General features: G+C 50.8%; 53 protein-coding genes and 2 tRNA genes (1 of these 55 running past the window's edge). 27 read left to right on the plus strand and 28 right to left on the minus strand.

Annotation, left to right across the window (positions count from 1 at the left end):
• The 16 genes from RGU75_RS06905 to RGU75_RS06980 form a co-directional block, all read right to left on the minus strand.
• Window positions 1-401 carry the start of an acetyl/propionyl/methylcrotonyl-CoA carboxylase subunit alpha gene (locus RGU75_RS06905; protein ID WP_322234287.1) on the minus strand. 1,630 nt of this gene lie to the left of the window's left edge, so only the first 401 of its 2,031 coding nucleotides appear in the window; it begins with the start codon at window positions 399-401; its stop codon lies off the left edge, out of view.
• Window positions 402-591: 190 nt separating this feature from the next.
• The gene (gene bioB, locus RGU75_RS06910; protein WP_322234288.1) at window positions 592-1,656 is read right to left on the minus strand and encodes a biotin synthase BioB; all 1,065 of its coding nucleotides are present in this window, start codon (window positions 1,654-1,656) and stop codon (window positions 592-594) included.
• A 2-nt stretch (window positions 1,657-1,658) separates the two neighbouring features.
• Window positions 1,659-2,450, minus strand: coding sequence for a dethiobiotin synthase (bioD, locus tag RGU75_RS06915; RefSeq protein ID WP_322234289.1), 792 nt, complete (start codon window positions 2,448-2,450; stop codon window positions 1,659-1,661).
• Window positions 2,450-3,829: an adenosylmethionine--8-amino-7-oxononanoate transaminase gene (gene bioA / locus RGU75_RS06920; protein ID WP_322234291.1), complete on the minus strand. Its 1,380-nt coding sequence runs from the start codon at window positions 3,827-3,829 to the stop codon at window positions 2,450-2,452. The genes bioD and bioA overlap by 1 nt, the downstream gene beginning before the upstream one ends.
• A complete protein-coding gene (bioF, locus tag RGU75_RS06925) occupies window positions 3,830-5,065 on the minus strand; it encodes an 8-amino-7-oxononanoate synthase (RefSeq protein ID WP_322240306.1) in 1,236 nt (411 codons plus the stop codon). It abuts the gene before it with no gap.
• A gap of 52 nt (window positions 5,066-5,117) precedes the next feature.
• Window positions 5,118-6,371 carry a cytochrome P450 gene (locus RGU75_RS06930; RefSeq protein WP_322234294.1) on the minus strand — a complete coding sequence of 418 codons (1,254 nt, stop codon included), beginning with the start codon at window positions 6,369-6,371 and terminating at the stop codon, window positions 5,118-5,120.
• 179 nt (window positions 6,372-6,550) lie between these two features.
• Window positions 6,551-7,354, minus strand: a complete 804-nt coding sequence (locus tag RGU75_RS06935) for an enoyl-CoA hydratase/isomerase family protein (RefSeq protein WP_322234296.1) — start codon at window positions 7,352-7,354, stop codon at window positions 6,551-6,553.
• Window positions 7,355-7,441: 87 nt separating this feature from the next.
• The gene (locus RGU75_RS06940) at window positions 7,442-9,064 is read right to left on the minus strand and encodes a carboxyl transferase domain-containing protein (RefSeq protein ID WP_322234299.1); all 1,623 of its coding nucleotides are present in this window, start codon (window positions 9,062-9,064) and stop codon (window positions 7,442-7,444) included.
• Window positions 9,065-9,174: 110 nt separating this feature from the next.
• Window positions 9,175-10,887: an AMP-binding protein gene (locus RGU75_RS06945; protein WP_322240307.1), complete on the minus strand. Its 1,713-nt coding sequence runs from the start codon at window positions 10,885-10,887 to the stop codon at window positions 9,175-9,177.
• A 155-nt stretch (window positions 10,888-11,042) separates the two neighbouring features.
• Window positions 11,043-11,501: a YchJ family protein gene (locus RGU75_RS06950; RefSeq protein WP_322234302.1), complete on the minus strand. Its 459-nt coding sequence runs from the start codon at window positions 11,499-11,501 to the stop codon at window positions 11,043-11,045.
• A 45-nt stretch (window positions 11,502-11,546) separates the two neighbouring features.
• Window positions 11,547-12,152 carry a 2-hydroxychromene-2-carboxylate isomerase gene (locus RGU75_RS06955; protein ID WP_322234305.1) on the minus strand — a complete coding sequence of 202 codons (606 nt, stop codon included), beginning with the start codon at window positions 12,150-12,152 and terminating at the stop codon, window positions 11,547-11,549.
• Window positions 12,153-12,383: 231 nt separating this feature from the next.
• Window positions 12,384-13,580, minus strand: a complete 1,197-nt coding sequence (locus RGU75_RS06960) for an acetyl-CoA C-acetyltransferase (RefSeq protein ID WP_322234307.1) — start codon at window positions 13,578-13,580, stop codon at window positions 12,384-12,386.
• A 116-nt stretch (window positions 13,581-13,696) separates the two neighbouring features.
• The gene (gene aceK, locus RGU75_RS06965; RefSeq protein WP_416186852.1) at window positions 13,697-15,505 is read right to left on the minus strand and encodes a bifunctional isocitrate dehydrogenase kinase/phosphatase; all 1,809 of its coding nucleotides are present in this window, start codon (window positions 15,503-15,505) and stop codon (window positions 13,697-13,699) included.
• Window positions 15,506-15,507: 2 nt separating this feature from the next.
• Entirely contained in the window at window positions 15,508-16,449 is a 942-nt protein-coding gene (locus RGU75_RS06970; RefSeq protein WP_322234312.1) for a pyridoxal-phosphate dependent enzyme, read from the minus strand.
• 139 nt (window positions 16,450-16,588) lie between these two features.
• A complete protein-coding gene (locus tag RGU75_RS06975) occupies window positions 16,589-17,773 on the minus strand; it encodes an isovaleryl-CoA dehydrogenase (protein ID WP_322234314.1) in 1,185 nt (394 codons plus the stop codon).
• A 121-nt stretch (window positions 17,774-17,894) separates the two neighbouring features.
• Complete coding sequence (locus RGU75_RS06980) at window positions 17,895-18,314, minus strand: MerR family DNA-binding transcriptional regulator (RefSeq protein WP_322240309.1); 420 nt, start codon at window positions 18,312-18,314, stop codon at window positions 17,895-17,897.
• A 672-nt stretch (window positions 18,315-18,986) separates the two neighbouring features.
• On the opposite strand from RGU75_RS06980, the gene RGU75_RS06985 reads away from it, so the two are divergent.
• On the plus strand, window positions 18,987-20,213 hold the full coding sequence (locus RGU75_RS06985; RefSeq protein WP_322234317.1) for an anthrax toxin-like adenylyl cyclase domain-containing protein: 1,227 nt from the start codon (window positions 18,987-18,989) through the stop codon (window positions 20,211-20,213).
• A gap of 127 nt (window positions 20,214-20,340) precedes the next feature.
• On the opposite strand, the gene RGU75_RS06990 is transcribed toward RGU75_RS06985, so the two are convergent.
• Complete coding sequence (locus RGU75_RS06990) at window positions 20,341-21,273, minus strand: LysR family transcriptional regulator (RefSeq protein ID WP_322234320.1); 933 nt, start codon at window positions 21,271-21,273, stop codon at window positions 20,341-20,343.
• A 111-nt stretch (window positions 21,274-21,384) separates the two neighbouring features.
• Between RGU75_RS06990 and araD1 the strand changes: the two genes are divergently transcribed.
• The 9 genes from araD1 to RGU75_RS07035 all read left to right on the plus strand — a co-directional run bounded on the left by araD1 (window position 21,385) and on the right by RGU75_RS07035 (window position 31,243).
• Window positions 21,385-22,386 (plus strand): AraD1 family protein, encoded by a 1,002-nt coding sequence (araD1, locus tag RGU75_RS06995; RefSeq protein WP_322234323.1) that lies wholly within the window; start codon window positions 21,385-21,387, stop codon window positions 22,384-22,386.
• Between the two features lie 99 nt (window positions 22,387-22,485).
• A complete protein-coding gene (locus RGU75_RS07000; RefSeq protein WP_322234324.1) occupies window positions 22,486-23,169 on the plus strand; it encodes an amino acid ABC transporter permease in 684 nt (227 codons plus the stop codon).
• A 24-nt stretch (window positions 23,170-23,193) separates the two neighbouring features.
• On the plus strand, window positions 23,194-23,838 hold the full coding sequence (locus RGU75_RS07005; protein WP_322234327.1) for an amino acid ABC transporter permease: 645 nt from the start codon (window positions 23,194-23,196) through the stop codon (window positions 23,836-23,838).
• Between the two features lie 15 nt (window positions 23,839-23,853).
• Window positions 23,854-24,582 carry an amino acid ABC transporter ATP-binding protein gene (locus RGU75_RS07010; protein ID WP_322234328.1) on the plus strand — a complete coding sequence of 243 codons (729 nt, stop codon included), beginning with the start codon at window positions 23,854-23,856 and terminating at the stop codon, window positions 24,580-24,582.
• A gap of 37 nt (window positions 24,583-24,619) precedes the next feature.
• Window positions 24,620-25,417 (plus strand): transporter substrate-binding domain-containing protein, encoded by a 798-nt coding sequence (locus RGU75_RS07015; protein WP_322234331.1) that lies wholly within the window; start codon window positions 24,620-24,622, stop codon window positions 25,415-25,417.
• 17 nt (window positions 25,418-25,434) lie between these two features.
• Entirely contained in the window at window positions 25,435-27,045 is a 1,611-nt protein-coding gene (locus RGU75_RS07020) for an altronate dehydratase family protein (RefSeq protein ID WP_322234334.1), read from the plus strand.
• A gap of 68 nt (window positions 27,046-27,113) precedes the next feature.
• Window positions 27,114-28,046: a dihydrodipicolinate synthase family protein gene (locus RGU75_RS07025; protein ID WP_322234336.1), complete on the plus strand. Its 933-nt coding sequence runs from the start codon at window positions 27,114-27,116 to the stop codon at window positions 28,044-28,046.
• 70 nt (window positions 28,047-28,116) lie between these two features.
• The gene (locus RGU75_RS07030) at window positions 28,117-29,712 is read left to right on the plus strand and encodes an aldehyde dehydrogenase (NADP(+)) (protein WP_322234339.1); all 1,596 of its coding nucleotides are present in this window, start codon (window positions 28,117-28,119) and stop codon (window positions 29,710-29,712) included.
• 808 nt (window positions 29,713-30,520) lie between these two features.
• Window positions 30,521-31,243, plus strand: a complete 723-nt coding sequence (locus RGU75_RS07035) for a LuxR family transcriptional regulator (RefSeq protein ID WP_322234341.1) — start codon at window positions 30,521-30,523, stop codon at window positions 31,241-31,243.
• A gap of 685 nt (window positions 31,244-31,928) precedes the next feature.
• Here the strand turns inward: RGU75_RS07035 and RGU75_RS07040 are convergent.
• Window positions 31,929-32,264, minus strand: coding sequence for a hypothetical protein (locus tag RGU75_RS07040; RefSeq protein WP_322234343.1), 336 nt, complete (start codon window positions 32,262-32,264; stop codon window positions 31,929-31,931).
• A 503-nt stretch (window positions 32,265-32,767) separates the two neighbouring features.
• On the opposite strand from RGU75_RS07040, the gene RGU75_RS07045 reads away from it, so the two are divergent.
• The 4 genes from RGU75_RS07045 to RGU75_RS07060 all read left to right on the plus strand — a co-directional run bounded on the left by RGU75_RS07045 (window position 32,768) and on the right by RGU75_RS07060 (window position 37,155).
• Window positions 32,768-33,442, plus strand: coding sequence for an ABC transporter ATP-binding protein (locus RGU75_RS07045; RefSeq protein ID WP_322234345.1), 675 nt, complete (start codon window positions 32,768-32,770; stop codon window positions 33,440-33,442).
• Between the two features lie 299 nt (window positions 33,443-33,741).
• On the plus strand, window positions 33,742-34,806 hold the full coding sequence (locus tag RGU75_RS07050; protein ID WP_322234348.1) for an MBL fold metallo-hydrolase: 1,065 nt from the start codon (window positions 33,742-33,744) through the stop codon (window positions 34,804-34,806).
• A 68-nt stretch (window positions 34,807-34,874) separates the two neighbouring features.
• Window positions 34,875-35,195: an antibiotic biosynthesis monooxygenase gene (locus RGU75_RS07055; RefSeq protein WP_322234350.1), complete on the plus strand. Its 321-nt coding sequence runs from the start codon at window positions 34,875-34,877 to the stop codon at window positions 35,193-35,195.
• Between the two features lie 562 nt (window positions 35,196-35,757).
• Window positions 35,758-37,155, plus strand: coding sequence for an amino acid permease (locus RGU75_RS07060; protein WP_322234352.1), 1,398 nt, complete (start codon window positions 35,758-35,760; stop codon window positions 37,153-37,155).
• Window positions 37,156-37,348: 193 nt separating this feature from the next.
• Here RGU75_RS07060 and RGU75_RS07065 read toward each other — a convergent pair whose 3' ends face one another.
• From RGU75_RS07065 to argS, 4 genes are all read right to left on the minus strand, one after another.
• The gene (locus RGU75_RS07065; protein WP_322234355.1) at window positions 37,349-38,131 is read right to left on the minus strand and encodes an SDR family oxidoreductase; all 783 of its coding nucleotides are present in this window, start codon (window positions 38,129-38,131) and stop codon (window positions 37,349-37,351) included.
• A gap of 340 nt (window positions 38,132-38,471) precedes the next feature.
• Window positions 38,472-39,185, minus strand: a complete 714-nt coding sequence (locus tag RGU75_RS07070) for a thiol:disulfide interchange protein DsbA/DsbL (protein ID WP_322234357.1) — start codon at window positions 39,183-39,185, stop codon at window positions 38,472-38,474.
• A gap of 165 nt (window positions 39,186-39,350) precedes the next feature.
• Complete coding sequence (locus RGU75_RS07075; RefSeq protein ID WP_322234360.1) at window positions 39,351-40,037, minus strand: SPOR domain-containing protein; 687 nt, start codon at window positions 40,035-40,037, stop codon at window positions 39,351-39,353.
• Window positions 40,038-40,227: 190 nt separating this feature from the next.
• Window positions 40,228-41,988: an arginine--tRNA ligase gene (argS, locus tag RGU75_RS07080; RefSeq protein ID WP_322234362.1), complete on the minus strand. Its 1,761-nt coding sequence runs from the start codon at window positions 41,986-41,988 to the stop codon at window positions 40,228-40,230.
• A gap of 374 nt (window positions 41,989-42,362) precedes the next feature.
• Between argS and RGU75_RS07085 the strand changes: the two genes are divergently transcribed.
• Complete coding sequence (locus tag RGU75_RS07085; protein ID WP_322234365.1) at window positions 42,363-42,959, plus strand: nitroreductase family protein; 597 nt, start codon at window positions 42,363-42,365, stop codon at window positions 42,957-42,959.
• Between the two features lie 51 nt (window positions 42,960-43,010).
• On the opposite strand, the gene RGU75_RS07090 is transcribed toward RGU75_RS07085, so the two are convergent.
• Window positions 43,011-43,910 (minus strand): DMT family transporter, encoded by a 900-nt coding sequence (locus tag RGU75_RS07090; protein ID WP_322234368.1) that lies wholly within the window; start codon window positions 43,908-43,910, stop codon window positions 43,011-43,013.
• 306 nt (window positions 43,911-44,216) lie between these two features.
• Between RGU75_RS07090 and RGU75_RS07095 the strand changes: the two genes are divergently transcribed.
• The gene (locus RGU75_RS07095) at window positions 44,217-45,377 is read left to right on the plus strand and encodes an MGDG synthase family glycosyltransferase (protein ID WP_416186853.1); all 1,161 of its coding nucleotides are present in this window, start codon (window positions 44,217-44,219) and stop codon (window positions 45,375-45,377) included.
• A 3-nt stretch (window positions 45,378-45,380) separates the two neighbouring features.
• On the plus strand, window positions 45,381-45,911 hold the full coding sequence (locus RGU75_RS07100; protein WP_322234372.1) for a hypothetical protein: 531 nt from the start codon (window positions 45,381-45,383) through the stop codon (window positions 45,909-45,911).
• A 51-nt stretch (window positions 45,912-45,962) separates the two neighbouring features.
• Here RGU75_RS07100 and RGU75_RS07105 read toward each other — a convergent pair whose 3' ends face one another.
• A complete protein-coding gene (locus RGU75_RS07105; protein WP_322234375.1) occupies window positions 45,963-46,247 on the minus strand; it encodes a chorismate mutase in 285 nt (94 codons plus the stop codon).
• 78 nt (window positions 46,248-46,325) lie between these two features.
• Entirely contained in the window at window positions 46,326-46,799 is a 474-nt protein-coding gene (locus RGU75_RS07110; protein WP_322234378.1) for an SRPBCC family protein, read from the minus strand.
• Between the two features lie 188 nt (window positions 46,800-46,987).
• On the opposite strand from RGU75_RS07110, the gene RGU75_RS07115 reads away from it, so the two are divergent.
• The 3 genes from RGU75_RS07115 to RGU75_RS07125 all read left to right on the plus strand — a co-directional run bounded on the left by RGU75_RS07115 (window position 46,988) and on the right by RGU75_RS07125 (window position 50,706).
• Window positions 46,988-49,051 (plus strand): UvrD-helicase domain-containing protein, encoded by a 2,064-nt coding sequence (locus RGU75_RS07115; protein WP_322234382.1) that lies wholly within the window; start codon window positions 46,988-46,990, stop codon window positions 49,049-49,051.
• A 145-nt stretch (window positions 49,052-49,196) separates the two neighbouring features.
• The gene (locus tag RGU75_RS07120; protein ID WP_322234384.1) at window positions 49,197-49,484 is read left to right on the plus strand and encodes a DUF4404 family protein; all 288 of its coding nucleotides are present in this window, start codon (window positions 49,197-49,199) and stop codon (window positions 49,482-49,484) included.
• A gap of 322 nt (window positions 49,485-49,806) precedes the next feature.
• A complete protein-coding gene (locus RGU75_RS07125) occupies window positions 49,807-50,706 on the plus strand; it encodes a recombination-associated protein RdgC (RefSeq protein ID WP_322234386.1) in 900 nt (299 codons plus the stop codon).
• Between the two features lie 53 nt (window positions 50,707-50,759).
• Here the strand turns inward: RGU75_RS07125 and RGU75_RS07130 are convergent, their stop codons facing one another.
• From RGU75_RS07130 to RGU75_RS07140, 3 genes are all read right to left on the minus strand, one after another.
• Window positions 50,760-51,860: a diguanylate cyclase gene (locus tag RGU75_RS07130; RefSeq protein ID WP_322234390.1), complete on the minus strand. Its 1,101-nt coding sequence runs from the start codon at window positions 51,858-51,860 to the stop codon at window positions 50,760-50,762.
• Between the two features lie 1,311 nt (window positions 51,861-53,171).
• Window positions 53,172-53,248, minus strand: a tRNA-Asp gene (locus tag RGU75_RS07135).
• Between the two features lie 40 nt (window positions 53,249-53,288).
• Window positions 53,289-53,364: transfer RNA gene (locus tag RGU75_RS07140), tRNA-Val, on the minus strand.
• Window positions 53,365-53,767: 403 nt separating this feature from the next.
• On the opposite strand from RGU75_RS07140, the gene RGU75_RS07145 reads away from it, so the two are divergent.
• The 7 genes from RGU75_RS07145 to RGU75_RS07175 all read left to right on the plus strand — a co-directional run bounded on the left by RGU75_RS07145 (window position 53,768) and on the right by RGU75_RS07175 (window position 57,616).
• Entirely contained in the window at window positions 53,768-54,193 is a 426-nt protein-coding gene (locus RGU75_RS07145; RefSeq protein WP_322234393.1) for a PACE efflux transporter, read from the plus strand.
• A 105-nt stretch (window positions 54,194-54,298) separates the two neighbouring features.
• On the plus strand, window positions 54,299-54,787 hold the full coding sequence (locus tag RGU75_RS07150) for a hypothetical protein (RefSeq protein ID WP_322234395.1): 489 nt from the start codon (window positions 54,299-54,301) through the stop codon (window positions 54,785-54,787).
• A gap of 196 nt (window positions 54,788-54,983) precedes the next feature.
• Entirely contained in the window at window positions 54,984-55,394 is a 411-nt protein-coding gene (rnk, locus tag RGU75_RS07155) for a nucleoside diphosphate kinase regulator (protein WP_322234398.1), read from the plus strand.
• Window positions 55,395-55,507: 113 nt separating this feature from the next.
• Window positions 55,508-56,008, plus strand: a complete 501-nt coding sequence (locus RGU75_RS07160; RefSeq protein ID WP_322234401.1) for a hypothetical protein — start codon at window positions 55,508-55,510, stop codon at window positions 56,006-56,008.
• A gap of 465 nt (window positions 56,009-56,473) precedes the next feature.
• Window positions 56,474-56,776: a DUF883 family protein gene (locus RGU75_RS07165; RefSeq protein WP_322234403.1), complete on the plus strand. Its 303-nt coding sequence runs from the start codon at window positions 56,474-56,476 to the stop codon at window positions 56,774-56,776.
• 24 nt (window positions 56,777-56,800) lie between these two features.
• Window positions 56,801-57,211, plus strand: a complete 411-nt coding sequence (locus RGU75_RS07170) for a phage holin family protein (protein WP_322234406.1) — start codon at window positions 56,801-56,803, stop codon at window positions 57,209-57,211.
• A 27-nt stretch (window positions 57,212-57,238) separates the two neighbouring features.
• Complete coding sequence (locus tag RGU75_RS07175) at window positions 57,239-57,616, plus strand: hypothetical protein (RefSeq protein ID WP_322234409.1); 378 nt, start codon at window positions 57,239-57,241, stop codon at window positions 57,614-57,616.
• The last annotated feature ends 55 nt before the right edge of the window (window positions 57,617-57,671 follow it).

Below are 57,671 nucleotides of genomic sequence, written 5' to 3' on the forward strand. Positions count from 1 at the left end.
TAACCGGGAACCAGCGGCACGTCGGCTTTCGCCATTAATGACTTGGCGGCAGATTTTGATCCCATCGCCTTGATCGCACTAGCCGGCGGTCCGATGAATATCAGACCAGCGTCTGCGCACGCCTGCGCAAATTGCGCGTTCTCTGACAAAAAACCGTAACCCGGATGGATCGCCTGCGCGCCCGTCGCCAGCGCGACGGCAATAATTTTATCCCCGCGCAGATAGCTTTCCTTGGCCGCTGCCGGCCCGATGCAGACTGCCTCGTCGCAGACTGCCACATGCTTGGCACCGGCATCGGCTTCCGAGTAAACCGCCACCGTTTTGACGCCCATACGGCGGGCCGTGGCGGCGACACGACAGGCGATTTCACCGCGATTGGCGATCAAAATTTTTGTAAACATGTCTGCTCCAGTTGGTTTTTTGTTCTGCTGAAAAACAATTCAATCAAATCGCTGCCCATCGCTACTTCTACTAAAAGTTTGTAGGACTAACGCAATCGTCAGTCCTACAGAATCTCACTTGTGGTAACAGACGTTTGAAGATGATTTTTCGCCGTTTCTATTTTTTCTTTCGGTCAGCTAACGAACTGCTTTATTGCGCTTCGCTTTGCGTCACTTCACAGCGTGCATCAATGGCAGTCGACCGCGTGTGCATACCCAATTTAGCCAACAATGCGCGATCTTCTTCAACTTCCGGGTTGCCGGTTGTCAGCAATTTATCGCCGTAGAAAATCGAGTTCGCACCCGCCAGGAAACACAGCGACTGAATCGCCTCACCCATCTGGCGGCGACCGGCCGATAAACGCACCCGCGCTGTTGGCATCGTGATACGTGCCACTGCAATGGTCCGAACAAATTCGAGCAGATCCAGCGCCTCAATACCATACAAAGGCGTGCCTTCGACCTGCACCAGATTGTTCACAGGAACCGATTCTGGATAAGGTGTCATGTTGGCGAGTTGCGCCACCAGACCGGCCCGCTGCAAGCGCGATTCGCCCATGCCGACAATCCCGCCACAACACACTTTGATACCGACGCCACGCACGCTGTCGATCGTGTCCAGACGGTTTTGATAATCGCGGGTGGTGATAATGTCACCATACAATTCGGGGGCGGTATCGAGGTTGTGGTTGTAGTAATCCAGACCGGCTTGCTTCAACCGCTCGGCCTGACCTTCGCCCAACATACCCAGCGTGGCGCAGGTTTCAAGGCCGAGAGCTTTCACGCCGCGCACCATATCTTCTACGTGTTCCAGATCACGATCTTTTGGCTCGCGCCATGCCGCGCCCATGCAAAAACGCGTTGCACCGTTAGCCTTGGCTTGACGGGCAGCATCCAGCACCGTCTCAAGAGGCAAGATTTTTTGGGCAACAACGCCGGTATCGTAGCGCGCAGCTTGCGGGCAATAGCCGCAATCTTCCGGGCAACCGCCGGTCTTGATCGACAAGAGTGTCGCTAACTCGACTTCGCTTGGATCAAAATTTTCGCGATGTACTTGTTGCGCGCGGAACATCAAATCGTTGAACGGCAAATTGAATATTTCCAGCACTTCTTCCACGCGCCATGCGGCATCGACTGCCGGAGCCACGATTTTTTGGGCGATACCAGGCTGAAAGTTAATCGGTTGTGAAGTGCTGGCGTTCGGTTGCGAAGACATGATCAGATTTCCTTAGAAGGGAGGGAATTTGTTAAAAGAGGTGTTCCGGCAGGCCAGCCCGGCAAATGTGAGAATTCAAGATAACTGGCGGCAGCGGCGATTAATTCCGCGGCAGGCAAAGACAGTCGCGGTACACGGCCCAACAAAGGCGCATCAATGCGCGCCACCAGCGCCTCCATCGTCGCGTCAGCGTTGAGCATGTCGGGATCGACAGTATTGATAACCCAGCCTGCCAATAGCAAGCCGCGCGCGGCAATCGCTTCGACCGTTAGCAGCGCGTGGCTAATGCAGCCAAGCCGCAAACCAACAACCAGCACAACCGGCAAACCCAACTGTTCTGCCAAATCGGCGGTATCAGTGGTGGCGTTCAATGGCACGCGAAAGCCACCAACGCCTTCGACTACCACTGCGTCAGCCAAGGTCGCTATCTGTTGATAGCACGCCAAAATATGCGGCAATGCAATGATGCGGTCTTCCTGCGCGGCGGCGATATGCGGCGCGGTCGGCGCCTTAAATAAATACGGCGTTGCCAAATGTGTTGGTAGCGCGACGCTGGCTTGCGCTGCTAAAGCATCGGCGTCGTCGTTGTGCCAGATTCCGTCGCGCAACTCTGCACCAGCGGCGACCGGCTTCATCCCGGCGGTACGAATGCCGGTTTTAGTCAGCGCATGCAACAAACTGGCAGCGACGAGCGTTTTACCGATTTCGGTATCCGTGCCAGCGACAAAATAGGCGCATTGCGGCTTGTTTTCCATTGGCATCAACGCATTCAACGGTATCGTTTGATTAGTCATCAAGACCTCTCGCCAATGACGCTGTTGAATACAGAAGCTGTGCGTGCTGCCAGCAAGTCGCACTCTTCCTCATCGAGGATGTATGGAGGCATCAGATAGACCGTGTTGCCAATGGGTCGTAATAGCAATTCGCTTTCCAACGCTTTGCTGAAAAATCGACGCGAAAAAGTTGACGCTGCTGCCGGATCGGCAATTTTTGCATCAAACGCCCAGATCATCCCGCGCTGGCGGAAATGCTGCACGCTCGGATGATCGGCCATTGGTTGCAATGCGGCGGTTATGCGCTGTGCCTTCACGCGATTAGCGTTCAGTACATCATCTTGCTCAAAAATTTCAAGCGTCGCCAACGCCGCACGACAGGCTAATGGATTGCCGGTGTAAGAATGCGAATGCAAAAAACCACGGGTGACGTCGGCATCGTAGAAACTTTGATAAATGGCATCGGTCGTCATCACCAGCGACAATGGCAAATAGCCACCGCTGATCCCTTTCGACAGGCAAACGAAATCCGGCCAGACCGGCTGCGGCGCTGAGGCTTCAGAACCCTTTGCCGTAGCTTGCTCAGACGCAAAGAATGTTCCAGTCCGACCGCAGCCCACGGCAATTTCATCAAAGATCAAATGCACCTGATAACGGTCGCATAAGGCGCGTACTTCGGCCAAATAGACGGGATCGTGCATTGCCATGCCGGTCGCACACTGCACCAATGGCTCGATAATTAGCGCCGCGATGTGCGTGCCACGTTGTTGCAATAACAATTCCAGAGAATGCGCAGCACGACGCGCAACATCGGCAGCGGTTTCTCCTTCATGCGCGCCGCGTGCATCGGGCGACATCACAACGTGCGCCTGACGTAATAGCGGTCCATACGCATCGCGGAACAAAGCCACGTCTGTCACCGCCAGCGCACCGATGGTTTCGCCGTGATAACTGCCTTTGAGACAAACGAATTCTTGCTTGGCGCTATGACCGGCGTTACGCCAGGAATGAAAACTCATCTTCAGTGCTATTTCCACCGCCGAAGCACCATCCGACGCGTAAAAGCAATGCCCCAACACATTCCCCGTGCGCTCTGCCAGTTTCTCTGACAACCGAATCACCGGCTCGTGCGTAAAACCCGCCAACATCGCGTGTTCAAGCTTATCCAGCTGGTCTTTCAACGCGGCATTAATACGCGGATTGGCATGACCGAATAGATTCACCCACCATGAACTAATGGCGTCCAGATAACGCTTGCCATCGGCGTCGTATAGCCACGCACCGCGACCATGGCTGACCGGAATCAGCGGCACCGTTTCGTGGTGTTGCATTTGCGTGCATGGATGCCAGACGCTTTTCAGACTGCGATTCACCCAGTCAGATTGTGTGTTTTGTTTCAACTATGCTTCCTTCATACTGTCGATATCGGCTGGCGCGTTTTCCTCGCTGACGGTATCTTTTGCGGTCCATGTCTCTGCGGCAGCAAGCTTTTTAGCAGCCACATGCAACGCAGCAATCAATTGATCCACTTGTTCTATTGTATGCGCCGCTGAGAGCGAAATACGTAATCGCGCCGTCCCTTTAGGCACGGTCGGTGGGCGAATCGCTGGCACCCAGATATTCTGTTCATACAATGCTGCCATCACATCCAGCGCGAGCTGATTATCACCGACAACCAATGCCTGAATCGCACTGTCAGACGGGAGTAGCGACCATGGTAAATCAGCAACACCATCACGTAACTGTTTTGCTAATTGCCGCAAATGCTGTTGTCGCCAATCTTCGGTTTCCAACAAGTTGAGCGTCGCTAATAGTGCGCACGCTAACATCGGTGGACTGGCCGTAGTGAACACGTAAGTCCGTGCGCGCTGCAATAACCATTCGATCAACGTTGCATCGCCAGCCACAAACGCGCCCGAAACACCAGCCGCTTTCCCCAACGTGCCCATATACAGTACGCGCGGTGACGCCAATCCAAAATGGGCCAGACTGCCACGGCCTTGCGGTCCCAGCACGCCAAAACCGTGCGCATCGTCGACCAACAACCACGCATCGTATTTTTCGCACAGTGCCAACAGCGCAGGCAAGGGCGCAATATCGCCATCCATACTAAACACGCCATCAGTCACTATCAGCTTGCGTGCGCTAGTGCTTTTGGCGAGTTGCTGCTCCACCCGCGCCACGTCGTTATGCGGATAGACGCGGAATTCTGCACCGGAAAGACGTGCGCCATCGATCAGGCAAGCGTGGTTTAACCGGTCGGAAAGTACCAGATCGCCGGGGCCGACCAACGCCGGAATAATCCCCATATTTGCCATGTAGCCATTTGAGAAATGCAATGCGCGGGGCATGCCAACAAACGCTGCCAGTGCGACTTCCAATTCTTCGCACACACTACTATGACCGCTGATCAGCGCCGACGATGCCGCGCCGACGCCGAATCGCGCCAAGCCATCGTGGGCAGCAGCGATCAACGCAGGATGATTGGCTAAACCAAGATAATCGTTGTTGCTGAAAGCCAGTATTTGCTTGCCATCAATTGTCAGCAGCGGACCTTGTGGACCATCCACGATGCGTCGTTTGCGTAGCAGCTTCTGGTCTTGCAATTGCATCAACTGAGCGCTTATTTCATCCATCAAATCGGGCTTGAAACCGGGAAACGCGTCAACAGGCAAATTAAGGTCAGCATTAGACATGCGCGGCATCCTCGATTGGAGAGGCCGCCAGCGTCGACACGTACTTTAATGGCAACGCGTTGAGGCTTCGATAAACTGCGTTATGTCCCCACGATTGGGTCTTGCCAACTAGTTGCAAGCCCGGCAACCGCTGCATAACGCTGCGCAAGGCAATTTCTGCTTCCATATACGTCAAAGTCGCGCCGATACAAACATGCGGGCCGAAGCCGAACGATAAATGCGCGCCCTGATTACGGGTGATGTCGAGCGTATCGGGGGCGGTGAATTTGGCGGGATCGCGGTTAGCCGAACCGATCAATGGGATGACCAGATCGCCTTTTTTCATGCGCTGACCATGCAATTCAACGTCAACTTTCAAACGACGGCCAGTGTATTGCACCGGACTGTCGAATCGGAGCAATTCCTTCAACGCCGATGGCAATAATGCTGGATCGTCCCGTAACATCTGCCATTGGTCAGGGTGTTGCAGAAGCGCCAACATCCCGTTGCCGAGCAGATTGCGGGTCGTTTCGTGACCGGCAAATAACAACGTGCAACACTGCGCCAGCAATTCTTTGGTAGTAATAATGCCGCCGTTCGCTTCGGCCAGCATCAATTGGCTGATCAAGTCATCGCCGGGATGCAAACGCCGCTGCGGCAGGATTGCGCGAAAATACGCGTTCATCGCGACCAGACTGGTTTGCGCACGTCGGGCAATCTCGATAGTCGGGGTCGGGCTGCCGATAAAATCAGCAATATCATCCGACCAGGCCACGAATTCCGCCCGATCATCGCCATCAATACCCAACATCGCCGCAATCACCAAGGCTGGCAACGGCCGCGCAACATCCCGCATGAAATCAAAACTGGCGGGGGTCGCAGATGTCGTTGCCATCACAGAATCCAGCAAGCCATCAATCAGACTTTGAATCCGCGGCGCTAGCGCCTGCAAAGCCGCTGGTTTAAAGCCAACGTTCATGACTTGACGCAGCCGTGTGTGTTGCGGCGGATCGACAAACAACAACGACCGCGAAAAAATACGTTTAAATTCACGCAATTCGGTCAGCGCTTCCGGGCCGCTAGTATTCGCCCAGCCACCCGCACGCCGCACCGAAAAACGTGGATCGCGCAGAACGCTGGCGACATCGCTATATTCCGTCACAAGCCATGCACCACCACAGAACTCTTCATTCCAGTGCAGCGGCCCGGCCTGACGCAGTGCCTGATAAGTTGGGTAAGGATTGTTTAAAAAATCATTGTTTATCATGTGTTAACTTTTAAAACTGACGAGCTTGCGCTCACCATACTGCAAGAGACTGCAGGGGAACCGGAATTGTATAGGTATCGCCGCAACAGCATCACTTCAACCTGTGGATTAGCGCTGCATTCATCCCATATGGGGATGGTTTTTATGTATGACTTTTCAATAATATTGTCGGTTAATTATCATTGCAACCATGATGGTTTGCGCTTTTCCAGAAAAGCACGAACGCCTTCACGGCCTTGATCGGAAGCACGGCTTTGGGCAATTCCCTCGACTGTTGCGGCAATCAGTGCAGCGCTTAAAGGTTGACCGGCAACATCCCGCACCAAGCGCTTGGCATTTGTCACGGCAGCCGGACTGGCGGCAAGCAATGATTTCAATAGCACGTTAACCGTGTCAACTAATGTTTCAAGTCCGACCACTTCGTGGACCAACCCGATTCGCAGGGCGGTTGCTGCCGAAAAGCGTTCAGCGGTAATGAAGTAGCGGCGCGCCGCCGACTCGCCGATTGCCTTAATAACATAGGGGGAAATAGTCGCGGGAATCAAGCCGATCCGGACTTCCGACAAACAGAAATGGGCTGCCTCAACCGCCACCACGATATCGCACGCGGCAACCAAACCCAGGCCGCCTGCGTAACAATCGCCTTGTACGCGAGCGATCACCGGTTTTGGACAATCGTAAATCACCTGCAACATGGCCGCCAATTGTCCTGCGTCGGCGCGATTCTGTTCCGGCGTGTAATCTGCCATCTCTTTCATCCAGTTCAGATCAGCACCGGCACAAAACGCGACACCATTCGCAGCCAACACAATCGCCCGAACCTGTGGCATTGCGCCCAGTTCCGTGAAGGCGCGCGTGATTTCGGCAATCGTGTCCTGATTAAAGGCGTTACGGACATCGGGCCGATTTAAGGTAATGGTGGCGACTTGTGCATGGTCGCTGTTGCCAGCTTTACATTCAACTAACAGGGTTTTATACGTCATTATGTTCTTTCCGATTGCATGTTCGCGTGCGTTTTTTACTTTTTGGGGTGCATAAATAGCGCTGCATAATAAATTTATGCAGCAAATTTACATGCGGAAAACGCCAAATTTAGTCTCCGCAATCGGTGCATTCAACGCCGCACTCAAACCAAGACCTAACACCATGCGCGTATCCGCAGGATCGATGACACCGTCATCCCATAAGCGTGCCGAGGCGTAATACGGATGTCCCTGATGTTCGTACTGATCGCGAATCGGTGCTTTGAAGGCGGCTTCTTCTTCTTCAGTCCAAATACCGCCTTTGCCCTCGATACCATCGCGCTTGACGGTTGCTAATACGCCCGCAGCCTGATCGCCACCCATGACCGAAATCCGCGCATTTGGCCACATCCACAAGAATCGTGGTGAGAAGGCCCGCCCGCACATGCCGTAATTACCGGCACCAAAACTGCCGCCAATAATCACCGTCAACTTCGGCACAGCCGTCGTCGCCACCGCGGTCACCATCTTGGCACCGTTACGCGCAATGCCTTCGTTTTCGTACTTGCGACCAACCATGAAGCCGGTGATATTTTGCAAAAAAACCAGCGGGATTTTACGCTGTGAACATAGCTCAATAAAATGCGTGCCTTTTAACGCCGCTTCTGAAAACAAGATGCCGTTATTGGCGATAATGCCAACCGGCATGCCATAAATATGGGCAAAGCCGCAAATTAGCGTAGTGCCATAACGTGCCTTGAATTCATCAAAATCGCTGCCATCCACCACCCGCGCTATGACCTCGCGCACATCGAATGGCTTGCGCGTATCAAGCGGGATGACGCCGTATAACTCGTGGGCCGGATATTTCGGCTCAATCACTGGGCGCAATACCGGCCCTTCGGGCTTTTTGCGGTTCAGGTTTGACACTATCGTGCGGGCCAGTGCCAGCGCGTGCAAATCATTCTGTGCCAGATGATCAGCGACGCCGGATAAACGCGTGTGTACATCGCCGCCGCCCAAGTCTTCGGCGCTGACGACTTCGCCAGTCGCTGCTTTGACTAACGGCGGACCCGCCAAAAAGATGGTTCCCTGATTTTTGACGATGATCGATTCATCGCTCATGGCGGGAACGTACGCACCGCCGGCGGTACAAGATCCCATGACGACCGCGATTTGCGGAATGCCTTTAGCGGACAAATGCGCCTGATTATAAAAAATTCGCCCGAAATGATCCCGATCAGGAAACACGTCATCCTGATTTGGCAAATTGGCACCGCCGCTATCGACCAGATATATACACGGCAAATTATTTTGTTCGGCGATTTCTTGTGCGCGCAGATGTTTTTTGACCGTCAGCGGATAGTAAGTACCGCCTTTGACCGTTGCATCGTTACAGACAATCACGCATTCTTGCCCGGCCACGCGGCCGATGCCGGTGATGACACCCGCAGCTGGCGCAGCATCGCTGCCGTCTTTATCGATATAAACGTGATAGGCCGCCAGTTGCGAAAATTCCATAAATGGTGTGCCCGGATCGAGCAGCATTTGTACACGGTCACGCGGCAAAAGTTTGCCACGCGCCACGTGCTTGTCACGCGCCGCATCACCGCCGCCTTCTGAAATTTGCGCGACCTTTTGTCGCAAATCGTCGACCAGCAAATTGAGTGCGCTAGCATTCTGCTGAAAATCTTCGCTTCGGGTATTCAGTTTGCTTTCTAACTGGGGCATCTCAATATCCTTAAACTTTTTAACTTACTATTACCGTCTTTTATCGTCAGATGCGCCGTGGCTGCCCGTGGCTCTCTAACGCAATTGCATGCGTTGACGCTCGATTAACTTCAGGCCGTTTTAACTTCGCTAATGTTAAGCGCTTCTTTCATCGCTTCGCGGATTTTGAATTTTTGAATTTTCCCCGTCACGGTCATTGGGAACGCATCGACAAAACGGATATAACGCGGCACTTTGTAATAGGCAATCTGACCGTTACAAAATGCACGCAATCCTTCTTCGTCGACGCTTTGACCCGGCCGCAGAATGACCCACGCGCATAGTTCTTCACCATATTTGGCATCCGGCACGCCGACGACCTGTACATCTTGCACGGCTGGATGGCGATACAGAAATTCTTCAATCTCGCGTGGATAAATATTTTCTCCGCCGCGTATCACCATGTCTTTGATTCGGCCAACGATATTGACGTAGCCTTCGCTGTCCATCGTCGCCAGATCGCCGGTGTGCATCCAGCCTTCGGCGTCGATTGCCTCCTGCGTTTTTGGCAGATCGTCCCAATAACCTTGCATCACGACATAGCCGCGTGTGCACAGTTCGCCGGTGACACCAATTGGTACTATTTCACCCGATTCTGGATCGACCATTTTGACTTCAAGATGTGGATGCACCTGACCAACAGTCGACACGCGTTTCACCACCGGCGAATCGGTGAGGCTTTGGCAACTTACAGGGCTGGTTTCGGTCATGCCGTAAGCAATCGTCACCTCCTCCATGTGCATGTCACGCACTACCCGCTTCATGACTTCAGTTGGGCAGGGCGAACCGGCCATGATCCCGGTGCGTAATGTGGACAGATCGAATTCCGCAAAACGTGGGTGGTCGAGTTCAGCAATAAACATCGTTGGCACGCCATGTAAGCCAGTGCAGCGCTCATCCTGCACCGCCTGCAATACCGATAACGCATCAAATCCGTCATTCGGATAGACGATGGTTGCGCCGTGAGTCAGACAGGCCAGATTGCCTAGCACCATGCCAAAACAGTGATACAGCGGGACCGGAATACATAAGCGATCCTGCGCCGTGAGCCGCATGGCTTCGCCAATAAAGAAACCGTTGTTCAAAATATTGCGATGTGTCAGCGTCGCCCCTTTAGGAAAACCGGTCGTGCCGCTGGTGAACTGAATGTTAATCGCATCGGTGGCTTGCAATGTCGCACCAATCAGGGCGACTTGTGGATCGTCGCTATCACCGCGGGCGATCAGATCAGAAAACCGTAACATGCCCGGTAATATATCGGTGCCAAGATGCACCACCGTTTTTAAAGTCGGAATGCGCGCCGCCTGCAATTCACCAGGAACGCAACCGGCCAACTCGGGCGCCAACGTGCGCAACATCTCAAGATAATCACTGGTTTTGAAGCTGGTCATTGTGACGATGACTTTGCAACCAACTTTGTTGAGCGCGTATTCCAGTTCGCTCACACGATAGGCAGGATTGATATTGACCAGAATAATACCGACACGGGCTGTCGCCAATTGCATCAGTAACCACTCGCTATTATTGTGCGACCAGATCCCTACACGTTCGCCGCGCTCAACGCCACACCGCAGTAAAGCGCTTGCCAAACGACGTGATTCCGTCTGCAACTGGCGGTACGTCATGCGAATGTTTTGATGGCAAGCGACTAACGCATCGTTGTCGGGAACATTTTCCACCATCCCATCAAAGAAAACGGCAAGGGTATCTTCGATCAACGGGATATCCTGACTGCCACGCGCGATACTCATGCCGTTGATTGGCGTACTGATTAGATCGGTCATCGCATTAGTGGTGGAAATGGTCGTTGGCAAATCGGCTAAAGAATCGTTTTTCGCTTGCATGATTGTTTGTCTCCTATCCTTGTCCATTGATTTTTGGCCACCGTCATTCTGGTCGTACAGCGGTCCAAACGGCATCCAGCGGTCACTCAAGAAATTTATATTATTTTTTCTGGAAAATATCCGTCTACATAAAACCAGCGGTACGCACTTTCATTCAGCTGGGCTTTGGTCTCAGTTTCGGCCAGTTCTCTTACAAATTGACTTACTTCGTGAAGGCGTTGGGCGCGCCCGCCGACTTTATAACGGGCAACAAATTCCACCGTCGCATGATTGCCGTCAGTCTCATGCTGTCGAATCTCTAAACCAAGCCACTTCAACCCATCGTCAGCGCTGACGATGTTTTCCGCCGCAGGTCGCGTGCTACGGTGCCAGGTCGCTGATAAATAGACATCATCACGCAGCGTGTAGGCGGTATACCGAGAGCGCATCAATTCCTGTGCAGTTTGCGGCACAGACGGATAGAGTCCAACTTGTGGGGCGAGAAAACGACCGCAACATGTCGAGAACTGACCGCCGCCACATGGACACAGTGCTGCATTATGTGATTTGTTCATACTGGCTTGTTCATCGTACTTTTCAATTTTTCGATGTTGCCGCGTTTAGACTTTGCCAGACTTCAACATTGCTTCAATCTGATCAAAGCGGTCAAAACCCCAAAACGATTCGCCATCGACGATCACAAACGGAGAGCCAAATACACCACGCGCCATGGCTAGGTCAATCTCGGCTTTTAACTGGTTTTTGATCGACAACGTATTCACGCCTTCAGCCATGCCTTCTGTATCGAAGCCATTTTTACGCGCTATATCAAGGACATTAAGCGGCTCAGCAATATTGATGCCGTGCACAAACATGCCTTGATAAATCAATTTGGCAAATTTGATCGACTGATCAGCACCATGTTTGCTCTGCATCCACAACATCGCACGCGCCGCAACTTGGGTAGGAAGCGGAAAAGCCGGAGGCCGATGATAGGGAATGCCATGAAAGAGCGCGCTCCGCTCGAAATCGTGGAACGAATATTTTCCTTTCATCGGCAACTCTGTCAGCGGTGCCGAACCGGTGGTCTTGAAGACAGCGCCGAGCAAAATCGGATGCCACTCGACATCGCGCCCATATTTTCCCGCCAGTTCGTCAATGCGTTCGGCTGCAAAATAGCCGTAAGGAGACGAAAAATCAAAATAAAAATCGATTGCAGCACTCATGTAAAACCTTTTTCGAATTCACTCTGGCGACCGAATCCCGGTCGATAGTGTTGTTTTCAGTGTCACCCGGCTTTGCTCAAACAAACATACCAGGGAAATCAGCGAAAAAATGACTTTGCATCGTTGCCTGTTTCAGGACTTTTGCAGGACGTCCCGGCGACTGACTTATCCGCCGGGATAGCTTTGCATCCGTCTTTTGTCTACACGGTCACCAGCGTAGACAAACCGTCATTACAGCATCTCAATCGCCAGCGCCGTACCTTCGCCACCCCCGATACATAACGAGGCCACGCCGCGCTTGCCGCCAGTCGCTTTCAAAGCGCCAAGCAGCGTCACGATAATGCGCGCACCGGATGCACCGATAGGATGGCCCAATGCACATGCGCCGCCATGCACGTTGACCTTGTCATGCGGAATATTGTGTTCTTTCATCGCTGCCATTGGCACTACGGCGAATGCTTCGTTGATTTCAAACAGATCAACGTCAGCGCTGGTCCAACCGATTTTCTTGTACAGCTTATCGATTGCACCAACCGGCGCAGTGGTGAACCAATCTGGCTCTTGCGAGTGGCTGGCATGACCGACGATTCTAGCGATTGGTGTGCAGCCAAGTTTCTTCGCAGTGGACTCAAGCATCAATACCAGAGCAGCAGCACCGTCATTGATCGACGATGATGATGCGGCGGTAATCGTGCCGTCTTTTTTGAATGCTGGACGTAGCGATGGAATTTTTTCCACCTTCGCTTTAGTCGGGCCTTCGTCTTTATCGATAACCACCTCGCCCGCACGGCTAGTGACCGTTACCGGTGCGATTTCCCACTTAAACAGGCCATCGGCAGCAGCAGCTTGTGCACGCTTGACTGAGCTGATTGCAAAGTGATCTTGCTCTTCACGCGTGAATTTGTATTTTGCTGCACACTCTTCACCGAAAGTGCCCATCGAACGACCGCCGCCGTTTTCAGTTCTGGAATAGGCATCTTCCAGACCATCCAGCATCATATGATCCAAAATCGCGCCGTGACCGATACGATAACCGCCACGTGCCTTCGGCACTAAATACGGTGCGTTAGTCATCGACTCCATCCCGCCAGCGACAACAACTTCATGCGTGCCGGCCAACAATGCGTCATGTGCAAACATGGTTGCCTGCATGGCAGATCCACACACTTTGGAAATCGTCGAGGCGTTAGTCGACATTGGCAATCCGGCCTTGATTGTCGCCTGACGCGCCGGTGCCTGACCCTGACCAGCTTGCAATACGTTACCGAACACCACACTATCAATTTGTTCAGGCTTTAGCCCGGCGCGCTCGACTGCCGCTTTGATCGCGACTGCACCCAGATCAGTAGCGGTTAGTGAGGAAAAATCACCTTGAAATGCACCCATCGGGGTACGTGCCGCACCGACAATAACAATTGAGTCACTCATGTTTTTTCTCCAGTTAAAGACGGTCTATGCCGTCAGATTAGTCACAATTTGAAACGTATTTCTTGACACTTTTTTTAGCACAGCAAAGCGTCATGACCAATTTTGCGAAAATCACGCTACTCTGCACAATCTTGCGTGACCGGCGTCAGCATGGCTACTGATTTCGCATTTCTAAAACGACATTCTTGTGGGTAAGGAAAAACATCGTCGAAATGGCCATCCAGTATGTGCTGTTTGCGTTGCTGCCAGTACTGTTGCGTCAATAAATCTGCATGATGTTTCAAAAAATATTTTCTTACGTTGGTGTTGCCCAAAAGAAAAACACCGAATTGTTCAGGAAACACGTCATTTTTTGCGACCGAATACCACGGTTCGGCAGACATTTCCTCCTCTTCATTGCGTGGCTCTGGAATCTTCCGGAAGTTGCAATCTGTAATGTATTCAATCTCATCATAGTCATAAAAAACGACCCGATTGTGACGTGTCACACCGAAATTTTTGTACAGCATATCGCCGGGGAAAATATTCACGGCCACCAATTCTTTGATTGCATTGCCATACTCGACGATGCCATGCTCCATCGCCGTTTGATCACCGTTCGCCTGGGCGCTGTTCAGATAGATATTCAAAGGCACCATGCGGCGCTCGATATACAGATGCTTGATAATGATTTCGTCGCCATCTTCTTCAACCACGGAAGGCGCTACAGCTTTCAATTCTGCCAATAATTCATCGGCAAAACGTGCGCGCGGAAAGGCAACGCTTGAGTATTCTAATGTGTCGGCCATGCGGCCCACACGATCATGATTTTTAACCAGTAAATATTTTTCTTTGACCAGCGCATTGGTCGTCTCTTTGGGCGCTGGGAAATAATCCTTGATCACCTTGAATACATAGGGAAACGATGGCAGCGCAAACACCACCATGACTAACCCGCGTATCCCGGGTGCAATTTCAAAATTATCCGAGGAGTGCCTTAAATGACGCAAAAAATCCCGATAAAATAAGGCCTTGCCGAGTTTTTGCAGACCAAGAATCGTATAAATTTCACTACGTGGTTTTTCTGGCATCAGGGTCCGTAAAAACTGCACATAGGCAGAAGGAACCTCCATATCCACCATGAAATACGCACGCGTAAACGAAAACAAAATCGCCAGTATTTTGCGTTCAAACAACACAGCATCCAATACCAGTTCACCTTTGCGATTATGCAAAATCGGAATCACGAACGGATACTCATTGCTACCGTTGATGATTTTGCCGACCATGTAAGCGCCTTTGTTGCGGTAAAAAAGCGTCGATAGCACGTGAATCTGGTGATTGAGTTCGAGCGCGTCTGCGCTAAACGTTTGCTGGATGCGCTCTTCTGCCAGCGTGACATCGCGATCAAGATCAGCGAAAGGTGTTTGCAACTGAAAATTAGTAATGATGCGCTTCAGGGTGGCGTGCATCCCGTCTAGCATTGGGTAATACACGCGGAAGGTCGGTGTCGTCTCGTCGGTGTCCAGATATTCAGTCGATACTGCTGGCCGTACAAAAATGAAGTCATTATGGAAATAGATTCGGTGCAAAATTTTGCAACATACCGAATTGAAAAACGTCTCTGCAAGCTCCGGTTGCTTGTGATCAATCAGCAAGCCAATGTAATGCAGCTTCACCTCGCGCCAGACCTCGTCGGTGAGATCGACATCGGCATATTCATCTTCCAGCATCTGCACACATTCGTCCACGCGCGTGTCATAAAAGGCGATCCGTTCACGGGCCTCGATCTGAGCGGTTTTCCAGTCGGCACATTCAAAATGCCGCTTCGCCGCATGGGTTGCCTCGCGAAACAGGCGGTAATGCTTGTCGAAGCCGTCCAGTATTGTCCGCGCAGTATCAAAGGCGATCTGCGAGGACAACAATTTTGGAAAGGCTGGCGACATGGTCATAACGAAAAATGGTTCTTCCAGTTGGCAAGCGTTTCCAGACTGACGCCAATACCGCCGCAGACGACAATCAAGGGCCGTTCGAATTTATCCAGTTCAGGTAGGCGTTGATAGGCGACTGCCAAGGCTGCGCCGCATGCCGGCTCGACCAGCGTTCGCATATCATTTGCAAACGAAAGACAGGCAGCAACCGCCTGCGCATCGCTGATCTTGACGCTCAGCACCGTATGTTGACGCGTCCAGTTAAATGCGGCTGCCGCCACGCGGGTCGCATTCAATGACGTGGCAATCGACGTCACCGCCGCTAACGACACCAACTCGCCCGCCGCCACAGCAGCATGTAAGGAGGCCGCGCCATCGGTTTCGACCGCGATCAATGGCACCTCTTTCAAACCGTTGCGATGCATGCCTTCCAGTATCCCGGACATCAATCCACCGCCGCCAACGGCACAAATAACCACATCAAAATCGAATCCCATCGCTTTAGCTTGCGCTACGGCTTCGTCGATCAGGGTGGCGTTGCCGTCCCAAATATCAGGATGGTCAAAAGGTGGAATGTAGATCACACCCGCTTGTTCACATAATGTGAGCGCGGCCTGATTCGCCTCATGCCATGCGCTGCCGTGCACAATCACTTCTGCACCGATGTCACGAATGCGCGCAATCACCGCAGCGGAAGTGGTTTCCGGCACGACGACCGTGGTTCTGACACCTAATGCAGCACCGGCGAAAGCTGCCGCGAAACCGGCGTTACCGCCGGACGGACAGACTAATCGGGTCGCACCACTCGTCACCGCACGCTGGCAAAGCAAACCAATCCCGCGCAACTTGAATGAGCCAGAGGGTTGCGTGTTTTCCATTTTCAACCAAACTTTTTTGCCGAGAGCGACAGAAAGTTGTGGATGTGCCAATAAAGCCGTTTGAATATGCAAAGAAGTCATCTATGCGTAAGTCCTAATAATGAAAGTGTACTTGCCTGCATAAAGTGTACCGCCTGAAGCGAATTAACAAAACTGCGCGTTGCCTGCTACCTGGCCAATGGCTAGTTAGCATTAACTTATGGCAGACGCAGGACAAACATTAAGCCGTTTCAGAAAATAATTCGCGTCCGATGAGCATACGACGAATTTCGCTGGTTCCTGCACCGATTTCATACAATTTCGCGTCGCGCCATAGGCGACCAACCGGGTATTCGTTGATATAACCGTTGCCGCCCAGCGCCTGAATTGCTTCGCCCGCCATCCAGGTAGCTTTTTCGGCAGAATATAAAATCGCGCCCGCAGCATCTTTACGTAAAGCACGTGCAGCTTCCGGTGTTTTGGCACGGTCGCAAGCCTGACCAACGGCATACACATAGGCTTTGCAGGCCATCATGGTGGAATACATGTCAGCAAGTTTGCCTTGCATCAATTGAAATTCGCCAATGGCCTGGCCGAACTGCTTGCGGTCATGTACATACGGAACGACGACGTCCATACAGGCTTGCATGATGCCAAGTGGGCCGCCTGACAAAACTGTCCGTTCAAAATCGAGTCCAGACATCAACACGTTCACACCTTTGCCGACGCTACCGAGGACATTTTCAACAGGGACTTCACAATCCTGAAAGACCAGTTCGCCGGTATGCGATCCGCGCATACCCAACTTGTCGAGCTTTTGCGCGACGCTAAAACCTTTAAAAGCCTTTTCAACCAAAAACGCCGTCATGCCGCGAGCGCCTGCCGTCAGATCAGTCTTGGCATAGACCACCAACACATCTGCATCAGGACCGTTGGTGATCCACATCTTGGTGCCATTCAGCACCCAGCGGTCACCTTTTAAGTCCGCCCGCAACTTCATGCTAACCACGTCAGAGCCAGCATTTGGCTCCGACATGGCGAGCGCGCCGACGTGATCCCCAGAGATCAATTTAGGCAAATATTTGGCTTTTTGCTCTGCATTGCCGTTACGACTAATCTGATTGACGCATAAATTGGAATGCGCGCCGTAAGAAAGTCCGACCGAAGCCGATGCGCGAGAAATTTCTTCCAATGCAATGATATGCGCCAGATAGCCCAGTCCGATGCCGCCGTAGGCTTCATCAGCAGTAATCCCGAGAAGGCCTAAATCACCCATTTTTTTCCATAAATCCATCGGAAATTGGTCAGTACGATCGATTTCTGCCGCACGTGGGGCAATTTCTGCCGCCGCAAACTGTTGAATCGTTTCACGCAAAGCGGCGATATCTTCGCCATGATCAAAATTTAGTCCGTTCAGATGCACCATATGTTTACTCCATTTGTTGTTAGGGGGCGGGCTCGAATAGCGATTTCCTATTTCCATTACCATCGTTTAAATATTCAGATCACGCGGACTACCTGCAGCATTTACGGCGCTGTTCCAAGTATTAAATTACTTTGTCCGGGTCGGCTTTCTGTTGCTTAAATTGATTGGTTTTCAGTAATCTCACGCATTCGAGTTCGTGCACTAAAATCTCGGCTAACGTGATTTCGATATCTTCGCGTTGCTGTTCCAATAACTGCTTGTGATGCGCCAGAACCGCCTGAAAACGTTCAAGCTGTGCCACGGAATCCTTAGGCGAGTCGTACATGTCGACCAGGCTTTTGATTTCCAGCAGCGTCAAACCAAGGCGCTTACCACGCAATGTCAACTTCAACCGCGTACGCTCGCGCCCGGCGTAAACACGATTTCGCCCACCCGCGCCTTCGCGCGCAGGGCTCAGCAGGCCTTGGTCTTCATAAAACCGAATAGCCCGCGGCGTGATGTCAAATTCATGTGCAAGTTCGGTAATGGTGTAGGTCGGCATAATGGGCGGCAATACTTTCAAAGCTCTTCTAAAAACCGTAGCACGGAGCCTGCCGCTCAATCCCAAGTTGGATTAAACAGCGGGCTGAAGATCGGGTTGACAATTCGATCCATACAACAGTACGTCGCACTTCGGAAATCTGATTGTTCGGTCAATACCTATTAAAGTAGCTTAAAGGTTTGTCGGTAACACAAGGGATGCAAACCATATTTAATGTGGTTTAGGTTACGTACGCTACGTTATCCGCAGTTAACGTTAACGTCAATCAAATTCTTCTTTGAATAATTGAAACAACAATTTCTCTTGGGAATGAAACCTGTGACATTCCGCAATATTGGTATTCAAGACCATCAAAGAGAAGATGCGCATCCTTCCCAAGCCATATTAAATGCGCGATTGCATCCGGCAACCGCATAAAGCGCGACAAGCGCATGCGCGTGCGTACGGCGACAAAAGTCAATTAACACCGACCAAAACCCAGACACGTCCTATTGTCTGCGGCTTGATTCGCTAATAGCATAAAACATGATCAAACCTGCGACGACGATAGTTAGAGCGGCTGGTTTAGGCCTTGAGTTAGAACACCTGCTCACGCTGCGCTCTTTCAAGCGCGTAGCTAGGTGAAGACGTGTGGTTATTACCAAATTTTAAAACACCTATTACAAATAAATTATGAACAGTATTCCAGGTTTTAATGCATCGTCCATCACGCCCAACAGCATGAGCAAATCATCATTGGTGGCGTCGAAAAAAAACAGTATCGAAAAATCGATTAAGGATGTGATAGACCATGTCAGCAGTCAAACCGGCATCGTCACCGCGCATTTAGCGCCGTTGCAAAAGCTGGCCCAAGACTACAACTGCATCATAGGTTTCCGTCCGGTAGATCCGTTAGCGACCGAGTTAATTGAAAATGGGCACCCGACCAAACGTTTTTGTGACAAAGGAAAAAGTGCTTCGTGGGGACCGCAGGCAGGGATGATTTGCGTGAATCAGCGTTACAGCAAATTGGAAAATGCGTCTGAGGAGAAGATTGCGAAATTTAATAAGTACGCACAATCCAGTATCCAAAATGGCGATGTCATAGCCATACCGCTATCAATATCGCCAAAACGCTTAAATAGCTTATTAAAACTAGGCGTCATTACCAATTTATCGCTTGAGAACGCCCAAGGAATAGTGACGTTCAGCGCGAAAGCCCCCAGCAATCACGTTTTTCAATGTGAAGCTTCACGCCAGATACAGAATGATCAGGATAGGTATGTCATCACTTTTCAAGGAGCCCCGATTGAAGTATTAGCGCCAAAAATTGATCAGCAATCTCCAATGGAAGCTAGGGCATTGACAGCAGATTACGATCTATTTTTGATCGGGCCGCATCTTGGCGATGTTGGAGCGCAAGATAATCTACCTGTGCCTGATATTGCACCAATCGTGTTGCGAAACAAGGTCGATGCTTATCAACGGATGCACAGCAAAGAAATGGTGGGTCCTTATAACTTGAATGCGGAGTTGGTCGAAGCTTATGGCTCTGAAAATAAATTTTCTGAAAAAGAAGATAAAAATATCGGTAACGCAACACAACGAATACGCGACATGATCCCCGTCATTAATCACGCCTTGGTCGGTGATGGCGAGAAAGTGGTGCACCACAGTGCCGATTCTGGCAGCCCTGCTACGGATCCTTCGTCGAATTATCCTGCGACTTTTTTTCTACCTATAAAAATCGGTCCATTCGAGGTGATGAGCATCATTAATAATAGTCAAGAGCTAGCGACATTAGTACAAGAGGCAAAGGACGGTGGCTATCACATGCCGCTTAATCCATTATGGGAAAAAGAGGTTAGCGAGGTCCGGCGCAGCAGTTACCAAGAGGCACTTACAACACTTGACACATGATAAAAAATTAGGTCACACAAGTTCTTTCCAAATTTTGGACCAAATTACGACCGTCGAATTACGCTGATATTGACCATTCAAATTAACCGCGTCTATGCAGCAGTCACAATGACCTTCTAAAGCCGACTCAATGCACCAGATTCCTGTCCCGCAGCAGCTGAATAAACTGGTCGGCGGCAGGGGAAAGCGTGCCTCCCTTTCTAGTGACAATGCCGAAAGTCTGGTATTTTGATTGCAGCTTCAATGGCAAAATACGTACCATCTTATGCGCCACAAATAACTTCGCAACGTCCGTCGGCAGTAAGGCGACCAGGTCTGTACTTCGCTGCAGAATAGTCACTGTCACGAAGGTGGATGCGGTCGCAATCTGATTCGACGGCATGCTAATGCCAGCCTGATCCATTTCTCTTTGCAGCAGCGAATGCAGCGGCATATGACCGGGATAAACCAGCCATCGATGATCCTTTAAGTCCTTCAGTGTCAACTCTCCCTCAAACGGTGGGTGCGCATAGCCGACCACCACTGAAATCGACTCATCGCCCAGTGGTTGATAGTGATATTTAGAGGGTTGATCGCTGACACTGGCGCGACCTATCACCAGATCAAGGCGACCGTCGTCGAGCAGCGAAAGCATGCGTAGGCTTGTATCCTCCACAACTTCGATGGAGAGATTGGGCTGTCTGGTATGCAGCCAGTTGAGAATTGGCACCAACACTTCCGGCACGGCCCCCATGATCGTACCGACTGCAAGCCGCCCACCTCGACCGGATCTTATTTCGGCGATATCGTGGCACAACGACGTCAGGTCGGTCGCCATTAGCCGTGCGTATCGAATGATGCAATGCCCGAACTGATTGGGAATCATGCCGGTCTTGGATCGTTCGAACAGCGGTGCTTCAAACATCGATTCGAGCTCGTGAAGCACCTTGCTCGCCGCCGACTGTGTCATCGACAGAACGCCTGCTGCCTTATGAAGAGACTTATGGTCGTCCAGCGCAATCAACAGGTGAAGTTGCTTCATGCGCAACCGGGACATCAGCACATCAATGGTATTTTTCATGTGAGTCGTAAAAGTAATCACGAGATGGAAACAATTCAATATACATCAAGCATGACGTCCCCTATAGTCGCTGCACAAACAAAAAATACAAAACGGCTGCTGGAGACAAAAATGAGACTGATCCAATTTCTGGACAATGAAGGACATCGTCGCGTGGGCGTCGTTAATACCGGCTCCGACCTTGTACATATTGTCAACAACGTTCGCGCGACCCGTCAGCTTGCTCTGGATGCCATTTCCGACGGCGTCAGCCTTGAATCAAAAATTGCTGCACTTGGCCACACGCCGGGAGACTCTTATAAAGCCATTCTCGCGGAATCCCGTATTCTAGTCCCTCTCGATCATGACGAAGATCCCGCGCATTGCCTGATCAGCGGCACTGGGCTGACCCATCTGGGCAGCGCTTCACTGCGCGACGCCATGCACCACGATCAGGTGCCGCATGAAGCAATGACTGACTCGATGCGGGTTTTTCGATGGGGCCTGGAAGGCGGGCGACCGCGCTCGGGAACGCCCGGTGTGCAGCCGGAATGGTTCTACAAGGGCGACGGCGGCATACTCGTTCATCCTGGCCGCGCCATCCCGGTTCCCGCGTTCGCGGAAGACGCAGGCGAAGAGCCCGAACTGACAGGCCTGTATGTCATTGGTCCCGACTGCAAGCCTTATCGGCTTGGTTTCGCGATTGGTAACGAGTTTTCCGATCACATCATGGAGCGGCGCAATTACCTTTACCTCGCACATTCAAAATTACGCTACTGCTCGTTTGGCCCCGAACTCAATATTGGTACTTTACCGAGCGATCTTTCCGGCGTCAGCCGCATACATCGCGATGGCAAATTGTTGTGGGAAAAGCAGTTTCTAACGGGTGAGAAAAATATGACTCACACCATAGAAAACCTTGAATATCACCATTTCAAATACGCGCAATTCTTGCGGCCGGGCGATGTCCACGTCCACTTCTTCGGTTCTGCCACCATTTCTTTCGCAGATGGCATAGCAACGCGGGAGGGCGACACCTTTGAAATCAGCTTGCCCGCGTTCGGCGCGCCGTTGTGCAACTCCTTCGAGCGCAGCAGTGGACATGTCAGTGCAGGCGGCGTGCTTCAACTTTGACCTATCAACTTTAACTTCGAAGCTCTCATTTCACAGCTCTCATAAAAAAAGGTGCTGCCTATCCAGCCTATTGGACAGCGCCAGACAGGAGATAACACCATGGACTACCAGTTCGATTTCAGTTTCTTGCTCAATAACTGGCGCGACATACTCGACGGCGTCGGGCTCACCGTTCGCATGTCCGCCATCAGCATTGTCCTGGGCGTCATGTTCGGCTCGGCCTTTGCGGTCATCCGCGTATTTGGCCCGCGATGGGCTGCCAGGTCGGTTGCCTGGTATGTCGACATCATCAGAAATACGCCATTGGTGATCCAGGCATTCTGGATTTTCTTCGGGCTGGCTGCTTTACAGTTTCGGGTTCCCGCTTTAACAGCGGCTATTTTTGCTTTGGTCGTCAATGTCGTCGCGTACACCACAGAAATTATTCGCGCTGGCATTGAGTCGATTCCAAAAGGTCAACTTGAGGCCGCCGAGTGCCTTGGGCTGCCGCGATGGCGCGTTATCTTACACGTCATTCTTCCGCAAGCCATCGAAAAAATGTATCCATCCCTGATCAGCCAGTGCGTATTGATGATGCTGGCAACATCGATCATGTCCCAGATTTCCGCCGAGGAATTGACGGCGATTGGCTATCGGATTCAATCCGAGACTTTTCGGGGCTTCGAAATATATATCGTGCTAGCCGTTGTTTATCTGGCGTTGTCGTGGCTGTTACGGTTGATCATGGAACAAGGGGCCAACTTTGCATTCCCCCGACGCCGTCGCCTTAATGCGCAGCGTTAATCTGAACCGCCAAAGGAAACTAACATGCACGGACTAACGATCGACCATATTTTCTTCATCTTCAAAGGCGCGGGCTGGACATTGATCCTGTCTGCGATGGGCTTTATCGGCGGCACGATTCTTGGCTTGCCCATTGCGTTAGCGCGCAGCAGCAGCAATAAATGGATGCGCCGGATTAGCGGGTTCATGGTGCAGGTAGTGCAGGGCATTCCACTGCCCGTCATTATGTTTGTTGTTTATTTCGGCATCAGCGTGGCAGGTTTTGATCTACCTGCCATCGTGGCCGCCGGACTCGCCTTGACCGCCTATTCTGGCGCCTATCTGGGCGAGATATGGAAGGGCTGCATTCAAGCCGTGCCGCGCACCCAATGGGAAGCAGCCGACTGCCTCGCGCTCACACCGATACAAACCGCTGCTTACGTGATTCTGCCCCAAGCCGCCCGGATTGCCATCCCGCCTACCGTCGGGTTTCTGGTGCAAATTGTGAAAAATTCGTCTTACGCAGTGGTGATCGGCGTCTTCGACCTGACCTACTCGTCAAGAGTCGTTAACAACTCGACGTTTGAACCGTTTCTAGTATTCACCATTGCCGCCATCATTTACTTCGCAATGTGTTATCCGCTTTCCAGCCTCGCCTCAAGGCTTGAGCGGAAATTCAAAAAAAGCTAATAAGGAGACAGGCAAATGAACAGCATCGTCCATTTCGACAAAGTGCGTAAATCGTTTGGTAGCAATGAAATTTTAAAAGGCGTCAGCTTTGACGTGCAAAAGGGCCAAGTCGTCGCGCTGATCGGCCGCAGCGGCTCGGGAAAAAGTACCGCGCTGCGCTGCATTAACGGACTGGAAAGTATCAACGACGGCACGCTCAAAGTGTGCGGCCGCGATATGCATCAAGGCAAGATCGACTTGCATACTCTGCGCAAGGATGTCGGTATCGTGTTTCAAAGTTATAACCTGTTTCCGCACCTGACGGTGGAAGAAAACATCACATTGGCACCACGCAAAGTGAACCGCTTAAATAGCGCCGACGCGCGTGACATTGCCAAAGACGTTCTGCGCAAAGTGGGCCTCGAAGACAAAGCCGCGGCGTATCCGGAGCAACTATCCGGCGGTCAACAGCAGCGTGTCGCCATTGCACGTTCGCTTGCCATGAAGCCAAAACTGATGCTTTTTGACGAGGTGACATCGGCGTTGGATCCAGAACTCACCGGCGAGGTATTAAAGGTGATTGAAAATCTTGCGGCGGATGGCATGACGATGGTGCTGGTGACCCATGAAATGCATTTTGCGCGTAATGTCGCCGACCAAATTCTTTTCATGCATGACGGTGTGGTCTGGGAACGTGGAAACGGCGACATGCTCACGCGACCCGAGACAGCAGAACTGACCCAATTTGTGGGTAGTGGATTTTAATAAAACGGCCGCGAGACCGATAACTAGGAGTGAGACCATGAAGAAACGTAATGTTCTATCCGCCAGTCTGTTGGCGCTTTGCCTGTTGACCTTATCGTCATTTTCTACAGCCAATACGCTGGAAAATATTCAACAACGCAAAAAAATCCTGATCGCCGTCGATATCGGTGCACCGCCCTACGGAATGCTCGATGGCAAAGCTAAGCAAAGCGGTTCCGACATCGAAACTGCTCAACTGCTCGCCAAAGATCTCGGCGTAGAACTTGAAGTCGTCCCGGTCTCCGGACCTAACCGCGTGCCTTTTCTGCTGACCAAAAAAGCAGACCTGGTCATCGCCTCGTTTTCCATCACCGATGCGCGTAAGAAGGTCATTGATTTTTCCAATCCGTATGGCGTCATCCAGGTGGTAGTGGGCGGTCCGGTCAAACAAAAAATCGGCACGTATACCGACCTGATTGGGAAAACCGTCGCTGTCACCCGCGGGACGACCAGCGACATGGAGTTAACCCTTGGCGTGAAGGAAATTTCTGGCGTAAATATTGTCCGATATGAAGATGACGCCACCACCAATACTGCGGTGTCGACAGGTCAGCAAGACTACCTCGCGGCAGCGATGAGTGTGATCCCCGCAGTCAAAAAAGCCAATCCGTCGCGCGATGTCGAAACGAAATTTATCATGAAGACTTTCCCGCTCGGTATAGGCATCCGCAAAAACGATGCCGAGTTGAAAGCCTACCTGGATAAATGGGTCCAGATCAATCTTAAAAACGGCAAGCTAAACGACATCTATAAGAAATATTTTGGCGTCTCGCTTCCTGCCGACATGCTTAACTAAACTGGACGAATGCTGACATGCCTGAGATCAAAAAAGAGATAGCCCCTTCTGTCGTAGTGACGGCCGCGGTAGCGACTGCCCCAACACCCACAGCCCAAGCACCAGAAGCCCATGCAGTGCGACTGCATGCAGATGACGATGTTGTCATCGCGCGCAGTCAGTTAGTGGGCGGTACTGTCCTGACCGGCGAAGATATTCGCGTCTCCGGCTTGATCCCGTCTGGCCATAAAGTAGCGGTGCGACGGATTGAGCAAGGTCAGGCTGTCAAGCGATATGGACAAATCATCGGCTTTGCCAGCCGCACGATTTTGCCCGGCGAGCATGTACATACCCACAATCTGGTCATGGGTGAATTTGTTCGTGACTATGCGTTCTGCGTCGATTCCAAACCCACTGTGTTGAACGAGATACCGGCAACGTTTGATGGTATCGTTCGCGCCGACGGTCGGGTTGCCACACGCAACTATATTGGGATACTAACTTCCGTTAATTGCTCCGCCACGGTGGCGCGAGCGATTGCGGATCGTTTTCGCAGAGATATTTTTCCCGAAGCGTTGCGCGCATTCCCGAACGTGGATGGCGTGGTCGCGCTGACCCACGGCGCCGGTTGTGCCGTTGATCCGGAAGGCGAAGGCCTGGCCATGCTCCAGCGTACGTTGGGCGGCTATGCAAACCATCCGAATTTTGCTGGCGTGTTGGTCATCGGCCTGGGTTGCGAAACCAACCAAATCTCCAGAATTATGGAAACGCAAGGTCTGGTCGAAGCTGACTTTCTCAAAACGTTCAATATTCAGGAAACCGGTGGAACCGCCAAGACCATCACGCGTGGGGTCGACATCATCAACCAAATGCTGACCGAAGCAAACCGGGTTCACCGGCAGCCGGTACCGGCAAGCCATCTGGTTGTTGGATTGCAATGCGGCGGCTCGGATGGCTATTCGGGTATCTCTGCCAATCCTTCCTTGGGCGCTGCCGTGGATCTGCTGGTTCAAAACGGTGGGACCGCAATCCTGTCCGAAACGCCGGAAATCTATGGTGCTGAACATTTGTTGACACGCCGCGCCGTGAGTCGCGAGATTGGCGAAAAACTGGTCAGCCGAATTCACTGGTGGGAAGAATACTGCGCCAGAAACAATGCAGCGATGAACAATAATCCATCCGCGGGAAACAAGGCGGGCGGACTGACTACAGTGCTGGAAAAATCATTGGGCGGCATTGCCAAAGGCGGCAATACCAATCTAGTCGAAGTCTACGAATACGCTCAACCGGTGAAGGCCCGAGGACTCGTTTTTATGGACACTCCGGGCTACGACCCAATTTCTGCCACCGGACAGGTCGCTGGCGGCGCAAATCTCATTTGCTTTACCACCGGACGCGGCTCCGCTTACGGTTGCGCACCCACCCCTTCACTCAAAATCGCGACCAACAACGCGCTCTGGAAGCGCCAGCAGGAAGATATGGATTTGAACTGCGGCACCATTCTGACCGGCGAAGCCACTATCGCAGAAAAAGGCAGGGAGTTGTTTCAACTGATGCTCGACACTGCCTCCGGCAAACGCAGCTGTAGCGAAGTCCACGGTTATGGACAAAACGAATTCGTGCCATGGCAAATCGGCGCGATCACGTGATGATTAGCCCCTTAGAACTCACCTGACATACAGCGAATCGCTTCACAGCTTAAATGGAATAAAAAATCATGACCAATGACAATCACAAGCCTGAATACCGTGGCGTATTTCCAGTAGCGCCGACCATTTTCGACGATCAGGGCAATCTTGATCTGGACGGACAGCGCCGCTGCCTCGATTTCATGATCGATGCCGGTTCGGATGGGATCTGCATTCTCGCCAATTTTTCAGAACAGTTTGTGCTCAGCGATGACGAGCGCACCATTTTGATGAACACGGCGCTGGAACACGTTGCAGGACGCGTGCCGGTCATCGTGACGACCAGCCACTTCAGCTCGCGTATCTGCGCCGAGCGAAGCCGCAGTGCGCAGGATGCCGGTGCGGCAATGGTAATGATTATGCCGCCTTATCATGGCGCCACATTCCGCGTCGCAGAGCGTGGCATTGAAGCTTTTTTCAAGGTCGTCTCCGATGCCATCGATATTCCGATCATGATTCAGGATGCGCCAGCCAGCGGGACAACATTGTCGGCGTCATTTCTGGCAAAAATGGCCAAAGAAATCGCCAACGTTTCTTACTTCAAAATTGAAGTACCGCAAGCTGCGGCAAAGCTGCGCGAACTGATTGAACTTGGCGGCGACGCCATTCTGGGGCCGTGGGATGGTGAAGAAGCCATCACGCTGATGGCTGATCTGGATGCTGGCGCGACAGGCGCAATGACCGGCGGGGGCTTCCCGGACGGGATTCGTAAAATCATCGACGCTTATCAGGCCGGTGATCACGAACAAGCCGCAGCTTATTATCAACAATGGTTGCCGCTGATTAATTTTGAAAATCGGCAAGGTGGTCTGGCGACGTGCAAAATCCTCATGAAAGAGGGCGGAATCATCGCATCAGACGCATTACGCCACCCGCTTCAACCCATCCATCCGGCAACCCGCGACGGACTGATGCAGATCGCGCGCCGCCTCGACCCGCTAGTTTTGCGTTGGGCGAATTAATACAACCGCTTGCGGCAAACCATCGCAGTGCAAGCAGCAGATCTACTTCTTATTTTTCAAGGAATCTTATATGCAGATTTTAGGTGAGTCATTAATTGGCAGCCGCGCTACACGTGGCACAAACGGCACTATCAATGCCGTCAATCCGGCGTCCGGCGCCATACTTGCGCCGCTTTTCGGCGGAGCCACGCAAGAGAACCTTGAGCAGGCATGCGCGTTGGCCTGGCAGGCATTTGATCGTTATCGTGAAACATCGCTTGAAGCGCGAGCGGTTTTTTTAGAGACGATTGCTCAAAACATTCTGGAACTCGGCGACGATCTGATCGAGCGCTGTGTCAGCGAAAGCGGCTTACCGCGTGGTCGCATTGAAGGAGAGCGTGGGCGCACGGTCGGTCAACTTCGCATGTTCGCCGCCGTGGTCAGAAACGGCGACTTTCTAGAAACCCGGATCGATCCGGCGCAGCCAGAAAGAAAGCCGTTTGCGCGGGTAGATCTGCGCCTTCGGAACATTCCGGTTGGCCCCGTCGCCGTATTCGGTGCCAGCAATTTCCCTCTCGCTTTTTCCGTCGCCGGTGGCGATACAGCGTCGGCCCTGGCGGCAGGTTGCCCGGTCATCGTCAAGGCCCACTCGGCACATCCAGGTACGTCCGAGATGGTTGGTCGGGCGATTCAAAAAGCAGTCAGTGATTGTGATTTGCCGGAAGGTACGTTCTCGCTTCTATTCGACAGCGGACGCAGTATTGGCCAAGGCCTGGTATCCGACCATCGCATCAAGGCAGTTGGCTTTACCGGATCACGTGCTGGTGGCACCGCTTTGATGCAACTTGCCGCAGCCAGACAAGAGCCGATTCCGGTGTATGCCGAAATGAGCAGCATCAATCCAGTGCTACTGTTTCCGCATGCGCTGTCCAATCGCGCAGCATCAATCGGCAAGGAATTTGTCAGCTCGCTGGTACTTGGCGCCGGACAGTTCTGTACCAACCCCGGTCTTATCCTGGCCATCGATGGTCCGACTCTGAACACATTTATAGACGCGGCGAAAACTGCGCTGAATGAACAATCGGCATCGACCATGCTGACGCCGGGTATACATCAAGCCTACGACATGGGTGTCACAGCGATTGGCGATCACCCTGACGTTCGCACCGAGGCGCGCGGCAAAGGCGGCACACAGTATCAAGGACAGGCGGCGTTGTTTTCTACTACAGCGGAAGCCTTCCAAAAACATGCCGCATTGCAGCAAGAGATATTCGGTGCATCGTCGCTGATTGTTCGCTGTCCGGATCTGGCGACGATGCTGGCAATTGTAGAAAGCCTCGAAGGTCAATTGACAGCCTCAATTCATATCGAAGAGGCAGATCATGCCGAATTCCGTGGATTCTTGCCTGCGCTGGAACGTCGTGTAGGTCGCATCCTGGTGAACGGATTCGGGACCGGCGTAGAAGTTGGTCACGCCATGGTCCATGGCGGTCCCTACCCGTCAACTGCCGACGGCAAGTCTACATCCGTCGGTAGTCAGGCTATTTTCCGGTTTCTGCGGCCGGTAAGCTATCAAGACATGCCTGAGTCACTGCTGCCCGACGCGCTTAAGACAGACAACCCGCTTGGCTTACTACGCCGCGTCGATGGCCAGTTGCGATTTAATAATGCCAATGTCGTAACGTGATGACGTTGTAGATTTAAAAGACCGTTATCGTGAACATACGCCCCCGAAACATTCTTTTCGGGGTGTATCGCTCAACCGTGTGTGCATCGGCTTTTTACGTATCGATTTGGCCGAAAAAATTTAAAAAGCGCACAAGAAAAAATTCCATACTCAGTCAAGCGAAGTAAGGTTGGCAAGTTTCCAGTCTGCGATACGCTGCTGACCATGCAATCAATCCAGCAATTGCACCACGTCTCTACGATACTTACATTGGCCGCTCAATTGGCAGTCACTCAATCCCCGTGTCATTTCCAGATTAATCGATAGCAACAGTCCGCCACATCTATCCTCCTCTTATCCAAAAATCCTCCACATGCTTTTCAGAAATTTTTCGCAAAGGGCTTAAGGAAACCTCATGTTGGTCGTTATTACTAATGAAATATTAATTTTTCTGGAATGACTTATAAAAAATATTGCATAAATGTCTATGCATTAACAAAAAAACATCTGTTAAATGTTTGATAAGTAGTCGTATATTCCAAAAATAATCAAATTTAAGAAATAGGAGCGAGTTTAGTCTTATTGATCAATAGTCAATATTAAAGAAGTAATGGTGTTCTACCCATTCGGCACCATAGCTGCAGCAACACGCGCTTTGATTAGTGATTTTGTCTGTAATGATGATAGTAATTGCAGTCGCATCGCCTTACTGGTTACCCCGGTAGAACGTAACCGTTGCCAGGATCGCAACGACCAAAATAGCTGTTGTCACTCGGTATACGATTGTTTCTGGTGTACATAAAGGGGTCCTCCTAATGACAAACTTCCTATGGTTCTTTTAGAGCAATTGTTGAACCTGTTTGACTGCAAAACAGAACAGGAATGGAGCGCATCGTTGTTCAAGACTGCAAAAAACAGTGGATTTGAGCAAGTCCTTTACGGCGTTCTACCCGGGAAAAAAAAGCCTGATGTGCTTTCTTTTCTTCAGAGCAACTACCATCAAGATTGGCTGGCAACTTACGAACAATCAGCGCTTCATCGGATTGATCCAGTCTTTGCGCATTGCACTGTTAGCGCGTTGCCGATTATGTGGACGCCGAATACTTTTAAAGGTCGGCTACAGAAAGAGCTATATGAACGGGCTTGCGAGTATAACTTGCGCTTTGGCATCAGCTATCCGGTACATGGGCCGCAAGGAGAGTGTGGGACGCTGAGTTTTGTCGCAGATAACGTGAACCACGAAGCCTATAGCGGACGACCGCTGGTGCTGGGAGAACTATCGTTGATTCGCGATTATGTATTGGAATCATCGCAAAAATTTCTGACAGTATCACCTTCCATTGAAGCGCCAACAAAACTGACAGTGCGTGAACTCGAGTGCATCAAATGGGTAATGTCAGGCAAATCATCGTGGGAAATTTCTCAGATTCTTCATTGCTCGGAAGCGACGATCAATTTTCACGTGGCGAATATGAAAAAGAAATTCAATGTCCAGACGCGACAGCAGGCGGTCATTAAAGCGATTAAAGAAAAATTAATTATCCCTGCGTGAATTTATTGCTACCGTTATTGCTACCGAATTGCCACCTTAAGCGTGAGAGTGCGCCGTCTCTTTGGAAGAAGTTGATCGTAGAACCAACTCTGCTTTTTCCGTTAGCACCATCAAACCCTGAATCTTCAATGGGCAATTACGACCTTCATTGCAATTGTGGTTGCAACATATCGGTGTGGCAGTGTCAGAAATCGGACGTGGTTTTATAGTCTTGTATTTTAATAAAATCTTAGCAATTTGATCCGAATACCACATAGCACACACCAAAAATAAGATGGCTAACCCGATACATAGCCCTATCCATACGTAGCGTTGAATCATCACTTTCCTTTGTTTTTCTGGTCGAGGATTTTTTTAGAAAGCTCGTTAACACTCTTAACGTTTTACAACCTCAATAGTTATACAAAATGCGAAGGGAAGTAACTATCAATTCTGATAGGTTATCGGGATACAGTGCCTCTGATGCACTTCATTAAAGACTTATTGCGTCGCAACTGCACATTCACCCTCGGATGGTCAGATGATGGAATCTCCGCAATTGAATAAGGAAGTCGAAATGGTCTAGACGATTTTGATCGCGCTCGGCCTGCATTCGATCACGAGTGCGTCCAAAGCGTCCGCGTCTGTGAACGGACCTTTGCCGCACTCCGACCGCAGTATCAATGTATCTGACATTAATCTGTCATTAAGCCGTCACTAATGGCCCAAGCCTGACGTGGCGATCAAGTTGATCAATACGATGCGCGGCGAAATTCGCCAGCATCTGAGCGGACGTCAATGCAAGGCGCAACAAGCGCTCCGTGGCAATGATATCCAGCGTCGGCTTGACATCGGTGCCGCGGTCCGCATTGCTTACATGGACCAAATCAAGACATGTTTTTATCCCTTCGCAGACATCCACCGTCAGCGCATAAAATTGCGCGCATTGATTAGTCTGATGATGCAAAGGAAGCCATGAAAATGGCTGATGGAATGCTTCTGGCTCTGGCGGCGGTGGCGGTGTCATGCTCGGCTGGCTCATGATTGCACTCCCGTGTTGACTTGGACAGCTAGGCGCTTAAAGAATGGTAAAGAAGATGCGGTAGACGTGATGGTTCTAAGCATTGTTGATTCCTTTTACGGTTACACCGCATCCCAATTTGAAATGGGGTGGGCGACAAATGGCAAGGTTAGTAGACCGGTACGTTTGGCTGCCGGCAGGCCGAAGCCTCCCTACCAATGTCGCCCATAGAAGGAACAACAATGGCAGACACACAAGAAAGACCGCATTGCGCGGCCTGTGTGCCAAACGTAATCGAGCTACTAAACTCGGCCTCCTTTTTCTCAGAGACAAAAAGAGTATAGGGCATCATGATGCTTTTTGTGAAGTAGATTACCGATTCCATTTCTTCGTCACTTGCTCACAATCAACGAAGAAATGGCGCATCCATCACGAACCCCGCTCCCAATACGCCTGATCGCAAAAAATCATCACTAAAAGTCACGCGTTGGTTTGACAAACCTCGCAGCGTATTTCTACAATGCATGCACGATCTCAAACTGAAAGTGGGCTCTCCCATCGAACACGCTGCCATTCCCCCATCGCCAGTCTTGCAAGTCAACGGGCTGTGCTTCCATTACGCGCAAGGCGCCGTATTCACTGATTGGTCTACGCGTATCCCACCGGGAGTGACACTGGTGCGCGGTGGCGAAGGTAGCGGTAAGACAACGCTGCTACGTCTGTTGGCGGGTGAACTGCCAGCCGCTAAAGGTGATCTGGAGATTAACGGCGTGAAGCTGGTCGACCAGCCTGCCGCCTATCGACGGCAGGTGTTTTGGATCGATATGCGATCAGATGCTTTTGATCAGATGACGCCGGTTGCGTATTTCGCCTCTTTGCACGCTTTGTATCCCGGATTCGATCAGGTCTTGTTGGCCGATTTGATAGACGGTTTGTCGCTGACGCCGCATCTGGAGAAGAATCTTTACATGCTTTCCACTGGGTCAAAGCGCAAAGTCTGGCTGGCGGCCGCTTTCGCCGCTGGCGCAGCGGTAACATTGCTGGACGATCCTTTTGCTGCACTTGATAAGGGTTCCATTGGCTTTGTGATGCGGTTCCTGGACGGAGTGGCGAATCATTCTTCGCGTGCGTGGGTACTGTCGCATTACGAGGCGCCGTGCACTGCGCCGCTGGCCGCGATCATCGATTTGGGGGAATAGCTGGGCTTTATGCAGTGACCGGCGATCAACTTTAACTGATCTTATGGTGGCGCTAGGGCAAATATACGGTTACCCGAGCTTGCCATGCAGCTCGCGTGAAAACGGCAACGTAGTCCCAAAATAGTGCACTGCCGACGTTATGTCGTCTTCCGTGGCAAAATCAAAGAAACTAACCTCCCAATGAAGAGACGAGCATTACCTTTCGCAAGTCTGGTTAGTGCTCTTCACTTTCCGTCTCACACTCCGATCACGCGCATCGACGCTGCTGATCTGGCCGTTCACTCTACAAGGATGTTTTAATGAATCCCCTCGAAGCTCAGCTCGACTACGCATTTTCGGATATTTTGCCGGAGGTTGGCGTTACGCTTGAAGTTGCGCCCGGCGTACGTTGGTTGCGCATGGCATTGCCGTTTGCGCTGAACCATATCAATTTATGGCTGCTGGAAGATAGGTTAGAAACCGCACATGGTGTACAAAAAGGGTGGACCATCGTCGATTGCGGGATTTCAAACGATGCCACGCGGAGTGCATGGGAGAATATTTTTGCTACGCAATTAAATGGTTTGCCGGTGTTGCGCGTGCTGGTCACCCATTGTCACCCTGATCATGTTGGTTCTGCAGACTGGCTTTGTCAGCGCTGGCAAGCGCCGCTATGGATGAGTGCTGGCGAATATTTGTCGGCCCGAATGATGTCGGCAGGATTGCCGGGTTTCGATGGCAGTTCGATGTTGCCGCATTTTGAGATGCATGGCATGCGCGATCCTGAAGTCATTGCGAAGGTAGCGCAACGCAAATCCTATTATCCGGACATGGTTCCCACGGTGCCGCACGCCTATCACCGACTGCATGATCAGCAGAAGTTTCGTATCGGCACGCATGAATGGCGCGTGATTACGGGTTTCGGTCACGCCCCCGAGCATGTGGCGCTGCATTGTCCTGATCTCGATTTACTGATTGCCGGAGACATGGTGCTGCCGCGCATCTCGACCAATGTGTCGGTGATTGCGATCGAACCGGAGTCTAATCCGGTCCAGCAGTATCTGGATTCGCTCGAAAAATATCGCAATCTACCCACAACCACCTTGGTGCTGCCTTCGCACGGCAAGCCGTTCCGTGGCTTACAGACGCGTATCGATCAACTGAAGGACCATCATCGCGACCGACTGGCTGAAGTAGTTGAAGCTTGCGCCACACCGCAGTCTGCCAGCGATATCGTACCGATCATGTTTCCCCGTGCTCTGGACGCGCATCAAATGACTTTTGCGCTCGGCGAGGCGCTGGCACATTTACATAAATTATGGTTTGACGACGTCCTTGTGCGGCGCATGGATGCAGACAATATTTATCGCTTTCAGACGCATTGATGCAACCGGCGCTTTGCCTGATGTCTAAAGTCTAAAGCACAGCCCCCATTTATCTTTACGGGATTAAGATGATCGCCGCGACGCCTGCTCCGCCTTATTACGCTGTGATTTTTACCAGCTTGAAAACCGCCAACGATGAAGGCTACGACGCCATGTCGGATCGGATGGTTTTGTTGGCTCAGCAACAACCGGGCTTTCTTGGGATCGAATCTGCACGGGAAACGCTCGGCATTACTGTTTCATACTGGGCCTCGCTAGAAGCAATACGCGCCTGGAAAGCCAACGCCGATCATCTGGTTGCGCAAGCGTCTGGACGCTCTGATTGGTACTCACACTATAAAACGAGGATTGCCAAAGTCGAGCGCGACTATGGTTTCGAATCTGATTGATTCGTTAAAAAAGTATCATTTTATGGAAACTTAACGTCGGCACACTTATAGGCTCAATTCTTATTTTCATTACGCTAGCGTGGATTTGATGCGTCGATTATGAGAGAATACGGGAAAATTTCCATTGGGAAATGATTGCCGTATTGCTTGATCTCGTTTGTATCGGGCAGGTCGGTAGAGGCTTACCGCGACGCATGATTCACGCGTTGCTCTCCTGTCCACCTCATTTTGCCTACTCGTTTAGCTTACTGACTCAACCCATTTCACACACTCCCCATTATCACCTGATATCCCGCCCGCGCACCCAAAGGCTTGTCGCCCATCTCCGTTGCGTGGATTTTTATCGATCCCAAGTAGCGTACTTATTTGATCGATGCCTGACGACGATATGTCGCAGTCATCGCCATCCAACGCGAACGATCTTCACCATTGCTGCCAACCGGACAGGTTTGGATATTTGGTTTGCAGCTAGGTTTCCGCATAGCCTATCGCCCTTCTACACAATCGATCTCAAACTTATCGGGCAATTGAGACACCGTAATATCCTTACCGGAGAAGTTTCATGAGTTTGTTTCGCACCAAAAACCTCGACCAGATGATCCTCGATAGTCAGAATGATAGTAGTGGCCTGAAGCGCACGCTTGGACCGCTCGATCTGACCTTGCTCGGTATCGGCGCGATTGTCGGTACCGGCATTTTTGTATTAACCGGAACCGGTGCTCTGCTCGCCGGCCCCGGCTTGTCGCTGTCCTTCATCGTTGCCGCCGTAGCTTGTGGCTTTGCTGCATTGTGCTACGCTGAATTTTCCTCTACCGTGCCGGTATCCGGCTCGATCTACACTTATAGTTATGCCACCATGGGTGAGCTGGTTGCCTGGATGATTGGATGGGATTTGTTGCTGGAATACGGACTGGCATCATCGGCAGTCTCGGTCGGCTGGTCGGGTTACTTTCAGTCTTTACTAGCCGGATTTGGCGTTCACATACCGGCCATACTGAGTGCGGCGCCTGGTTCGGTGCCAGGCGTGGAGACGTGGTTCAATCTGCCTGCTTTCATCATCTTGCTAGTCGTCACCGCCTTGTTGTCGATTGGTGTGCGTGAATCAGCGCGTGCCAATAACATCATGGTGTTTATCAAACTGAGCGTGGTTGTGCTATTCATCGTCGTTGGTGCGAACCATGTCCAGCCGGCTAACTGGAAACCTTTTCTGCCTTTTGGCTATCAAGGCGTGTTTAATGCAGCAGCCATCGTATTTTTTGCATTTATTGGTTTCGACGCCGTGACATCGGCGGCGGAAGAAGTCAAACGACCCTCCCGTGATTTGCCAATCGGGATCATCGCTTCGCTCACGGTGTGTACGATATTGTATGTGATCGTCGCCAGCATCATGACGGGCATTGTCCCTTACGAAAAATTTCTCGGCGTCGATCATCCTGTCTCACTGGCCTTGCAATATGCGGGTCAAAACTGGGTTGCTGGCTTTGTCGATCTCGGCGCAATTATAGGAATGACAACAGTGATTCTGGTCATGACTTATGGTCAAACCCGCATATTATTTGCGATGTCACGCGACGGACTATTGCCGAAAAAATTATCCAAAGTGCATCCTCGTTTTGCGACGCCGTTTTTTACTACGTGGCTGGTTGGTATTGTATTTGCGCTGATCGCGGCGGTCGTGCCCTTGGGCGTGTTGGCAGAGCTGATTAATATCGGCACATTGATGGCGTTCTCGTTAATTTCAGCGGCGGTATTGATATTCCGCAAAACACGTCCAGATATCAAACGCCCTTTCCGTTGCCCCGGTGTGCCGTTTGTGCCGTTGGCTGCGATCTTTTTCTGCGTATTTTTAATGTTGCATCTGCAAGCGGTAACGTGGATCGCTTTTGGTTGCTGGCTATTGATTGGGCTGGCGGTGTATTTCGGCTATGCGCGTAAGCGGTCGTTGCTGCATCCGAAGTAAATTTACGGCATCGCACAAATCACACAAAGTGATTTAACGCGTATTGCTAATGGAAAGGCGTTCGATACTAGAAGTATCGAACGCCTTTTTTTACTTTTCTGCTGGCAGGTTTGTCTGGCCCAAACAAACTAAGACAATTTGACCAACATACCATCTAACCAGTTTAGGCTGCGCTTATATCGGGGCCAGCTAGTTACGATGGCTTACGCGCCTTGTGCGGCGCTCTGGCGAATACCAGATCGTATAACCAGTTTGGCAAAATCCGCAATAATTTCGCTACCAGACCCATTTGCCACGGGATGACCTGATAACTATTTCCGCGCGTGATTGCAGCGCAGGCTTGGGCGGCAAACGCGACCGCTGGCATCAAAAACGGCATGCGGTACTGGTTAACCTGTGTCATCGGCGTATCAATATAACCCGGCACTAACGTGATAACTTTAATGCCGCTGGCGCGCAATTCAACGCGCAACGACTCACAGTAGCGCATCACTGCTGCTTTCGAGCCACTATATGCGCCCGCCCCGGGCAAGCCGCGGATACCAGCAACACTGCCAATGCCGACCAAACGACAATCGCGCTGACCGGCTTGCGCTTGTTGTTTCATCGTGGCAATAAATGGGCTGAAGGTGGCAACGGTGGCCAGCATGTTGGTCGCGAATATCGATTCAAATACTTTCTGATCCTCCGCAAATTCGGTCAACGTTCCCTGAGAAATGCCCGCGCTGGCAATCACCACATCGATACCATTGCCCTCTGCAATAAAGTCTGCTGCGGCAATCCGTAACGCCTCGTGATCATTCACATCCAGAACGTATAAATGGTGGCGCTCTCGATGAGGCAAACGGTCTATCAATTGTTGCAACGGCTGACGACGGCGCCCCACCAATCCTAACGTAGCGCCTTGCGCTGCGTATTGCTGCGCAAGGGCAGCGCCAATACCGCTAGAAGCGCCGGTAATAAATACACGTTGCATATGTGTCCTATATAAAAAAAGTCCGCCCTCTGCCGATAAGGGCGGGACGGACTATTTGACAACTTTTTGAGAAGCCTGGAGAAGAATTTTTGCTCGGCCAGGGTACTAAATCAAACAGTATTAAAAGATCCTAATGCACAAAGATCTTAATGTTCAAAAGACAATCTCGGTTTAGGTGTTCGGGCTCCATTACCAGAAGCGCAGATACCGATGACTTGGATCAAAATCGGACTCAAATCGCGTCTAATAGATTTCAGTAACCGTTTAGTAATCGTTTAGCCACCGTTTACACCTATTAAGCTGTTCTTGATGGCTAACGAACAGTTCCCACAAATCCGTATTATTTTTTGGCTTGCGCTGGCGGAGCAGCCGTTTTATTTTTTTCTGCGGTCGCTTTGGCAATCAGAGAATCAACGACTTGCAGCGTGGCAGCAAACAAGACCGGCTCTGGCGCGTTACCCATTGAAGTCCCGACAATCGATGGTGCAGTCAGAAAGCGGCCGTCGATGGCAATCATCGGCACACCGTCAATTTTGTAAGCGTTTTGCAGTTGGGTTGCGCGCATGGCTTTCGATTGCACACCAAACGAGTTGTACACTTCAGTGAACTTAGCTTTGTTCAAGCCTTGCTTAACCGCAAAATCAAGGATCGTTGCATCCGTATCCAGACGCTGGTGCTGGACGTGAATCGCATCGAATACCTTTTTATGCATCGCTGGTACCTGACCCATGACTTCTAATGTGTAATACAGTTTTTGTTGGGGCAAAAAGCGTGGATCAAAAGAGATCGGGACACGCTTGAAATCAATCTTGTCGCCCTGTTTGGCAACCCATTTTTCCAACTCTGGCTCCAACGCGAAGCAATGTGGGCAGCTGTACCAAAAGAATTCAGTGACTTCGATTTTTTTGCCAGAATCAGTGGCTTGCGCGGTATCGAGCAATTTGTAGTCTGTACCTGCGACCGGATTGGCAGGAGAAGCGCTGGCCGATGCGGCGACGAAACCGAGAGTGAGACTAAGGCCGACAATGGCAAATGCACGTTGCAAAAAACGCATGGGATTTCCTTGTTCTAATGATAGACAGTGCGCAATCCCTGATGCTTCAGGAGCGTTCGGAATTGCGCGAAGAGGTTGTACTGCAAATATTGCTGTTATCGCCATCTTTGCCTCCACGTTTATAGCGAACGGGAGGCGAAGAACAAGACGCCGATAACATCTACGTTATTTTGCTGAACGCACTACTGCAGTGCTGATGCCGCTGTCAGACAGCTTACTACGCATACGGTTCATTGTTTCTAAGCTACTAAATGAACCGATACGTACGCGATACAGTGAACCATTATCGGATGGTCGTTCGCTGACTTTTGCCTCAAAACCCTGCAACGCTAATCTGGCACGTGCACTTTCTGCTTCAGCCTGCTCGCGAAAGGCGCCGATTTGCAGGTAATAAATCCAGTGATCGTCTGCGCTGTCAGTTTTGGCTGTGGCGATGTCAGAGGCCACTTTCTTGGTTTTATCCGCGGTCGATTTATCGATAATCGGTGCTTTGGCGGCTTCGTGCTGCTTTTCCTGAATCTTTTGGCCGATCAGATCAGGTGCTGCTGGCGCAACGACGACCGGACTAACGGGCCGATCAGGAACTACTACAGGCGCAACTGCGGTAGCAGGTGTTGAGGCCTGACCACGGTTACCGTAGAGCGGCTTGTTAGGATCAGACAATTGCTCAGGCGCGGTGATGATGTCGGACGGCTTTTCGACCTTTGGTGCTTTATTGGTAAAAGGTGTTGGGGTTTTGGTAATCATGATTGCTACGACCACCGCAATCGCCAAACCGACAATCAGGCCCAGAATCACACCAACGAACGTTCCGCCAGCTTGCTTTTTTTTGCGTTTGTCTATTTTGCTCATACTTCCACTTCCCTCATTACATTCAACTCATTGCCCATTACGTATACGATATATACGATATACATGGTTTGAAGCGTTAGTCGATCCAACTCCACGCCTGTCTTAACCCGACAATTTAGCGCAACCAAACCAGACTAACACCGAATGACGTCTTCAATTCTTGCAGCGATCTCGATGACAACGATCTCGATTATGCAACGACTTCGACCGGATCGCGCAACATGCGGTTAGGTGCCGAAATACCAATCAATGCCATACCATTGCGCAGCACCTGGCGCGTGGCCACCATCAGCGCCAGACGCGCCAACTTCAGCGCTTCGTCGTCGACCAGCACACGTTCAGCATTGTAATAGCTATGCAGTTCACCGGCCAGATCCCGCAAATAGAATGCAACCTGATGCGGGCCGAGTTCTTCCAATGCGTGTTCCAGCATATCGGGATAGGCGGCCAGTTTAGCCATCAATGAGGCTTCGCGCGGTGCGGTCAGCAGACTCAGATCAACACCGCTGAGGGTCGACTCGTCGCCGTCCCATTGGGCCAGCACTGAGCAAATCCGCGCATGCGCCATTTGTACGTAATACACCGGATTTTCATCTGATTGGGATAGCGCCAGATCGACATCGAATACAAATTCGGTGTCGGCCTTACGTGAAATCAGGAAGAAACGCACGGCATCACGGCCACGCGTCAAGTCGCGGGAACCGTCTTCCGCTACCGCATCGCCAGAAGACCATTCGATCAAATCGCGCACGGTGACGTAAGAACCGGCACGTTTGGAAATTTTTACTTCCTCGCCATTTTTCATGACGGTGACCATCTTGTGCAGAACGTAATCCGGATAGCCTTGCGGAATGCCCGCGTCGACCGCTTGCAATCCGGCCCGTACCCGTGCAATGGTACCGTGGTGATCGCTGCCCTGAACGTTGATGACTTTACCAAAACCACGTTGCCATTTGACAATATGATAGGCGACGTCCGGCACAAAATAGGTGTACGTGCCGTCGGATTTTTTCATCACGCGGTCTTTGTCATCGCCGTAGTCGGTGGTGCGCAACCATAGTGCGCCATCGAGTTCGTAGGTTTTACCTGCGGCGATCAGTGTTTCAACGGCGTGGTTGACCTTGCCATCTTTGTACAACGACGACTCAAGATAATAGTTATCAAACTTGACGCCGAACGCTTGTAAATCCAGATCCTGCTCACGACGCAAATAGGTGACGGAAAACTTACGAATTGACTCAACATCGTCCAGATCGCCGCTGGCGGTAACCGGTTCGCCGTCGCTGGCTTCTACGGTCTTTTTGGCTAGAAAATCACGGGCGATATCGGCAATATAATCGCCGTTATATGCGGATTCAGGCCAATCGGTATCGCCCGGTTTATTGCCTTTGGCACGCGCCTGAACGGAGGTTGCCAGTGTTGCAATCTGAACACCGGCGTCATTGTAATAAAACTCACGGGTGACATCGTAGCCCTGCGTTTGAAACAGGGACGACATTGCGTCGCCCAGCGCGCCTTGACGACCATGACCGACGTGCAATGGTCCGGTAGGATTGGCGGAGACGAATTCGACCAATACTTTCTTGCCCTCGCCAACAGTGCTCTTCCCGAATGCCGCACCTTGTTGCAATACCACTTTGACCACTTCTTGCTTGGCTGCGGCGGTCAGACGCAAGTTGATAAACCCCGGCCCGGCAATGTCAGCGCCCGCAATCACGTTAACGTGTGAAGGATTCGCCATTACGGCAGCAACCAATGATTGCGCCAATTCACGCGGATTTTTTTTCAGTGCCTTCGCCAATTGCATGGCAATGTTGCAAGCAATGTCGCCATGCGCAGGGTCACGCGGACGTTCCAGCGTGATGGTTGGGTGTACATCTGTACCAACGATAATTGGCTGCAACGCAGCGTTAAAAAGGTCAATAATGTGTTGTTTTTGTTGCGCAAGCATGGAATTTCCGTTCAGTGGATCGGCAAACCGACCGAAATGATGTGGATTGTCGTTACGAATTAATTTGCGTTAATTCAGCATCTAAGACGACCGATTATACCGGCTTAGCGACCGACTTCCGCTCCGCTGCAATCGAGTACGTCATCAAACAAACACGTTTAAGCCAAACACTGCACTATCTGCACGCATTAAAAACTGCTGATAAGATACTTCGCATCCAGGAAACTCTGGCGATCAGCGGGGTATTTTGCGATGATGCGCCTTTGCAAATTCAAAGTTGACGCAGGGTTGACCTATGTTTGACTCAGGCAATTGCATTGCGTTGCATCCGTTGATCTGATGTCATTTTCGCACCACCACTAACAGGAGTACTTATGTCCGAATCAAACCCACGCGTTACCGAACACACTATTGATCCACAATTTATCAATCGCTGGTCGCCCCGCGCATACACTAACGATGAGATGACAGAACAAGAACTGTTGACCATTCTGGAAGCGGCACGCTGGGCGCCATCGTCCTACAATTCGCAGCCATGGCGCTTTGTATTTGCACGTCGCGGCACGCCACATTGGGACAAACTGCTCGGATTGCTGAACGATTTCAACCGTAGTTGGGCTGAAAAGTCTTCTGCGTTGATGGTCGTCTTGTCGAAAACCACGATGACTGCACCAGGATCAACCGAAGAAAAACCATCGCCAACCCACTCGTTTGACGCAGGTTCAGCTTGGGGCTATCTGGCGCTACAAGCCAGTCTTTCAGGCTGGCATGCGCATGGCATGGCCGGCTTTGATAAGGAAAAAACCCGCAGCGAACTGGCGATACCTGAAAATATTGCCATTGAAGCGGTGATTGCCATCGGCAAGATCGGCGACAAAGCAATGCTTCCAGCCGGATTGCAAGAAAAAGAAGCGCCAAGTCCGCGCCTGCCGCTTTCAGCTTTAGTGTCGGAAGGCACGTTTAAAGCGTAAAAGTCGGAGGATAGTAAGCGCAAACTTCAAAGGCGGCAGAGACGCACAAAATCAACTCTGCCGCCGATTCACCATGACGATACCTGTCAGCACCAATACTGCTCCGATTGCGAACGGTAAGCCCACCGGATCGTTAAGTATCAACACCCCAAAACCGACGCCAACGAGCGGCGTTAAGAACGAAAACACGGACAATCGGGACGCCAGATAACGGCGCAACATCCAGAACCATGTCAAAAAACTCGCAAAAGCGATCACAACCGTCTGAAACAATAAACTCATCCACGTCACTTCCGTCATTGGTCCGATAGACGCTTGTCCCGTAGCAAAAGCAAAACCCAATAGCATCACGGTTGCCACACCTAGTTGATACAGCAATGTTTTGCTCGGCTTAGCTGTAGATAAACAGCTTTTTTTGATCACGATAATGGTGGCTGCCCAAAACGCCGCCGCTGCCAAACCAAGCGCATCGCCAAGCACACTTACAGGCGTGGCCTCACCATCAAAAAAACCTGCCGCCAACGCCACCACGATTCCTAAAAATGCAGTCAGCACACCGCACCATTGGAGCAACCCCAACCGTTCGCCCGGAACCAGCCAATGCAGCGCCAGTACGGTGAAAATGGGGGCGCTATACAGAAAAACCGACATATGCGATGCGGTGGTGTAATTGAGGCCAATCGAGACACACAGAAACTCTCCGCCAAACAATGCACCAGCCACCAAGCCCGGCCAAAAAGTGCCGTCACGTAGCGAAAATCCGTCACCTCGCCATAGCATGAACAAGCAGACCAGCAATGCCGCACCGCCCGAGCGCAAAGCGATCTGCAAGGTGGATGGCATCACTGGCAGCGCCAGTTTGACCGCCACTTGCTGGAAGCCCCAGCAAATGCACAGCAAGAGCATCAGGCCAATGGCAAGGCCATCCAGGGGTTTATGGTGCGTCGACATGGTTCTACTTCCTACATTTAAATGAGATTTAACCGCGCATGGCCATTTTCATGGCGAATGGTAACGGCCACCGATTCTACGCCACGCCATTTAATTGCACTTGTTACATTCCGGCATGGAACATCGCGATTTTCACATTCCTGACACAAACGGTAGGTAAGCTGCCAAAAATGCAGCGACTGACAAGCTGTTTTGTGCAATGAGCACCATTAATAGCAATAGCCGGAGTTGACCATCAATAGCATCACGTACGCGACAAAAAAACGAAAGATATTGTTATTAAGCGTTTCTGCCGGTGCGGGACACATGCGCGCGGCGGAGGCGTTAAAAGCCTGCGCGGCAGCATATCCCGGCACCGAGATTGTGCATTGGGATGCGATGGACTATGTTTCTGCCGGTTTCCGCGCTATCTACACAGATTTTTATCTTCATCTGGTAAATCGTCATCCAGCGGTGTGGGGTTACGTCTATCAAAAAAGCGACAGCGCACATCCCGACGCGACGATGCAAAAACTGCGAAGGATGATGGAACGCGTAAGCACTCGAAAATTGCGCGCAGCCGTCAACCTGTACGCGCCCGACGCGATTATTTGCACGCATTTTTTACCCGCTGAAATGCTCTCCAGAGAAATCAGCAGCCAGCGGCTCGCTTGTCCGGTATGGGTGCAGGTCACCGACTTTGATCTGCACAGTATGTGGCTGCAACCCCAGATGCAAGGCTATTTTGCGGCTAGCGAAGAGGTCGCCTTCCGCATGCGCGCCAAAGGTATTCCTGCCACTTCAGTGTATGTAACCGGCATTCCGGTGATGCCAGCGTTCTCGCAAACCCTGAAGCGAGTGGCGTGCGCGGCAGCCTTGGGGTTAGATGCACAACGCCCGATTATCCTCTTAATGTCCGGCGGTGCAGGGATTGGCGATCTGGATAAAACAGTACAAAGTTTGCTGAACATGAAGGATAACGGATTTGAGTGCGATTTTCAGCTGGTAGCGTTGGCCGGTAAAAATCTGGAGTTACAAAATAATTTGCAGCACATCGTGGCCCAACATCCGCATCGCCTGAAGGCACTCGGATTTTCTGATCAGGTGGAAAAGTTAATGGCTTGTGCCGATCTGGTGATCACCAAACCCGGCGGCCTGACCACTTCTGAGTGCCTGGCGATGGGCGTTCCGATGATCATCCATTCGCCGATACCGGGGCAAGAAGAACGCAATGCCGATTATTTGTTAGAGCAAGGCGCGGCACTAAAGGCAGTAGATCTGACCGCGCTCAATTATCGACTACAACTTTTGTTGCAAAACCCACATTTGCTTGCAGAGCTGCGCGAACGGTGCCTTGCCCTGGGCCGTCCGCGTGCTGGGCGAGAAGTTTTAAATGTTGTTTTTAACCATCTTGATGGATTGCGCGAGACTTTAACACCGCCCGCGATCCCGCCACTCGTTCAACGCTCCTATTTCCAGGTTCACTGACTTATGCAATTGACACAGTTTCGCCGTGTGATCGGCATGCTTGTATGGACCGCATTGTTAGCTTATTTTTTCGCCAACGTAGAAATTCAGATTGAAGGTGGCGCGGGATGGGCCGCCAATCTGCCGACCTGGCGCATAGAGCATCACTGGCTACTCGATATTTTCTGGGGAGGTCGCGCCATGACCGGCTACCACGCGTGGGTATTTCCGTTCATCGCCTTGGTGTTCCACTATCCAATCTGGTTCAACGGACGTTGGGACTGGAGGGCCGAAGGACGCATTCTGGCCTCGATCATGTTGTTCTGGATCGCAGAAGACTGGCTATGGTTTCTGGTGAACCCGGCATTTGGTCTGAGCCGCTTCAACCCGATTGACGTGCCGTGGCACAAACATTGGTTGGGGCCAGTGCCGATTGATTATTGGGTCTTTTCTTCGGTGGGGTTGGTATTGCTATGGTTGGCGGAACGTAAAAGCACCAAAAAACACAATAGAACCGGCTTGAACCAAGCCGCCCTATTTGAGCAACATCGATAATGCATTACCGAGTTTTAATGCGCCGTTGGTGCCGTGCGTCGCCAGAAACGCTTAAACCTCTCGATGATTCTGGACCACCGTTTTCAACATGGTTTGAAACAAATTCTCTATGAAATCAGGATCGACACCGGAATCAGCGGCTAACTTGCGCACTTTTACAATCTGTAAACGCTCCCGATCTGGATCTCTTGCTTCAAGACCGGTTTCTTTTTTTAACACCCCGACTTGCGCTGTCAGTCCAAAGCGCTGACCAAGCAGCGCGACCAACTGTGCATCGACAATATCGATTTGATCGCGTAACTGTAATAACTGCGGATTAATGACGGTATCTGACATGGAACCTCTCATATTTTTGGTGCAAAGTTGCGTCTTCATTTGTGGCCAAACAAGGCCACGCTGCAAAAATCAGACAACTTAGTTTAGCTTATCGCTGTCCACTAATTCTCGGATTATGCGGATTGTGTCGATATCTGCCTGTAAATAGGCGCTCCGACGAAACTCATCGACCATTTCCTCTTCTGCGCTGATAGCGGTCCCGCTCGATTCATCGGTATACGAAAAACGTACAAACAGTGCGTCCTGTTGAGGTTGCTCGATAGTCATGGTCAGACTTGATCCCAACAATTCCTCTTGCGGTGGGACCTGATAACGCACTTGCAATTGCGGTAAATACGTCACAATATCGCGGATGATGATTTTGCCGTAACGCAACTCTCGCGAGAGCGAATCGATCGATTTTTCCAGGATTTGGCATGCGTCCAGATGCGGAACGAATAACATCGGCTGTTCAGCGCGCAGGACTAGCCCGCGCCAAAGTTGTTCAGAGGTCAACGGCTTAATCAATGGATTAAGCGGATCATTAATTTCGATTAAATGCGCAAATTTCATAAAGACTCAATAGAAGTAACTGCCTGATGGCGATAACCGAATTCTCCCATACTATGCCCGCGCCCAGCAAAAGCGTAAAAGTAAGACAAAAAAATCAGCGCGTGTCTGCGCAACAGTTCGCGTCACCTTAGCGGCATTGATGGTCCAGACTGTTAAAATAGTCTGCTTTGCTTCTTTCTGGTTGCCGCATGTCGTCTACTCCCAATTTTGGTCTCAATGCCCCACAACGGGAAGCCGTCAAATACATGGACGGCCCATGCCTGGTGTTAGCGGGCGCTGGCTCGGGAAAGACGCGCGTCATCACCCAAAAAATCGCGCATCTGATCGAAGATTGCGGCTATGAACCACGCCATATTGCGGCGCTGACTTTTACCAACAAAGCCGCGACCGAGATGCAGGAGCGGATTGCCAAGTTGTTAAAAGAACCAAAGCAAGCCAAACACATCACCGTGAGTACATTCCACTCGCTAGGTGTGAAGATTTTGCGGCAAGAAGCGCGTGAGTTAGGGCTAAAAGACCGATTTTCGATCATGGATAGCGACGATTGCTTTTCAATTGTGCAAGATTTAGCGATCACCACAGACAAACAATTAATTCGCCGGATTCAGACCGCCATGTCTTTATGGAAAAACGGTTTGATTGATCCAGAGCAGGCGCTCAATCAAGCCGTCACAGAAGATGAAGCACAGGCAGCGCGTATTTATCTGAGCTATGTGGCAACACTGAAGGCTTATCAAGCTGTCGATTTTGACGATTTGATTCGATTCCCGGTCGAGTTATTTCGCACTAACGAAGTTGTACGTGACAAATGGCAGCGCCGTTTGCGTTATTTGCTGGTGGACGAATATCAGGACACCAACACGTGCCAGTACGAATTGGTGAAATTGTTGGTCACCGGCGTCGGCAAAAAACCGATGTTCACAGCGGTGGGCGATGACGATCAGGCAATCTATGCATGGCGCGGCGCGACCATTGAAAATCTGAAAACGTTGCAAGTCGACTTCCCTGATCTAAAAGTGATCAAGCTGGAACAAAATTACCGCTCTTCGACCAGAATTTTGCAAGCTGCCAACGCTGTCATTGGCAACAATCCGAAAATGTTTGAAAAATCGCTCTGGTCCGATCACGGTCTCGGTGATCCGATCAAAGTCATGGGGATGGAAGATGATGAGAAGGAAGCTGAGCAGATCGCCATCATGCTATCGGCGCATCGCTTTGAGCGCCGCGCCAAGTTTGCCGATTATGCGATTCTGTATCGCGGCAATCATCAAGCCCGCATTTTTGAAAAAGCCCTGCGGCGCGAGCGAATCCCTTATGTGATGTCGGGCGGTCAGAGTTTTTTTGACAAGGCCGAGATCAAAGACATCATTAGTTATTTACGCCTGATCGCCAATGAAGACGACGATCCCGCGTTTATCCGCGCCATCACAACGCCAAAACGTGGGGTTGGTCAGGCCACTCTGGAAATATTGGGAACGGTCGCCGGACAATGGCAATGCTCGTTGTTTGAGGCGGTTTTTAAAGGCGGTATTGACGCCAAACTCTCCGACCGGCAGCTCTACCCGCTACGTCAGTTCGGCAACTTTATCAATCAACTTGAGTCTCGGGCCAGCCGCATCGGCCCCGCTGGCAGCGGCGAAAATGCGGCGGCGATACTCGACGATATGATGAAGGAAATCAATTACGAGGGTTATCTGTACGATAGCTTCGATGATCGTCAGGCCCAAAGCAAATGGCAAAACGTTCTCGACTTTACAAACTGGCTCAAGGAAAAGGGGACGGGTGGTAAGGACGGCACCGGCGAAGAGAAGAATTTGCTGGAACTGACCCAAATGGTGGCGCTGATGTCGATGCTGGATGGCCGTGACGAGGAGCCTGACGCGGTGCGGATGTCGACTTTGCATGCGTCTAAGGGACTGGAATATCCGCATGTATTCCTGATCGGCGTGGAGGAAGGCATATTGCCGCATAAGGGCGATCCTGACGCACCGATTGAGGTCATCGCCGCGCGGATCGAAGAGGAACGTCGCCTGATGTATGTGGGTATCACCCGTGCGCAGCGCAGTCTACACGTCAGTTGGTGCAAAAAACGCAAGCGTGCCGGGGAAAGCGTGCATTGCGACATGTCGCGTTTTATTAAAGAAATGAAGCTGGACGAAGGCGATGCGGTCCCGACCGAAGACGAAGTCATTACGCCGCAAAACCGGTTGGCGAATTTGAAAGCATTATTGCAAAAGCCGCGCGTAGCATGAGATGATAGGTTCAGCCTGGCAACAACCGCTATCGAGAATCTATTGGTGACGACAGACACTGAAGATGCCCGTAAGCCGAGTAAATTTAGCAAACCATTGTCACCAAGATAACCAAGCAACATTTCAGGAAATAAGAGAAATCACTATGAGCCTCGACAACCTCAAAGAATCATTGCAAAAACTGCACGCAACGCTAGAAAGCGGCGCACCTGTCGATCCTGAAACTAAAGCGCTACTGCAAACATTGGACGCAGATATACAAAGGATATTGGCTAACAATACGAACGCGACACCGGATGTATCGACAGAGGAAGCTAGTAGCGACCTGGTCAACCAGGCACAAAAAATCTCAGCACGTTTGGCTGTCCGTCATCCACATCTGGAACCGGTATTCCGCGAGATCGCCGATATGCTCACAAAAATGGGCATTTAAATAACCTGGCAAACGGACGCATTAATTGCAGCATTTTTGCTGACGGTGTTGCTGCCATTGCGCCTGTATTTTTCCCCTCTTCCCTCATCCGCGCTGCCTACTTTGTAGCCAGTGTTACATGCAAAAGGGGAGTTACCAAACAAGACGCTTAGCGTGCTAAACGTCGATACGATGATATAGCGGCCGATTGAAGCGCCGCACGTATTTGCCATCATTTTCCTTGCGCCACCCTGCAGCGACAACAATGGGCAAACCCACCTTTGCGCCCTTTGTTGTTTTGCAGATTGGCGCATCACTTTTTTAACGGATTAAACAGATTATTATGTGGTTTAAAAATCTACAAATTTATCGTATTCCCGCGCCTTGGGCGATCTCATCCGATCAACTGGAAGCGTTTCTGTCGAAGCAGGCATTTGCTGAGTGCAGCAGTTTAGAAATGCAAAGTCAGGGTTGGATTTCACCACGCGACAACGGAATGTTGGTACACGTCGTCAATCGCCAGTTGATCCTTGCGCTCGGAACAGAAAAAAAACTTCTGCCAGCCACAGTCATCAACCAGGTCACCAAGGCACGTGCGGCAGAGATTGAAGAGCAACAAGGTTTTGCGCCTGGACGCAAACAACTGAAAGACCTAAAAGAACAGGTAACCGACGAACTGCTGCCGCGTGCATTTAGTATCCGTCGCACGACTTGGGTCTGGATTGATCCAGTCAATGGTTGGCTGGTAGTTGACGCATCGAGCCCGGCTAAAGCCGAAGAAGTGTTGAAGCTTTTGCTTGGTTCCGTCGATAAATTGCAGGTTTCAGGCTTGCGCACCGTCCATTCACCGCTCACCTCCATGACCGACTGGTTGGTCGCAGATGAAGCCCCAAGCGGCTTTACGGTCGATCAGGATACTGAATTGCGCGCTAACGGTGAAGGCAAGGCCACCGTGCGTTACGTGCGTCACACGCTGGAAGCTGAAGACGTAAGGCGTCATATCGCAGCGGGCAAACAATGTACCCGCCTAGCGATGACGTGGGCCGACCGAATTTCTTTCGTGTTGACCGAAGGGCTGGCTGTCAAGCGCATAGCGCCCCTTGACGTGATAAAAGAAGAAAACGACGTTTCCAGCATAAACGATGACGAACGCTTCGACTCAGATCTGACCCTGATGACCGGCGAGTTAAATAAACTTCTCAGTGACTTGGTGTTTTCTTTAGGCGGGGAACCGACTGCGTAAGCATCGGTGACGTCTAATGAGCAACTGACCAACAGCAGGAAAAGCCCATAAAACTAGGCAGCAGCGGCATCGATAGACCCCATATCGTCGATGCCGTAACCATTCTCCTGCAGGTCGCCGCTGGCGACAACACGGTTACGGCCTGCCGATTTAGCGGCATACATAGCGGTGTCAGCGCGCTGAAAAGCCGATGCAATGGTTTCCTCTGGGCGGAAGTCAGTCACGCCGATAGAGGCTGTGACGGCAATCCCCACACCAAATTGGTGCCAGTTAAATATCGCCGTCTGGTCACAAATGCGTTCTAGCGCTACTAATCCATCGGATAAGGTTGTGCCGGTCAGAACCAATACAAACTCGTCCCCGCCATAGCGAGCGAAATGATCGCTATGACGCATCTCATGGCGTACGATTTGCACGAAAGCTTTTAGAACTTCATCGCCAACGGGATGACCAAAACGGTCATTGACGGTTTTAAAACCATCCAGATCCAGTATGGCAATACAGAACGATGCGCCACCACGCTGAAAACGTTTTTGTTCCGAATCCAAAATTTCGCCAAGAGATCGCCGATTTTCGGTATTCGTCAATTCGTCACGTGTTGCTAACTCTTGCACACGCTGCATAGCTAATAACAAGGCACTGTTTTTTTTAGATAGACGCTTACCGAGACGCGTTAAATAATCAGCGATAAATACGCAGCGCCCTAGCGTCAGCGTAAAAGAGAGATAGACCAAAAACAGACTTTGCGAGGTACCCACAGGAAGACCTAGTCGGCTCCCTACCAGATAGAACGCAACCGCCAGTCCCAACGCTCCGATAATCCAGCTAAAGACGTAGCGTAAGGTAGAAAGAGTCGCAACACCAAAGACGTACACGGTAAAGAGGTTGATCAAAAACAGGTAACCAACTTCTGGCACCAAAATAACAAAACCGATTTGTCCAAAGGCGGCCACCATCAATTGTGCCAATGTCATGGTTGGATCTTTTAGCCTGCGGTTGTAGCCGCTCTTAATCAACAGGTAGAAGATGCCGTTAATCAACACAGCCATTGCGCCATACATCAAAATAAGAGGTGCAGCGAGCACATCAATGGCTGCAAAGGCAGAGAGCAACAGAGTATCCAGGACGTAGCTAAAGGTCACCCAGTAAAGCATACGGCAGGTGATTCTGTTAATTCGAATAAGTTGTTCGGGTTCCATTACCTGGCAATCGGTTACATACTTATGTTTGCTACGGTGAGTGCGATTTAAGCACAACTGCTATCAACGATTTATTACCGGCGAAGGCCTAAAGTGATAATAAAATAAGTATAGCAACCGACAATAGCGCGATGTTGCGATGCTGGCAAGCCAACTGAATGAAGTTTTGGGAATACATGAAAGATAGGTTTTCCCACATGAAACAACAGTGTTGAAACATGGAAATAATGTCTTGCTTGCACTATAAAAGTTGCCATAAAGCACTTCTATGCGCCCTAATGTTCGTTACACCGCGGGTAGCAATACGCGTCACAATAATAGTCACAATACGCCCGATCAAAACAAATTAATAGACGAAAAAAGACGCACTTAGGCGCGTCTTTTTTTTTGTTCTTGGGCGGACGAGAGCCTAACGACCAGGGCAGAGTCTTATAAACAAACGTTCTATTATTTTCAATGTCTAAATGTACTGTCGCTTGTACTGTCAAAAGTAAATCCTTAGCATTTACCGCCCTCCTGCCCCGGACACTTTATCGCCCTGGCAAGCAATTGCCACTACTTTGTACCAAAAAGATGCTTCACCACCTATCCTGCCCTCATCTATTTTCCGTCATTTAATGAATCACCCGGCGTTAAAAAGCCCGCCACGAAGGGAGAGCTTGGCTGATTAGTTAAATAACGCTAATTGACCTCGGCAAGACCGACAGTGCTGGCAGACATCTTCCATTTCCCAAAACGGAAGCGGATATATTGCCGAACACGGACAGATTTTGGATATTGACATGCAGCCATGGCAAATACCTCCTATAAGTTCGCTTGACCTTAATCGGCGGCCGATAGCCTACTATTCCGATGCTGTTGAAAGCAAAAACATGCAAGAGAAAATTGGGGGGCCGCCTCAATTTCCTTTTACTTAAACGCCAAAAGAATGTCCGTTCTTTAGGCGTTTTTCAATTCGCCACGCTTTTGTAACTGCTCACGTCGGCAAAGCGCGGCTCGATGTGAAACGCTAAATCAACTTGAATTTCCCATAGAGTTAACAGACTTTTTTCCTCAATGAGCGAGAGTGGCTTTAGAGGTAATCGGCAGTCAACGGGTGGGTACTTTAGGCATTTATGACAGTATGTATTTTGACAGTAGATTAGATACTGTCATAAAATCTGGCTGTCAATGGTCAACGATGGGCGCAACAGGCGACAAAAAACCCCTAAGTCTTTGAGCTCTTAGGGGTTTGTCGGCAAACTTGGCTAACGTTTGACATATAGTTGGCGGAGCGGACGGGACTCGAACCCGCGACCCCCGGCGTGACAGGCCGGTATTCTAACCAACTGAACTACCACTCCTTGTTTTTACTGCATCTTACCTAACGACTATTCGGCTAAGTGGTGGGTGCTGAGAGGCTCGAACTCCCGACCTACGCCTTGTAAGGGCGCCGCTCTACCAACTGAGCTAAGCACCCAAATGCTTATTCAGCCGAACTTCCGTGGCGTTTGTCACAACCCCAGAGAGGCCGAATTATACATGAGTTTTTTTATTCGTCTAGGGTTTCATGAAAAATTCTTAAAAGAACTTTAAACCGATCATGGCCGGCCGCATTAAACCTAGTCATCTGACGGGCTAGAGCGCTGAATTCCACTTAATTTCAATCCTAAAATCGAAAGAAACTATCACCCATCCAGACCAATGCAGCGGATACTCATTGCGCGACTAAATCACACCGTCACCTCGCACAAAGCAGCCACAACGGGAAAAATCTCAAATAACCAATCAGGTTAGTTGGAATACCCGGTATCCCGCCACGGTGACGCATAACGCTATTTGGTTGGTTATACTGTACGTTACCGCCCATTTATACTTCAGGATTGACTATCTCTACTTTATTTCGCCGTATCCTTCATGCCATACTTTTTGAAATAGGCGCACTCGTTATTCTGGTCCCGTTGATGTCATACGGACTTGGACTAGAACTGTTTCACTTCGGCGCGCTGGCATTGATCCTGGCACTTTGCGCAATGGCTTGCAATATGCTCTACAACCATGGATTTGAATGGTTTGAGACACGTTATGGCTGGGTCAGAACCATTGCCGTCAGAGTGGGTCATACACTTGGCTTTGAACTCTGCTTCATGGCTGTGGCCTTACCCATTACCGCCTGGTGGATGAGTATCAGCGTGGTTCAGGCATTTATGCTGGATCTGGTGTTTTCGGTATTTTTTATGGTGTATGCCTTTTGCTTTAACTGGCTCTACGACATCGCGCGTCGTCGCCTGAAGATGCGAACTGAGTAAATCATTGCCACCCGTTGGCGCTAACAAATTGCTAACAAAGTGCTGACAAAGTGCTAATATTTAGGTGTGATCTTTTGTTCGAATAGTTCGATCCCGAGGTGACCTATGAAACGCAAGGCGTCGACTGTTACCATGTGCCTCATGGCACTTATCTCGATAAGCCTCGCCGGTTGCGTCAGTGGACTAATAGATCGACTTAGCAATAACTCGCCGACTATCCCGGCGAATGCTGCCACACCCACGAATACAACGACGATAGATGGTTATAAACGCAATCTTGCCCAACGTATTGTTGCGGTCAACTCCACCAAAGTGTATATCGGTCGGCCGCAAGCGTTGTTGAGGGCGGTAATCGTATTGAAGTTTTATATCGATGCTGATGGCCAGTTATTACGCACGCAAATTATGCGCACTAACAAAGACCGTGCCGCCGAAGCGGTCGCCATGCTCTCGGTAAAAAACGCAGCACCTTTTCCGAAGCCTGATAGGGACTTATTACGCAAGGGCGAGATAGAAATTTCCGAAAGCTGGCTATTTAACACTGATGGCCGCTTTCAATTGCGCTCCATAGCCGATGCGCAAATGGACGAATAAATACAAATGCAATCAAAATAGGCGACGTTAAGACTTTATCTGACGTAACGAGGGGACACAATGGTGGTGGCTTGCGTCTCCTCTGCATCTCGCCTACCATCAGACCTTATAGCAAAACTTCCTAAGCGTATTCGCAGAATGATGTCGGTACGTTTTGTCTTAGCAAGTTCATTCGCTTATTTAAAGAGAAATCATCATGGAAGTTAAACCACCAATAACCCTCTCTAGTTTCGATATGGAGCGGATTGAGCAATTGCTGGAATCGCAGACCTATCGCAATGTTGCGGCAGTGGAGTTGTTAAATGAGACACTGCGCCGCGCACGAGTAGTCAACCCTGAAGATATTCCGGCAGACGTCGTCACGATGAATTCTGCTGTGCGTTTTATAGACGATAAGACCCAAACAGAACACGTCTTAACATTAGTGTATCCGCACCAGGCAAAATCGCTCGACGCCGTGTCTATTCTGGCACCAGTTGGCGGTGCCTTACTCGGCTTATCAGTCGGTCAATCGATTGCCTGGCAGGGTCCGGTCGGACGTGAATGTCAGTTGCGTGTATTAGAAGTCACTTATCAGCCGGAAGCCAACGGCGAATTTCACCTTTAACATTGTTTTTGAGTATTATTGGCACGTCCATTATCATTATGGCTGCGTGTTTTTCGACGCCAAAAACGTTTCTATCTCATCAATTTCTTACCTCACAATTGTAATAGGCCATCATGTCAACCGCAGATTATCAGCGCCCATCCAAGCTTTACCGGTATTCCGAACGACAGTGGCTCGAACGGGCTTTGACGCTCGGAGAATTCCGTCTGCGTCCTCCTGTGGAAAGTTTGCAAATAAATCATTTGCATAATCCATCCCGCGCCTCGCCGCAACTGCTCACTCTCAGCTTGAGTTGCGCCGCGGATGATGCGCTATATAACGAGTTTGCCAATAGCGACTGTTGTCTGGTGATCAATGATCCCGAAGAATTTGGAGAACGCATCCATCGCGCAGCGCAACGCCTGTTGCCGAGTTGGACCGGCATCGACGGTGCGATTTCTTACGGCAAACCTAATCCATTGGGCGCTGCCTTCACAAAAAATCAGGGGAACGCCATACAAAAGGAATGGCTATTTGCCTGGCGGCCGACCCAACCAACGATGTCGCTGCGCCCTATCATCATACAAATTGGGAATATTGAAACCATTGCTGAACTAAGATCCAAAACAAATTAGTAACCACTTACTTACCGGCGGCACTTGATTCATACGATCCCTGCGCTTCAGTGATGATTAAAAACGAAGGTCACATAACTTGATTAATATCGCCGGTGGCAAAGCCATGGAGGGTGCGTCATCCCCGCTCATGTCGTCATGAATTTTCGCTTGATCACATACGTGAGTACAAAAACGGGAATTTCTGGATTATTGTTGATGAACTTTGGCATATCAGATTTTGATTAACATTCCATCTGAACGCATTTTATTGCCTCGCATTCAATTTTCCAGCGGCATTAAAATAATTACTCGAATGGAATATCAATTAATTCGATGTTGCTAAATATATATTGCAACCAATTGCCTTCGTGTCACTCCAATCTGGCATTAGAAGTGATTTAAAAAACAAGAACATTAACCGCGATAGGCAGATTTTCAGGATGCTATTCGTTATACTAGTATTTTATTGGCAAGGAGCCAACGATGTATAAATCGAGCTTTAAGACCACACGCGGCGATATCAGATCATTGGTAAAAGACGCGCAGGACCTGTTTCATGAGGCAGCAGCCAGCACTGGCGATAAAGCGGAGGTGCTACGCAATAAGGGACTGGAACTGCTCGATACAGCGGTAGCAAAAGCCCAGGATGTACAGACCGCAGCCCTCGAAACCGGCAAAGAAATTGCGGCCTCCACAGACGACTATGTCCATGAAAACCCTTGGGGTGCGGTCGTGGTATCGGCTACCATTGGCCTGCTCCTTGGGCTTATTATTTCCCGTAAATAACCGCAACTTAACCATCAGGCGAGCATGGACAACGCAACATCCAAGCATTCCAATACCAAACAATCAGCGCCCCATCAACCAGGGCTCATGTCTGGTATGGTTGGCATCGCCAAAAACATGTTCGCGCTAATTATCAGCCGGATTGAACTTGCCGCACTGGAGTTCACCGAAATTGGCTCGCATATCGTCAAATTGCTCCTGGTTTTCTCTCTGGGCATCCTGGCGTTATTGTTTGCGTTGGCATTTTGGAGCGGCCTTGTCGTAGTGCTTGCTTGGGACGCATTGGGCTGGAAAATACTTCTGATTTTGGCCGCGCTATTTAGTATCGTCGCCATCGCCATGGGCCTCTACGTGCGCACCATTTTGCGCCAGGGCCGTATCGGCCTACCGCAAACCATGCACGAACTTCGGCAGGATCGGGATGCGCTACTTTGACGCTATACTCTCACAAGAAGGTCAGATATGAATTCTGAATCTCACGCCGATAGAAAGCGCTCTTTAGCGCAACGCAAACTGCAATTGTTACGAGAAGGCGGCGCATACCGTGACGAAATTTTGCGCTGTCGGGATGGCGTCAGATTAAATATGTCGGGCGGGGCGCTAAGCAAAGGTCTGTTAGGTCGGATTGCCGGAACGGCTTACGCAATGATGACAAAACAACCAAGCCTTTTCTCCCTCTCTCGTTTGCAATCATTGGCGCCGATATTGGTGACCGGTGTATCCATCTTATCAAAGCGTCCGATCCGTAAATCCCTATTTGTGGGCGGCATCCTGATCGCAGCCGCAAGCACCGCTGCTTACTTGAGTAATCGCGATAAAAAAGTAGCCGATAACGAATAGTCGGAAACTCAGCAAGACTATGCTGATGTATCATTTAGGAAACATCGCTTAATTA

The sequence above is a fragment of the Glaciimonas sp. CA11.2 genome (genome assembly GCF_034314045.1).
In the GTDB taxonomy this organism is placed as follows: Bacteria; Pseudomonadota; Gammaproteobacteria; order Burkholderiales; family Burkholderiaceae_D; genus Glaciimonas.

Excerpts from the sequence above, each read along its gene's own strand:
- bioB (WP_322234288.1), bottom strand. The coding sequence starts at position 1,656 with ATGTCTTCGCAACCGAACGCCAGCACTTCACAACCGATTAACTTTCAG.
- bioD (WP_322234289.1), bottom strand. The coding sequence starts at position 2,450 with ATGACTAATCAAACGATACCGTTGAATGCGTTGATGCCAATGGAAAAC.
- bioF (WP_322240306.1), bottom strand. The coding sequence starts at position 5,065 with ATGGATGAAATAAGCGCTCAGTTGATGCAATTGCAAGACCAGAAGCTG.
- RGU75_RS06930 (WP_322234294.1), bottom strand. The coding sequence starts at position 6,371 with ATGATAAACAATGATTTTTTAAACAATCCTTACCCAACTTATCAGGCA.
- RGU75_RS06935 (WP_322234296.1), bottom strand. The coding sequence starts at position 7,354 with ATGACGTATAAAACCCTGTTAGTTGAATGTAAAGCTGGCAACAGCGAC.
- RGU75_RS06940 (WP_322234299.1), bottom strand. The coding sequence starts at position 9,064 with ATGCCCCAGTTAGAAAGCAAACTGAATACCCGAAGCGAAGATTTTCAG.
- RGU75_RS06945 (WP_322240307.1), bottom strand. The coding sequence starts at position 10,887 with ATGACCGATCTAATCAGTACGCCAATCAACGGCATGAGTATCGCGCGT.
- RGU75_RS06950 (WP_322234302.1), bottom strand. The coding sequence starts at position 11,501 with ATGAACAAATCACATAATGCAGCACTGTGTCCATGTGGCGGCGGTCAG.
- RGU75_RS06955 (WP_322234305.1), bottom strand. The coding sequence starts at position 12,152 with ATGAGTGCTGCAATCGATTTTTATTTTGATTTTTCGTCTCCTTACGGC.
- RGU75_RS06960 (WP_322234307.1), bottom strand. The coding sequence starts at position 13,580 with ATGAGTGACTCAATTGTTATTGTCGGTGCGGCACGTACCCCGATGGGT.
- aceK (WP_416186852.1), bottom strand. The coding sequence starts at position 15,505 with ATGTCGCCAGCCTTTCCAAAATTGTTGTCCTCGCAGATCGCCTTTGAT.
- RGU75_RS06970 (WP_322234312.1), bottom strand. The coding sequence starts at position 16,449 with ATGACTTCTTTGCATATTCAAACGGCTTTATTGGCACATCCACAACTT.
- RGU75_RS06975 (WP_322234314.1), bottom strand. The coding sequence starts at position 17,773 with ATGGTGCATCTGAACGGACTAAATTTTGATCATGGCGAAGATATCGCC.
- RGU75_RS06980 (WP_322240309.1), bottom strand. The coding sequence starts at position 18,314 with ATGCCGACCTACACCATTACCGAACTTGCACATGAATTTGACATCACG.
- RGU75_RS06985 (WP_322234317.1), top strand. The coding sequence starts at position 18,987 with ATGAACAGTATTCCAGGTTTTAATGCATCGTCCATCACGCCCAACAGC.
- RGU75_RS06990 (WP_322234320.1), bottom strand. The coding sequence starts at position 21,273 with ATGAAAAATACCATTGATGTGCTGATGTCCCGGTTGCGCATGAAGCAA.
- araD1 (WP_322234323.1), top strand. The coding sequence starts at position 21,385 with ATGAGACTGATCCAATTTCTGGACAATGAAGGACATCGTCGCGTGGGC.
- RGU75_RS07000 (WP_322234324.1), top strand. The coding sequence starts at position 22,486 with ATGGACTACCAGTTCGATTTCAGTTTCTTGCTCAATAACTGGCGCGAC.
- RGU75_RS07005 (WP_322234327.1), top strand. The coding sequence starts at position 23,194 with ATGCACGGACTAACGATCGACCATATTTTCTTCATCTTCAAAGGCGCG.
- RGU75_RS07010 (WP_322234328.1), top strand. The coding sequence starts at position 23,854 with ATGAACAGCATCGTCCATTTCGACAAAGTGCGTAAATCGTTTGGTAGC.
- RGU75_RS07015 (WP_322234331.1), top strand. The coding sequence starts at position 24,620 with ATGAAGAAACGTAATGTTCTATCCGCCAGTCTGTTGGCGCTTTGCCTG.
- RGU75_RS07020 (WP_322234334.1), top strand. The coding sequence starts at position 25,435 with ATGCCTGAGATCAAAAAAGAGATAGCCCCTTCTGTCGTAGTGACGGCC.
- RGU75_RS07025 (WP_322234336.1), top strand. The coding sequence starts at position 27,114 with ATGACCAATGACAATCACAAGCCTGAATACCGTGGCGTATTTCCAGTA.
- RGU75_RS07030 (WP_322234339.1), top strand. The coding sequence starts at position 28,117 with ATGCAGATTTTAGGTGAGTCATTAATTGGCAGCCGCGCTACACGTGGC.
- RGU75_RS07035 (WP_322234341.1), top strand. The coding sequence starts at position 30,521 with ATGGTTCTTTTAGAGCAATTGTTGAACCTGTTTGACTGCAAAACAGAA.
- RGU75_RS07040 (WP_322234343.1), bottom strand. The coding sequence starts at position 32,264 with ATGAGCCAGCCGAGCATGACACCGCCACCGCCGCCAGAGCCAGAAGCA.
- RGU75_RS07045 (WP_322234345.1), top strand. The coding sequence starts at position 32,768 with ATGCACGATCTCAAACTGAAAGTGGGCTCTCCCATCGAACACGCTGCC.
- RGU75_RS07050 (WP_322234348.1), top strand. The coding sequence starts at position 33,742 with ATGAATCCCCTCGAAGCTCAGCTCGACTACGCATTTTCGGATATTTTG.
- RGU75_RS07055 (WP_322234350.1), top strand. The coding sequence starts at position 34,875 with ATGATCGCCGCGACGCCTGCTCCGCCTTATTACGCTGTGATTTTTACC.
- RGU75_RS07060 (WP_322234352.1), top strand. The coding sequence starts at position 35,758 with ATGAGTTTGTTTCGCACCAAAAACCTCGACCAGATGATCCTCGATAGT.
- RGU75_RS07065 (WP_322234355.1), bottom strand. The coding sequence starts at position 38,131 with ATGCAACGTGTATTTATTACCGGCGCTTCTAGCGGTATTGGCGCTGCC.
- RGU75_RS07070 (WP_322234357.1), bottom strand. The coding sequence starts at position 39,185 with ATGCGTTTTTTGCAACGTGCATTTGCCATTGTCGGCCTTAGTCTCACT.
- RGU75_RS07075 (WP_322234360.1), bottom strand. The coding sequence starts at position 40,037 with ATGAGCAAAATAGACAAACGCAAAAAAAAGCAAGCTGGCGGAACGTTC.
- argS (WP_322234362.1), bottom strand. The coding sequence starts at position 41,988 with ATGCTTGCGCAACAAAAACAACACATTATTGACCTTTTTAACGCTGCG.
- RGU75_RS07085 (WP_322234365.1), top strand. The coding sequence starts at position 42,363 with ATGTCCGAATCAAACCCACGCGTTACCGAACACACTATTGATCCACAA.
- RGU75_RS07090 (WP_322234368.1), bottom strand. The coding sequence starts at position 43,910 with ATGTCGACGCACCATAAACCCCTGGATGGCCTTGCCATTGGCCTGATG.
- RGU75_RS07095 (WP_416186853.1), top strand. The coding sequence starts at position 44,217 with ATGCGCGCGGCGGAGGCGTTAAAAGCCTGCGCGGCAGCATATCCCGGC.
- RGU75_RS07100 (WP_322234372.1), top strand. The coding sequence starts at position 45,381 with ATGCAATTGACACAGTTTCGCCGTGTGATCGGCATGCTTGTATGGACC.
- RGU75_RS07105 (WP_322234375.1), bottom strand. The coding sequence starts at position 46,247 with ATGTCAGATACCGTCATTAATCCGCAGTTATTACAGTTACGCGATCAA.
- RGU75_RS07110 (WP_322234378.1), bottom strand. The coding sequence starts at position 46,799 with ATGAAATTTGCGCATTTAATCGAAATTAATGATCCGCTTAATCCATTG.
- RGU75_RS07115 (WP_322234382.1), top strand. The coding sequence starts at position 46,988 with ATGTCGTCTACTCCCAATTTTGGTCTCAATGCCCCACAACGGGAAGCC.
- RGU75_RS07120 (WP_322234384.1), top strand. The coding sequence starts at position 49,197 with ATGAGCCTCGACAACCTCAAAGAATCATTGCAAAAACTGCACGCAACG.
- RGU75_RS07125 (WP_322234386.1), top strand. The coding sequence starts at position 49,807 with ATGTGGTTTAAAAATCTACAAATTTATCGTATTCCCGCGCCTTGGGCG.
- RGU75_RS07130 (WP_322234390.1), bottom strand. The coding sequence starts at position 51,860 with ATGCTTTACTGGGTGACCTTTAGCTACGTCCTGGATACTCTGTTGCTC.
- RGU75_RS07150 (WP_322234395.1), top strand. The coding sequence starts at position 54,299 with ATGAAACGCAAGGCGTCGACTGTTACCATGTGCCTCATGGCACTTATC.
- rnk (WP_322234398.1), top strand. The coding sequence starts at position 54,984 with ATGGAAGTTAAACCACCAATAACCCTCTCTAGTTTCGATATGGAGCGG.
- RGU75_RS07160 (WP_322234401.1), top strand. The coding sequence starts at position 55,508 with ATGTCAACCGCAGATTATCAGCGCCCATCCAAGCTTTACCGGTATTCC.
- RGU75_RS07165 (WP_322234403.1), top strand. The coding sequence starts at position 56,474 with ATGTATAAATCGAGCTTTAAGACCACACGCGGCGATATCAGATCATTG.
- RGU75_RS07170 (WP_322234406.1), top strand. The coding sequence starts at position 56,801 with ATGGACAACGCAACATCCAAGCATTCCAATACCAAACAATCAGCGCCC.
- RGU75_RS07175 (WP_322234409.1), top strand. The coding sequence starts at position 57,239 with ATGAATTCTGAATCTCACGCCGATAGAAAGCGCTCTTTAGCGCAACGC.